Origin of the sequence: Pseudomonas sp. JS3066 (assembly GCF_036328175.1) — a bacterium.
Classification (GTDB): Bacteria; Pseudomonadota; Gammaproteobacteria; order Pseudomonadales; family Pseudomonadaceae; genus Metapseudomonas.
Genome location: NZ_CP143312.1, coordinates 1411247 through 1466948, shown reverse-complemented (window position 1 = coordinate 1466948; position 55702 = coordinate 1411247). Strand labels below are relative to the sequence as shown.

54 protein-coding genes and 1 pseudogene (2 of these 55 cut by a window edge) are annotated in these 55702 nt (G+C 63.7%); 29 read left to right on the top strand and 26 right to left on the bottom strand.

Features of this window, described 5'->3' with window-relative positions:
- The 7 genes from SA496_RS06995 to SA496_RS06965 all read left to right on the top strand — a co-directional run.
- Positions 1–1351: the 3' portion of a purine-cytosine permease family protein gene (locus tag SA496_RS06995; RefSeq protein WP_120651894.1), read on the top strand. The gene continues 170 nt to the left of window position 1, outside the view; only the last 1351 of its 1521 coding nucleotides appear in the window; its start codon lies beyond the left edge, outside the window; the stop codon is at positions 1349–1351.
- Between the two features lie 79 nt (positions 1352–1430).
- Positions 1431–2255 carry a transporter substrate-binding domain-containing protein gene (locus SA496_RS06990; protein ID WP_120651895.1) on the top strand — a complete coding sequence of 275 codons (825 nt, stop codon included), beginning with the start codon at positions 1431–1433 and terminating at the stop codon, positions 2253–2255.
- Positions 2256–2333: 78 nt separating this feature from the next.
- Complete coding sequence (locus SA496_RS06985; protein ID WP_120651896.1) at positions 2334–3077, top strand: amino acid ABC transporter permease; 744 nt, start codon at positions 2334–2336, stop codon at positions 3075–3077.
- A gap of 10 nt (positions 3078–3087) precedes the next feature.
- Positions 3088–3819 (top strand): amino acid ABC transporter ATP-binding protein, encoded by a 732-nt coding sequence (locus tag SA496_RS06980; protein WP_120651897.1) that lies wholly within the window; start codon positions 3088–3090, stop codon positions 3817–3819.
- Positions 3819–4541, top strand: a complete 723-nt coding sequence (locus tag SA496_RS06975; protein ID WP_120651898.1) for a class II aldolase/adducin family protein — start codon at positions 3819–3821, stop codon at positions 4539–4541. Before SA496_RS06980 ends, SA496_RS06975 begins: the two co-directional genes overlap by 1 nt.
- Positions 4542–4638: 97 nt before the next feature.
- Complete coding sequence (locus SA496_RS06970) at positions 4639–6024, top strand: sodium:solute symporter (protein ID WP_330115200.1); 1386 nt, start codon at positions 4639–4641, stop codon at positions 6022–6024.
- A gap of 162 nt (positions 6025–6186) precedes the next feature.
- Positions 6187–6912: an MBL fold metallo-hydrolase gene (locus SA496_RS06965; protein WP_153917982.1), complete on the top strand. Its 726-nt coding sequence runs from the start codon at positions 6187–6189 to the stop codon at positions 6910–6912.
- Between the two features lie 5 nt (positions 6913–6917).
- Here SA496_RS06965 and SA496_RS06960 read toward each other — a convergent pair whose 3' ends face one another.
- Entirely contained in the window at positions 6918–7055 is a 138-nt protein-coding gene (locus SA496_RS06960; RefSeq protein ID WP_162945833.1) for a PA1414 family protein, read from the bottom strand.
- A gap of 307 nt (positions 7056–7362) precedes the next feature.
- Entirely contained in the window at positions 7363–8250 is an 888-nt protein-coding gene (gene ptrR, locus SA496_RS06955; protein ID WP_120651901.1) for a putrescine utilization regulator PtrR, read from the bottom strand.
- 110 nt (positions 8251–8360) lie between these two features.
- Between ptrR and SA496_RS06950 the strand changes: the two genes are divergently transcribed.
- On the top strand, positions 8361–9548 hold the full coding sequence (locus SA496_RS06950) for an MFS transporter (RefSeq protein WP_330115199.1): 1188 nt from the start codon (positions 8361–8363) through the stop codon (positions 9546–9548).
- A gap of 75 nt (positions 9549–9623) precedes the next feature.
- Here the strand turns inward: SA496_RS06950 and SA496_RS06945 are convergent, their stop codons facing one another.
- The 5 genes from SA496_RS06945 to SA496_RS06925 form a co-directional block, all read right to left on the bottom strand.
- Positions 9624–10709 (bottom strand): extracellular solute-binding protein, encoded by a 1086-nt coding sequence (locus SA496_RS06945; RefSeq protein ID WP_153917978.1) that lies wholly within the window; start codon positions 10707–10709, stop codon positions 9624–9626.
- The gene (locus SA496_RS06940) at positions 10706–11746 is read right to left on the bottom strand and encodes a histone deacetylase family protein (protein ID WP_120651903.1); all 1041 of its coding nucleotides are present in this window, start codon (positions 11744–11746) and stop codon (positions 10706–10708) included. Before SA496_RS06940 ends, SA496_RS06945 begins: the two co-directional genes overlap by 4 nt.
- Positions 11747–11954: 208 nt before the next feature.
- Entirely contained in the window at positions 11955–12974 is a 1020-nt protein-coding gene (locus SA496_RS06935; protein ID WP_120651904.1) for an AraC family transcriptional regulator, read from the bottom strand.
- Between the two features lie 5 nt (positions 12975–12979).
- Complete coding sequence (aceK, locus tag SA496_RS06930) at positions 12980–14716, bottom strand: bifunctional isocitrate dehydrogenase kinase/phosphatase (RefSeq protein WP_120651905.1); 1737 nt, start codon at positions 14714–14716, stop codon at positions 12980–12982.
- A gap of 173 nt (positions 14717–14889) precedes the next feature.
- Positions 14890–15804, bottom strand: coding sequence for a LysR family transcriptional regulator (locus SA496_RS06925; RefSeq protein WP_330115198.1), 915 nt, complete (start codon positions 15802–15804; stop codon positions 14890–14892).
- A 106-nt stretch (positions 15805–15910) separates the two neighbouring features.
- Between SA496_RS06925 and SA496_RS06920 the strand changes: the two genes are divergently transcribed.
- A complete protein-coding gene (locus SA496_RS06920) occupies positions 15911–17653 on the top strand; it encodes an amidohydrolase (RefSeq protein WP_330115197.1) in 1743 nt (580 codons plus the stop codon).
- Between the two features lie 102 nt (positions 17654–17755).
- On the top strand, positions 17756–18487 hold the full coding sequence (locus SA496_RS06915; RefSeq protein ID WP_330115196.1) for a TorF family putative porin: 732 nt from the start codon (positions 17756–17758) through the stop codon (positions 18485–18487).
- 252 nt (positions 18488–18739) lie between these two features.
- Here the strand turns inward: SA496_RS06915 and SA496_RS06910 are convergent, their stop codons facing one another.
- Positions 18740–19657, bottom strand: a complete 918-nt coding sequence (locus tag SA496_RS06910) for a LysR family transcriptional regulator (RefSeq protein ID WP_330115195.1) — start codon at positions 19655–19657, stop codon at positions 18740–18742.
- Between the two features lie 105 nt (positions 19658–19762).
- Here SA496_RS06910 and SA496_RS06905 point away from each other — a divergent pair, with 105 nt between their 5' ends.
- The 3 genes from SA496_RS06905 (at position 19763) to SA496_RS06895 (ending at position 23472) form a co-directional block, all read left to right on the top strand.
- Positions 19763–21505, top strand: coding sequence for an amidohydrolase (locus tag SA496_RS06905; protein WP_153917971.1), 1743 nt, complete (start codon positions 19763–19765; stop codon positions 21503–21505).
- A 102-nt stretch (positions 21506–21607) separates the two neighbouring features.
- Positions 21608–22339 carry a TorF family putative porin gene (locus SA496_RS06900; protein ID WP_120651911.1) on the top strand — a complete coding sequence of 244 codons (732 nt, stop codon included), beginning with the start codon at positions 21608–21610 and terminating at the stop codon, positions 22337–22339.
- A gap of 224 nt (positions 22340–22563) precedes the next feature.
- A complete protein-coding gene (locus SA496_RS06895; RefSeq protein WP_120651912.1) occupies positions 22564–23472 on the top strand; it encodes a DMT family transporter in 909 nt (302 codons plus the stop codon).
- 67 nt (positions 23473–23539) lie between these two features.
- Here the strand turns inward: SA496_RS06895 and SA496_RS06890 are convergent, their stop codons facing one another.
- Positions 23540–24625, bottom strand: a complete 1086-nt coding sequence (locus tag SA496_RS06890; RefSeq protein WP_120651913.1) for a polyamine ABC transporter substrate-binding protein — start codon at positions 24623–24625, stop codon at positions 23540–23542.
- A gap of 210 nt (positions 24626–24835) precedes the next feature.
- Here SA496_RS06890 and SA496_RS06885 point away from each other — a divergent pair, with 210 nt between their 5' ends.
- Entirely contained in the window at positions 24836–26494 is a 1659-nt protein-coding gene (locus SA496_RS06885) for an MFS transporter (RefSeq protein ID WP_120651914.1), read from the top strand.
- Between the two features lie 93 nt (positions 26495–26587).
- Here the strand turns inward: SA496_RS06885 and cysK are convergent, their stop codons facing one another.
- Positions 26588–27562: a cysteine synthase A gene (cysK, locus tag SA496_RS06880; protein ID WP_120651915.1), complete on the bottom strand. Its 975-nt coding sequence runs from the start codon at positions 27560–27562 to the stop codon at positions 26588–26590.
- A 220-nt stretch (positions 27563–27782) separates the two neighbouring features.
- Between cysK and SA496_RS06875 the strand changes: the two genes are divergently transcribed.
- From SA496_RS06875 to SA496_RS06860, 4 genes are all read left to right on the top strand, one after another.
- The gene (locus SA496_RS06875; protein ID WP_077524947.1) at positions 27783–28628 is read left to right on the top strand and encodes an AAA family ATPase; all 846 of its coding nucleotides are present in this window, start codon (positions 27783–27785) and stop codon (positions 28626–28628) included.
- Between the two features lie 74 nt (positions 28629–28702).
- Positions 28703–29098 (top strand): GFA family protein, encoded by a 396-nt coding sequence (locus SA496_RS06870; protein WP_120651917.1) that lies wholly within the window; start codon positions 28703–28705, stop codon positions 29096–29098.
- A 31-nt stretch (positions 29099–29129) separates the two neighbouring features.
- Positions 29130–30308: a vWA domain-containing protein gene (locus SA496_RS06865; protein WP_120651919.1), complete on the top strand. Its 1179-nt coding sequence runs from the start codon at positions 29130–29132 to the stop codon at positions 30306–30308.
- An 81-nt stretch (positions 30309–30389) separates the two neighbouring features.
- Positions 30390–30884 (top strand): PaaI family thioesterase, encoded by a 495-nt coding sequence (locus SA496_RS06860; RefSeq protein ID WP_120651921.1) that lies wholly within the window; start codon positions 30390–30392, stop codon positions 30882–30884.
- 45 nt (positions 30885–30929) lie between these two features.
- Here the strand turns inward: SA496_RS06860 and SA496_RS06855 are convergent, their stop codons facing one another.
- The 4 genes from SA496_RS06855 to SA496_RS06840 form a co-directional block, all read right to left on the bottom strand.
- A complete protein-coding gene (locus tag SA496_RS06855; protein WP_120651923.1) occupies positions 30930–31955 on the bottom strand; it encodes a sterol desaturase family protein in 1026 nt (341 codons plus the stop codon).
- Positions 31956–32238: 283 nt separating this feature from the next.
- Entirely contained in the window at positions 32239–32763 is a 525-nt protein-coding gene (locus SA496_RS06850; protein ID WP_153917967.1) for a DUF2937 family protein, read from the bottom strand.
- Positions 32764–32779: 16 nt separating this feature from the next.
- On the bottom strand, positions 32780–33553 hold the full coding sequence (locus SA496_RS06845; protein WP_120651927.1) for a class II glutamine amidotransferase: 774 nt from the start codon (positions 33551–33553) through the stop codon (positions 32780–32782).
- A 130-nt stretch (positions 33554–33683) separates the two neighbouring features.
- Complete coding sequence (locus SA496_RS06840) at positions 33684–34163, bottom strand: MFS transporter (protein ID WP_330115194.1); 480 nt, start codon at positions 34161–34163, stop codon at positions 33684–33686.
- Between the two features lie 95 nt (positions 34164–34258).
- On the opposite strand from SA496_RS06840, the gene SA496_RS06835 reads away from it, so the two are divergent.
- Positions 34259–36301, top strand: a complete 2043-nt coding sequence (locus tag SA496_RS06835; protein ID WP_330115193.1) for a S9 family peptidase — start codon at positions 34259–34261, stop codon at positions 36299–36301.
- Here SA496_RS06835 and SA496_RS06830 read toward each other — a convergent pair whose 3' ends face one another.
- Positions 36302–36634 (bottom strand): hypothetical protein, encoded by a 333-nt coding sequence (locus SA496_RS06830; RefSeq protein WP_330115192.1) that lies wholly within the window; start codon positions 36632–36634, stop codon positions 36302–36304.
- 128 nt (positions 36635–36762) lie between these two features.
- Between SA496_RS06830 and SA496_RS06825 the strand changes: the two genes are divergently transcribed.
- Together SA496_RS06825 and SA496_RS06820 are read left to right on the top strand one after the other, a co-directional pair.
- The gene (locus SA496_RS06825) at positions 36763–37134 is read left to right on the top strand and encodes a YajD family HNH nuclease (protein WP_162945896.1); all 372 of its coding nucleotides are present in this window, start codon (positions 36763–36765) and stop codon (positions 37132–37134) included.
- Between the two features lie 41 nt (positions 37135–37175).
- Positions 37176–37871, top strand: coding sequence for a type 1 glutamine amidotransferase domain-containing protein (locus tag SA496_RS06820; RefSeq protein WP_120651949.1), 696 nt, complete (start codon positions 37176–37178; stop codon positions 37869–37871).
- Positions 37872–37976: 105 nt separating this feature from the next.
- Here SA496_RS06820 and SA496_RS06815 read toward each other — a convergent pair whose 3' ends face one another.
- The 6 genes from SA496_RS06815 to dapA form a co-directional block, all read right to left on the bottom strand.
- Complete coding sequence (locus tag SA496_RS06815) at positions 37977–39200, bottom strand: hypothetical protein (RefSeq protein ID WP_153917961.1); 1224 nt, start codon at positions 39198–39200, stop codon at positions 37977–37979.
- Positions 39201–39325: 125 nt separating this feature from the next.
- The gene (locus SA496_RS06810) at positions 39326–39775 is read right to left on the bottom strand and encodes a YcgN family cysteine cluster protein (protein WP_120651953.1); all 450 of its coding nucleotides are present in this window, start codon (positions 39773–39775) and stop codon (positions 39326–39328) included.
- Between the two features lie 81 nt (positions 39776–39856).
- Positions 39857–40786: a D-2-hydroxyacid dehydrogenase gene (locus tag SA496_RS06805; protein WP_153917957.1), complete on the bottom strand. Its 930-nt coding sequence runs from the start codon at positions 40784–40786 to the stop codon at positions 39857–39859.
- A complete protein-coding gene (locus SA496_RS06800; protein WP_120651956.1) occupies positions 40786–41079 on the bottom strand; it encodes a YcgL domain-containing protein in 294 nt (97 codons plus the stop codon). Before SA496_RS06800 ends, SA496_RS06805 begins: the two co-directional genes overlap by 1 nt.
- A gap of 46 nt (positions 41080–41125) precedes the next feature.
- Positions 41126–42253 (bottom strand): ribonuclease D, encoded by a 1128-nt coding sequence (gene rnd, locus SA496_RS06795; protein ID WP_120651958.1) that lies wholly within the window; start codon positions 42251–42253, stop codon positions 41126–41128.
- A gap of 110 nt (positions 42254–42363) precedes the next feature.
- Complete coding sequence (dapA, locus tag SA496_RS06790; protein WP_120651960.1) at positions 42364–43218, bottom strand: 4-hydroxy-tetrahydrodipicolinate synthase; 855 nt, start codon at positions 43216–43218, stop codon at positions 42364–42366.
- Positions 43219–43630: 412 nt separating this feature from the next.
- Between dapA and SA496_RS06785 the strand changes: the two genes are divergently transcribed.
- Positions 43631–44692 (top strand): SMP-30/gluconolactonase/LRE family protein, encoded by a 1062-nt coding sequence (locus SA496_RS06785; protein WP_120651962.1) that lies wholly within the window; start codon positions 43631–43633, stop codon positions 44690–44692.
- Between the two features lie 130 nt (positions 44693–44822).
- Here SA496_RS06785 and SA496_RS06780 read toward each other — a convergent pair whose 3' ends face one another.
- Positions 44823–45632 carry a lysophospholipid acyltransferase family protein gene (locus SA496_RS06780; RefSeq protein WP_120651964.1) on the bottom strand — a complete coding sequence of 270 codons (810 nt, stop codon included), beginning with the start codon at positions 45630–45632 and terminating at the stop codon, positions 44823–44825.
- 127 nt (positions 45633–45759) lie between these two features.
- Here SA496_RS06780 and SA496_RS06775 point away from each other — a divergent pair, with 127 nt between their 5' ends.
- From SA496_RS06775 to SA496_RS06755, 5 genes are all read left to right on the top strand, one after another.
- A complete protein-coding gene (locus SA496_RS06775; RefSeq protein WP_120651965.1) occupies positions 45760–46224 on the top strand; it encodes an Lrp/AsnC family transcriptional regulator in 465 nt (154 codons plus the stop codon).
- A gap of 213 nt (positions 46225–46437) precedes the next feature.
- Entirely contained in the window at positions 46438–47613 is a 1176-nt protein-coding gene (gene metC / locus SA496_RS06770; protein ID WP_120651967.1) for a cystathionine beta-lyase, read from the top strand.
- Positions 47614–47719: 106 nt separating this feature from the next.
- Complete coding sequence (locus tag SA496_RS06765; RefSeq protein ID WP_120651969.1) at positions 47720–48574, top strand: sulfurtransferase; 855 nt, start codon at positions 47720–47722, stop codon at positions 48572–48574.
- Between the two features lie 243 nt (positions 48575–48817).
- On the top strand, positions 48818–49297 hold the full coding sequence (locus SA496_RS06760) for a hypothetical protein (protein ID WP_120651971.1): 480 nt from the start codon (positions 48818–48820) through the stop codon (positions 49295–49297).
- Positions 49298–49477: 180 nt separating this feature from the next.
- The gene (locus SA496_RS06755) at positions 49478–50746 is read left to right on the top strand and encodes an OmpP1/FadL family transporter (RefSeq protein ID WP_280359905.1); all 1269 of its coding nucleotides are present in this window, start codon (positions 49478–49480) and stop codon (positions 50744–50746) included.
- A 60-nt stretch (positions 50747–50806) separates the two neighbouring features.
- Here the strand turns inward: SA496_RS06755 and SA496_RS06750 are convergent, their stop codons facing one another.
- The 3 genes from SA496_RS06750 to SA496_RS06740 all read right to left on the bottom strand — a co-directional run bounded on the left by SA496_RS06750 (position 50807) and on the right by SA496_RS06740 (position 53192).
- Entirely contained in the window at positions 50807–51358 is a 552-nt protein-coding gene (locus SA496_RS06750) for a glutathione peroxidase (RefSeq protein WP_120651975.1), read from the bottom strand.
- A gap of 171 nt (positions 51359–51529) precedes the next feature.
- The gene (locus tag SA496_RS06745) at positions 51530–52735 is read right to left on the bottom strand and encodes an MFS transporter (protein WP_120651977.1); all 1206 of its coding nucleotides are present in this window, start codon (positions 52733–52735) and stop codon (positions 51530–51532) included.
- A gap of 43 nt (positions 52736–52778) precedes the next feature.
- Positions 52779–53192 (bottom strand): MarR family winged helix-turn-helix transcriptional regulator, encoded by a 414-nt coding sequence (locus tag SA496_RS06740; RefSeq protein ID WP_120651978.1) that lies wholly within the window; start codon positions 53190–53192, stop codon positions 52779–52781.
- Between the two features lie 171 nt (positions 53193–53363).
- On the opposite strand from SA496_RS06740, the gene SA496_RS06735 reads away from it, so the two are divergent.
- The gene (locus SA496_RS06735) at positions 53364–55184 is read left to right on the top strand and encodes an acyl-CoA dehydrogenase C-terminal domain-containing protein (protein ID WP_330115191.1); all 1821 of its coding nucleotides are present in this window, start codon (positions 53364–53366) and stop codon (positions 55182–55184) included.
- Between the two features lie 85 nt (positions 55185–55269).
- Positions 55270–55572, top strand: a pseudogene (locus SA496_RS06730) (endonuclease domain-containing protein); the annotation flags it as partial.
- 95 nt (positions 55573–55667) lie between these two features.
- Here SA496_RS06730 and SA496_RS06725 read toward each other — a convergent pair.
- On the bottom strand, positions 55668–55702 hold the 3' portion of the coding sequence (locus SA496_RS06725; RefSeq protein WP_120651982.1) for an adenosylcobinamide-GDP ribazoletransferase. 697 nt of this gene lie beyond the right edge of the window; 35 of the gene's 732 nt are visible here — the last part of the coding sequence; the start codon falls outside the window, past its right edge; the stop codon is at positions 55668–55670.

Below are 55702 nucleotides of genomic sequence, written 5' to 3'. Positions count from 1 at the left end.
CCTGTCTTTCGAGGCCGGCTTCTGGGCCATCCTGCTGGGCGTGCTGGTAGGTTCGCTGATCCTCGCTCCCATGGGCGTATTCGGCGCGCTGAACGGCACCAACAACGCGGTGTCCTCGGGCGCTCACTTCGGCGTGCATGGTCGTATCGTTGGTTCCTTCCTCTCCCTGCTCACCGCCATCGCATTCTTCTCGCTGTCGGTCTGGAGCTCCGGTGACGCCCTGGTGGGCGGCGCCAAACGCCTGTTCGACCTTCCGGAAACCGACCTGACCCTCGGCCTGGCCTATGGCTTGTTCGCCGTGCTGGTGCTGGTGGTGTGCATCTACGGTTTCCGTTTCATGCTGCTGGTGAACAAGGTTGCCGTGTGGGCCGCCAGCGTCATGTTCCTGCTGGGCATCTTCGCCTTCGCCGGTCCATTCGACGCTGCCTACGCCGGTTCCGTGAACCTCGGCCAGGAAGGCTTCTGGGCCGCCTTCATCGGCGCCGCCCTGCTGGCCATGAGCAACCCGGTCTCGTTCGGCGCCTTCCTGGGCGACTGGTCGCGCTACATCCCGCGAGAAACCTCGAAGCAGCGCATCATGCTGGCGGTTGTCGCCGCGCAGTTCGCCACCCTGATCCCCTTCCTGTTCGGCCTGGTCACCGCGACCATCGTTGCCGTGCAGGCCCCGGACTACATCGCCCAGAACAACTACGTCGGCGGCCTGCTGGCCGTTTCCCCGGCCTGGTTCTTCCTGCCGGTGTGCCTGATTGCGGTGATCGGCGGCATGTCCACCGGCACCACCTCGCTCTACGGCACCGGCCTGGATATGTCCTCGGTCTTCCCGCGCCTGCTCAACCGCGTGCAGGCCACCGTGATGATCGGCGTGCTGTCCATCGGCTTCATTTTCGTCGGCCGCTTCGCCTTCAACCTGGTGCAGAGCGTGTCCACCTTCGCCGTGCTGATCATCACCTGCACCAGCCCCTGGATGGTGATCATGATCCTCGGCCTGATCATCCGCCGCGGTTTCTACTGCCCGGACGACCTGCAAGTCTTCACCCGTGGCCAGTCCGGTGGCCGCTACTGGTTCACCAACGGCTGGAACTGGCGCGGCATGGGCGCCTGGGTCCCGAGCGCCGTGGTCGGCCTATGCTTTGTGAACCTCCCGGGCCAGTTCGTCGGCCCGCTTGGCGAGCTGGCCGGTGGCATCGATATCAGCCTGCCGGTCACTCTGGGCACGGCCGCCCTGCTGTACCTGGTACTGCTGGCGATCTTCCCGGAACCGGCCGCCGTCTACGGTCCCAAAGGTCCGCGTTGGGTCCCCTCGGGCAAGACTTCCCAAGTATCCGCTCAGGTTTCCCCTGAAGCCGCGTAACAACGAAGAAACAGCTCCATCTTTTTTGCGACTGCCTAACAACAACAACCACTGCAAAACGCCTTGAAGGAGTTACACGATGACCAATCGTCCGCTGAAACTGTTTGCCCTCGCGGGCCTCTTCGCCGCCACCCTGAGCGGTGGCGCGATGGCCGCTGACGGCAAACCTTCGTTCGTGAGTTCGGGAAGCTTCCAGGTCTGTTCCGACCCGACCTTCCCGCCGCTGGAGTTTTTCGAGAAGACCGGTGACCGCGAGCCCAGCGGTTTCGACGCGGATTTGATCCGCGCGCTGGCCAAGCACTGGGGCGTCAAGCCGCGGTTCATCGTCACCGAGTTCACCGGCCTGCTTCCGGGCCTGGATGCCAAGCGCTGCGACGCGGTCATCAGCGGTACGCTGATCACTCCGGAGCGAGTCCAGAAGCTGAACGCCGTGCCTTACCTGGCCAGTGCCACCATCGTCTTCGGCAGTGGCAAGGGTGACCTCAAGCTGAACAGTCTGGACGACCTGTCCGGCAAGGTGGTGGCCGTTCAATCCGGCACCCGCTACGTGACCATCATGGAGAAGCTCAACGCCGACCTGAAGGCCGCCGGCAAGACCCCGGCCGTGCTGCAGACCTACCCGAAAGGCAGTGACGTCGCCCAGCAAGTCCTGGTCGGCCGCGCCGCCGCCGGCCTGTCCCAGGACACCGAGCTTGCGTATCGCGAACTGCAGACCCCGGGCCAGTTCAAGACCCTCTACGCATTCCCCGAGAAGGACATCTTCGGCGCCTACATGCGCCCCAACCCGGAAGACAAGCAGGCCGTTCAGGACGCCGTGTCTGCACTGAAGGCCGATGGAACCCTCAAGGCCATCGCCGAGAAATGGAAGCTCGATCCAGCCAACCTGGAAACCGCCGCGCAGTAAGCAAGGCCAACCGCCCGCCCCTCTCCCGTATGCGGGAGAGGGTGCGAAGGCACGCTTCCATTCACGCAGGACACGTACATGAACTTCGATGTGACTGTCTTCTGGGACGCCCTGACGTCCTGGCACTTCTTCCGCGGCGCCTGCATCACCCTGATCCTGGCGCTGGTGTCCCACTCGGTGGGCATCCTGATTTCCATTCCCTGCGCCCTGGCCCTGGACGGTCCGCCGAGCGTCTGGCGCAGCACCCTGCGCGGGGTTCTCAGCGTCTTCCGTGGCGCGCCGACCCTTCTGCAACTGCTGTTCGTGTGGAACGCACTGCCGCAATTCTTCCCGGTGTTCCGTGAAGAGTGGTTCACCCCCTTCATCGCCGCCTGGATCGCGCTGTCCCTCAACGAAGCCGCCTACCAGGTGGAAATCAACCGCGCTGCACTGAAGGCCGTCGACAAGGGGCAGTACGCCGCCGGCCACGCCCTGGGCCTGTCGCGCTGGCACACCTTCCGCTACGTCATCATGCCCCAGGCCGCGCGCATCGCCGTGCCGCCAACGGCTAACGAATTCATCACCCTGCTGAAGATCACCTCGCTGGCCTCGGTCATCTCCCTGCAGGAACTGATGGCGGTCACCTCGCAGACGGTATCCACCACCTTCCAGTTCTCCGAGTACTACGCCGTCGCCCTCGTTTACTACCTCGTCATGGTCTACACCCTGACCTGGATGCAAAGCGGCCTCGAACGACGCCTGTCCTGGGATGCCCAGGGTGGTGCCAGCAGCAAATCCGTCGGCCTGGTGCAACGCACCCTGGCTCGTATGCGCCGTATCTGAGGAGCCCGCCATGAACGAAATCATTCGTCTGCAGAACGTCGGCAAGCACTATGACGATTTCCAGGTGCTGCAGGGCATCAACCTGTCGGTACGCCAGGGCGAGAAGATCGTCATCTGCGGCCCGTCGGGCTCTGGCAAGTCGACCCTGATCCGCTGCATCAATCGCCTCAATCCCCATGACAGCGGCACCATCACGGTCGAGGACCAGGACATCTCCACCAAATCCGGAAGCGACCACGTGCGCCGTGAAGTCGGCATGGTGTTCCAGAACTTCAACCTGTTCCCGCACATGACAGTGCTGGAGAACTGCACCCTGGCCCCGATGAAGGTGCGAGGCATGGGCCGCAAGCAGGCCGAGGAACTCGCCCTGCGTTACCTGAACCGGGTGCACATCGGCTCCCAGGCACACAAGAAGCCCGGCCAACTGTCCGGCGGCCAGCAGCAACGGGTGGCCATTGCCCGTGCCCTGTGCATGAACCCCAAGGTCATGCTCTTCGACGAGCCCACCTCGGCGCTGGACCCGGAAATGGTCGGCGAAGTACTCGAAGTGATGACCGAGCTGGCCCTGGACGGCATGACCATGCTCTGCGTGACCCATGAGATGGGCTTCGCCCGCAAGGTGGCCGACCGTGTGGTGTTCATGGACGCGGGCCAGATCGTGGAAACCGCCACCCCGAACGAGTTCTTCGATAACCCGCAGCATCCGCGAACCCGCGCATTCCTCTCGCAGATCCGTCACTGATGAACGCACAAAACGAAGCCATCCTTCGCCGTGACCTGGCGGCCGCCTACCGGCTGGCCGCCCTGTTCGACTGGGATGACACCCTCTACACCCACTTCTCGGTGCGCTTGCCGGGCGTGGAGCCGCGCTTCCTGATCAACCCGTTCGGGCTGATGTTCGAGGAAATCCGCGCCAGCGACCTGATAGTCGTGGACATGCACGGCCGCGTGCTGGAAGGCAACGCCGACTACAACATCGCCGGTTTCACCATTCACAGCGCGGTGCACATGGCCCGCGCCGATGCCCACTGCGTGATCCACACCCATACCCTCGCGGGTATGGCGGTGGCCGCCTCGGACAACGGCCTGGCCCAGCTCAACCAGATCAGCGCCGAGTTCCATCAGCGGGTCGGCTACCACACCTACGAAGGCATTGCCCTGGACCTGGGTGAGCGCGAGCGCCTGGTGGACTCCCTCGGCGACAACATCGCCCTGATGCTGCGCCACCACGGGCTGCTCAGCGTCGGCGCCAGTGTCGCCGATGCCTTCTACGTCATGTACTACCTGAACAAGGCGTGCGAGATACAAGTCGCCGCCTCGTCACTGCGCGGCATCCGCGAGATGCCGAACGAGCTCAGCGTGCACGCCTGCGAACAGTTCCAGGCCTGCGAATGGCAACGCCAGCTGGTCTGGGAAGCCTGGCTGAGAAAGCTCGAAAGGGACTGCCCGGAATACAAGGACTAAGACGAATACAAGAGGCGCAGTGTGAAGCGTTGCGCGCCTTGCAACACCTGTCGCGGCCTCAAAGTCGCGGCAACAACAATAGAAAGAGAGACCTGTAATGGCTTTGGATATTTTCGTAGTACTCCTATACGTAGCTGCCATGCTCGCACTGGGCTGGTACGGCATGCGCCGCGCCAAGACCCGTGAAGACTACCTGGTTGCCGGACGCAACCTTGGCCCGGGCTTCTACCTCGGCACCATGGCTGCCACCGTACTCGGCGGCGCCGCCACCATCGGTACCGTTCGCCTGGGCTACGTCCATGGCATTTCCGGTTTCTGGCTGTGCGCCAGCCTCGGCTTCGGCATCATGGGCATCAGCCTGTTCCTGGCCAAGCCGCTGCTGAAACTGAAGATCTACACCGTGACCCAGGTGCTGGAACGTCGCTACAACCCGACCGCTCGCCATGCCAGCGCCGCCATCATGCTGGTGTACGCGCTGATGATCGGCGCCACTTCCACCATCGCCATCGGCACCGTGATGCAAGTCCTGTTCGGCCTGCCGTTCTGGGTGTCCGTGCTGATCGGCGGCGGCATCGTGGTTGCCTACTCCACCATCGGCGGTATGTGGTCCCTGACCCTGACCGACATCGTGCAGTTCATGATCATGACCATCGGCCTGGTATTTATCCTGCTGCCGATGACCATGAGCGACGCGGGTGGCTGGGATGCTCTGGTGGCCAAGCTGCCGGAAAGCTACTTCTCCCTGACCGCCATCGGCTGGGACACCATCATCACCTACTTCCTGATCTACTTCTTCGGCATTTTCATCGGCCAGGACATCTGGCAGCGTGTGTTCACCGCTCGCAGCGAGAACGTCGCCAAGGTCGCGGGTACCGCCGCAGGCGTGTACTGCGTGCTCTACGGCCTGGCCGGCGCCCTGATCGGCATGGCCGCCAAGGTGCTGCTGCCTGACCTGGACAACGTCAACAACGCCTTCGCCACCATCGTCGACACCACCCTGCCGGACGGCATCCGTGGCCTGGTAGTCGCCGCTGCCCTGGCCGCCCTGATGTCCACCGCCAGCGCCGGCCTGCTGGCCGCCTCCACTACCGCTGCCCAGGACCTGTGGCCGCTGCTGGGTGGCAAGGCCGATGACGAAGGCGACGCGCACAAGAACCGCCTGTTCACCCTGCTGCTGGGTGTCGTGGTACTGGGCATCGCCCTGGTCGTGAGCGACGTGATCAGCGCTCTGACCCTGGCCTACAACCTGCTGGTCGGCGGCATGCTGATTCCGCTGCTGGGCGCCATCTACTGGAAGCGCGCCAGCACCGCCGGCGCCATCGCCAGCATGATCCTGGGCAGCGTCACCGCCTGCATCTTCATGTTCACCGACGGCCTCGAAGCCAACACCCCGATCTACTACAGCCTGGCTGTAGGCGCGGTGAGCTTCGTTGTGATCAGCCTGCTGTCCCGTCGCTCGGAAACTGCCAGCGAACTGGCCTGACTTGCACTGCCGCCTCTCCCCGGAGGCGGCATTTCCGGCCCCGGTCCGGCCCCCGCCGACCGGGGCTTTTTTTATTCGGGGCCGAGAGAACCTAACCTGTAGGGGCGAATTCATTCGCCCCTACAGGTTCAGCCCCTAGGCAATCAATGCACGGAGCACCCCATGAAAATCGTCCGCCGCGACCAATGGTTCGAAGTCGAGCACTGCTACGACGGCATCAGCCTGATCAGCGAGCCCTACGTGCGGCCGTTCTACCGCTGCAACCTTTGGCATATCCAGGGCCGCGACAAGGATGTGCTGATCGACTCCGGCTCCGGTCTGGTCAGCCTGCGCGAGCAGTTGCCCTGGCTCACTCAGCGGCCGCTGCTGGCGGTGGCCAGCCACACCCATTTCGACCATATCGCCGGCCACCACGAGTTCCCCGAGCGCCTGGTGCACCCGGCGGAGGCGGACATCCTCGCCGCCCCCACCGGGGCCAATACCCTGTCGGCGGACTACGTCGGTGATGAGATGTTCGAGGCGCACCCCGATTGTCCGCTGTGCTACGCGGAGTACCGTGTGAAGGCGGCTCCGGCAACGCGGTTGATCGATGAGGGCGATGTGCTGGACCTGGGTGACAGGGTCCTGGAGGTGCTGCATACCCCCGGTCATTCACCGGGCGGCATCAGCCTGTGGGAAGCGAAGACGCAAACGCTGTTCAGCGGCGACATCGTCTACGACGGTCCGCTGATCGATAACGCCTATCACTCGAATCTTGAGGATTACGCGAAAAGCCTTACACGGCTGCGCGACCTTCCGGTGCGCACCGTGCATGGCGGTCATTTCCCCAGCTTTTCCGGTGAGCGCCTGCGCCAGCTGGCGAACAACTGGCTCAAGGCACACGAGTAAGCCGGTTACCCTTTCGGGCGGCGCTGCTCGGCGAGACGGCGCTGCTCTTCACTACGGACCGGAATGGGTTGCAGGCGCGGTGCCTCGATGAGGCCCAGCGCGACACCCAACTGCCACATCCACGCATCTAGCCGCTTCTTCATGCTTGACCCCCTTTCCCGGAAGTTGGTCGGGTGGCCCTTGCTTCTTGGACCACCCTTGTCTGGAGCTTAGTTGCTCCGGGCAAGATCCAAAATACGCTCACCCGGAAATTTCCTACTGATCTGAATCAAACCGCTGAACGGTACAAGGGACGGCGCCTACAAGCATCTTCCATACGATCATGCCTCCCGAATGCAAATGCCGATGGATATCGCTTCGCTCGTGGACTACCCATCCATAACTCAACGCAGGGGGTGCTACGCGCACCAGATTGCCGGCGAGCAGATGCATCGGTGCGCACAGCGCACCCTACACTGGAATCGGCGACGATGACCCATCGCGCCGCTCCTGCTGCAGGTCGATCCAGGCGCGCAAGTTGGCCCCAAGCATGCCCTTGCGCCACATCAGCCAGGTGGTGGCGCGATCGAATGGCGCGCCCAACTCATGCACCCGCACCTCTTCCCTGCCCGGCAGGCTGTTCAACATCGAACGTGGCACCAGGGCAATGCCGCCGCCAGCGATTACACAGGCCAGCATGCTGTGGTAGGACTCGATTTCCATCGGCGGCGACATCGGCACCCGTGAAGCCACGAACCAGCCCTCCAGGCGTCTGCGGTAGGAGCAACTCTGGCGAAACGCATAGACTTCCAGCCCTGCCACATCCTCGGCCGAGCGCACCGGACCGTGGCTGGCCTCGGTGATCAGCACCATCTCTTCTTCGAACATCGGCAACCCATCCAGCTCGGCGAACTCCACCGGGCCGTCCACCAAGGCAGCATCCAGGCGACCGCCCAACAGGCCATCCAGGAGTTCACCGCTGGGAGCGGTCTGCACTTGCAGGTTCACCGCCGGCCAAGTGCGGTGGTAGCGCACCAGCATGGGCGGCAAGTGGATGGCGGCCGTGCTGAACATCGAACCAATGACGAAATCCCCCGCTGGCTCGCCGCCGCGCAAGGCCGCCTCGGCTTCCGCCTGCAGGGCGAACATGCGTTCGGCGTATCCCAGCAGCACCTTGCCCGCCGGCGACAGGGTCAGCCGCTGCCGTTCACGCAGGAACAGCTCCACCCCCAGGTTCTCTTCCAGCTGCTTGAGGCGCGTGGAGAGGTTGGATGGCACCCGGTGCAGGCGGGACGCGGCGCGGGTAATGGAGCCCTCCTCGGCCACGGCCTGGAAGATGCGGAGCTGGCTGAGTTCCATGAATTCACCATTCAATAAAAGAGAACAACTGCATTCTTTTTTATTCGTTTCTCATGAACAACACCAGTACTTAGGATGGAATCCCGATGATCTGCTTCGGAGCCCTTTCCATGTCCCCGCTGATCCGACTAATTGCCTGCTTCACGGCCCTGCTGGTGGCCATGGGGGTCGGCCGCTTCGCCCTCACTCCGCAGCTCCCGCACCTGATCGCCGAAGGTCAGGTGAGCCTGACCGGCGCCAGCCTGGTGGCGGCCGCCAACTACCTGGGCTATCTGGTCGGCGCCCTGGACGCCTTCCGCTCCAGCTCGTCGCGCCAGGCACGACTGCGCCTGGTCCTGGGGCTCTGGGCCACCGTATTGCTGACACTGGTTTCAGTGCCGGCCGACGGCTTCTGGTCCCACGCGCTGCTGCGCTTCGGCCTGGGCGTGAGCAGTGCCTGGGTGTTGGTGGTAGTCACCGGCCTCAGCCAGCGTATAGCCGCCGAAGCCAATCGGCCGCGCCTGGGCAGCCTGGTCTTCGCTGGTCCCGCCTTCGGAGTGATGCTGACCGGGCTCCTGGCCCTTGAACTGAACCTGCAAGGCCGGGGCTCCACCGCTATCTGGCTCGCCTTCGGTGGCCTCGCCCTGGTGCTCACCCTGATTGTCCAGCCGCTGCTACCACATCAGCAGCCGGCCACGACTGTGACCGAACAACCCGCACGGCAACGACCACGCACGTTGTATACCCTGCTCGCCGCCTATGGCCTGGTAGGCCTGGGTTACATCATTCCCGCCACCTTTCTTTCGCAGATGGCTGCCGCGCGTTTTCACGGGCAATGGCAGGCGGACCTGTTCTGGCCTGCCTTTGGCCTGGCGGCTGCACTCGGTGTTCTGCTGGTCAGCCAGCGCCGTCAGCGACCGGGTGGCACCCGCCGCTGGCTGGTAGTCGCGCTCTGGCTGCAGGCTGCGGGTACCCTGGCCTGCGCTCTGCCGGGCATGGCCGGGTTGGTTCTGGGAGTGATCCTCAGTGGTGGCCCCTTCCTCGCCGGCATGCAACTGGTGATGCAGCAAGCGCGCGAACTGGACCCGCATGGCCACGCCCGCAATGTCGGCCTGCTGACCGCTGCCTTCGCCCTGGGCCAACTGGCAGGCCCGTTGCTGGCGGCCTTGAGCAGCCACCTTTCCGGCGGGCTGCAACCGGCACTCTATGTAGCCGGCGCGGGGCTGATGCTGGCGGGGGGATTGATGATAGGGACCTGGGGTCGGAAACCTGTGGGGGCGAATTCATTCGCCAAGCAGGCCGAAGGGCTGCCCCATTGAGGTTGAGGGGCTGCTACGCAGCCCTTCGCGAATGAATTCGCCCCCACAAAAGGCAGGCACCAACGAGGAGAGTATCTAGGTCCCGGTCTTGATCTTGGTCCAGGTGCGGGTACGGATGCGCTCCAGCTTCGGCGGCAGCATCTCCACCGAGAACAGCTTGGCCTGCACCTCCGCCGGCGGGTAGACGTTGGGGTTGTCGCGCAGCTCGGCGGAGATCAGCGAGTCTGCCGCCTGGTTCGGGTTGGCGTAGGCGACGTGGTCGGAGATCGGCGCCACCACTTCAGGACGCAGCAGGTAGTTGAGGAAGGCGTGGGCCTGCTCGACGTTCTTCGCATCCTTCGGAATCGCCAGCACATCGAACCAGGCCGCGGTGCCCTCCTTGGGGATGCGGTACTCCACCTTCACGCCGTTACCGGCTTCCCGCGCACGGGCGGCCGCCTGCATCGCACCGCCAGACCAGGCGAGGGCCACGCAGACCTCGCCATTGGCGAGGTCGGTGACGAACTTCGACGAGCTGAAGTAGGTGATGTTCGGCCGGAGTCTGACCAGCAGTTCCTCGGCCTTCTGGTAGTCCTCGGGATTACGGCTGTTGGGCGACAGGCCCAGGTAATGCAGGACTTCAGGAATCACTTCGGTGGGCGAGTCGAGGAAGGCAACGCCGCATTGCTTGAGCTTGGCCAGGTTGTCCGGGTTGAAGATCAGCTCCCAGGAATCCACCGGCGCGTTTTCGCCCAGCACAGCCTTCACCTTGTCGACGTTGTAAGCAATGCCGTTGGTGCCCCACATGTACGGCATCACGTACTGGTTGCCCGGGTCCTTGGCGGCCAGGACCTTGAGCAGCGCCGGGTTGAGGTTCTTCCAGTTCGGCAACTTGCTCTTGTCCAGAGGCTGGAACACGCCGGCCTTCATGTAGTTGGGCAGGAAGCTGTCGCTGGGTACCACCAGGTCGTAACCCGAATGGCCGGAGAGCAGCTTGGCCTCCAGCACTTCGTTGCTGTCATACACGTCGTACTGGGGCTTGATGCCACTGTCGGCCTGGAAATTCTTCAGGGTATCCGGAGCGATGTAGTCGAACCAATTGTAGATACGCACCTGGGATTCGGCGGCAGCATTCAGCGAGGCGCCCAGCAAGGCACCGGCCAGCAGGATTCGAGTCTTCATTGCGCGGCCCCTTCGTAGCCCTGCAGGACGTTCACCGCGTTCACGCCGATGGCTTCCACCGCGTAGCCGCCTTCCATGATGAACAGCGTCGGCAGGCCGAGGGCGGCGATGCGCTGGCCCATGCGGATGTAATCCGGCGAGTCCAGCTTGAACTTGGAAATCGGGTCGTCCTTGTAAGTGTCCACGCCCAGGGAGATCACCAGGGCATCCGGCGCGTAGGCAGCGATCCTTCGGCAGGCGTCGTCGAGGGCGGCGGACCAGCCGTCCCAGTCGGTGCCGTGGGGCAACGGGTAGTTGAGGTTGAAGCCTGCGCCCGCACCTTCACCGCGCTCGTCGGCGTGGCCCAGGTAGTAGGGGTACTCCACCAGCGGGTCGCCATGGATCGAGGCGAACAGGACATCGGCGCGGTCGTAGAACAGTTCCTGCGTGCCGTTGCCGTGGTGGTAGTCGACATCGAGGATCGCCACTCGTTTCGCGCCCTGGTCGAGGAAGGCCTGAGTGACGATGGCGGCGTTGTTGAAGAAGCAGTAGCCGCCCATGAAATCACTGCCGGCATGGTGGCCCGGCGGCCGGCAGAGGGCGAAGGCGGTGTTGGCGCCCTGGCGCATGTGGTCCTGGGCGGTCAGCGCCACCTGGGCAGAGCTGTACACGGCCTGCCAGGTGCCGGCGGTGATCGGCGCTTCGGTGTCGAAGCAGTAGTGGCCGAGTTGGCCATGCAGCGCGGTGGGGATGGGGCCATCGCGGCGCAGACGGCGTGCCGGGAAGGTGGTGGGGAGCATGTCGCAGCTATGGCCTTCGGCGGCCCAGCGATCCCAGGCACCCTTGAGGAACTCCACATAAGCCGCGTCATGCACGCGCAGGACCGGCTCCAGGCCGAAGTCCTTCGGCTCGATCACTTCGCCGATTTCCTGCTGACGGACCCGCGCCAGCACGGTGTCTGCGCGGCTAGGCATTTCGAAGCAGGGCTGGAGCTTGCCGTCGACCAGTTCAGACTGGCCGAAATGGAGACGGTGATCGTCGCTATAGACTGTCAGCATGGGAGGCACCTTATCGGTCTTGTTATTGATGGGGGGATTCTGTGCGGAACCGGGGGTGTTTGCGCAGTGGCAAGGACGGCCAATAGGGGATTGATATGGCCAACTTTCCTGGCCGGACACCCTCTCTCCCATCCCCTCACCCTGAAGTGGGGAGGGGTGACTCGCGCCTGATGTCTTGAATGTGCGGCGCTGAACCCTGCTCCCCCATCTACCCCCGGAAATGACTCGGCGGCTGCCCACTCCAGCGCTGGAAAGCATGGCGCAGGCTGGCGGTTTCGCTGAAGCCGAGTTCTTCGGCGATGCGGTAGATGGGCATGTCACCTTGCTGGAGCATTTCCTTGGCACGGGTGAAGCGCAGTTCGTCCAGCAGTTGCTGGTAGCTGGTCTGCTGCTGGGCCAGGTGACGGCGCAGGCTGCGCGAGGAGCAGTTCATCTGCCGGGCCAGCTCTTCCAGCCCTGGCGGGTCCTGCAGACGCGCGGCAAGCAGGCCGCGAACGCGTTCCAGCCAGGCGCGGCGGGCAGCGAACTCGACATTCTGTCGGCGGCACTGTTCGAGCATTTCCTTGTGGGTCACCGGGTCGGCGAGCGGTAGGCGGCGTGCCAGCCAGGCAGCATCGAACCCCATGGCGCTGCGAGTGGCGCCAAAGCTCACCGGGCAGCCGAAGCCACGCGCATAGGGTCGCACCATGCCACTGCCGGCGGGGTAATCCAGCTGCACTGCGCGCAGTGGCAAAGACTGCCCCAACAGGTCGGCGAAAGTGACCTTGAGCGAGCCCAGGCACACCTCGGTGTTGAACGCCCGCAGGGATTCATCTTCGCTGTAGCCACAGGCACTGAGCCACGCAGTGTCGCCGTCCTGCTCCAGGGCAAGTCGAAAGTAGGTGCCCAGCAGCACCGGGTAACTGAGGCCGACGCGCAAGGCATCGCCGAAGGTCGGTGCGGAAAGCATCGCGTAGCCGAGCAGGCCATAGGCGGAGATGCGCGTGCGCAGTCCGAGGGTCAGACCCAGAGCGGGGCGCGGCATCAGGCGCACGGCGTTGGCGTAGACCTGCTGCTCCTGTTCCGGATTGATCAGCCGCTGCAACTCGAGCAGGTCCTGCTCGCTGATGCCGCTGCCGGCCAGTACATCGGCGGTTTCGATGCCCTCCTCCTGCAACAGCGCGGCGGTCAGCGCCGACATGTGCAGGGAGTTGAGCCAGGTGGCGCGGGAGAACGTGTGCTCGACCATGATCCTTACTGGATTGCCTCGGTAAGTTCCCGCTCCTGGCGCCGGTACGGGAAAACGTCGATCACCTTGCCGGAGCGGATTGCCACCTGCAGGGTCTTCCAGTACTCGGCGTCATAGAGGTCGCCATGGAGCTTGGCGAACAGGCGGCGTTGGCCGATATCAGCAAAAAGGAAGCGCGGGAACTCCTCGGGGAACACATCGTTCGGCGCCACGGAGTACCAGGGTTCGGCGGAAAGCTCGTCCTCCGGATAACGCGGTGGCGGAATGACGCGGAAGTTCACCTCGGTGAGGTAGCAGATTTCGTCATAGTCGTAGAACACAACGCGGCCGTGACGGGTGACGCCGAAGTTCTTCAGCAGCATGTCGCCGGGAAAGATGTTCGCCGCCGCCAGTTGCTTGATTGCCAGGCCATAGTCATAGAGCGCCTCGTGCACCTGGGCATCGCTGGCGCTTTCCAGGTAGATGTTCAGCGGGGTCATGCGGCGCTCGGTCCAGCAGTGGCGGATCAGTACCACATCGCCCTCCAGCGCCACGGTGGACGGCGCGACCTCCAGCAGTTCGGCCAGGCATTCCGGCTCGAACTTGGATCTGGGGAAGCGGAAGTCAGCGAACTCCTGGGTATCGGCCATGCGCCCTACCCGGTCGACGTTCTTCACCAGGCGGTACTTCTCGATCACGGTGTTGCGATCCACCGTCTTTGCGTGGGCGAAGCGGTCCTTGATGATCTTGAACACGGTATTGAAGCCCGGCAGCGTGAACACGCTCATCACCATGCCGCGTACACCGGGCGCCATGATGAAGCGGTCGTCGGTGTTGGCCAGGTGGTTGATCAACGCACGATAGAACTCCGACTTGCCGTGCTTGTAGAAGCCGATGGAGGTGTACAGCTCGGCGATGTGCTTGCCCGGCAGTATGCGCTTGAGGAAGCCGACGAACTCGGCCGGCACGGCGACATCCACCATGAAGTAGGAACGGGTGAAGGAGAAGATGATCGACACTTCGGCTTCGTCGGTGATCATGGCGTCGGCCTGGATGCCACGCCCCTCGCGGTGAAGCAGCGGGATTACCAGCGGCCATTGCTCATCGCGGGTATAGATGCGGCCGACCAGGTAGGCGCCCTTGTTGCGGTACAGCGGGGACGCAAAGAGTTCGATGCACAGCTCCGGGTCCTTGCACACCCAGTCCGGCAGGTTCTCGCGCAATTGGGCTTCGAGGCGTTCGATGTCGCCGGCGCGGTCGTCGTAGGGCACATCGAAGCGGAAGTCGTCGAGTATCGCCGACAGCGCCGCATGCAGCCGGCCCTCGGGGCGATAGCTGCGGGTCTGGGGCGCGCGTTCATGTACGCGCAAGGAAGGCCGTGTGGTGTGAATGAACATGCAGCCGTCGCTGATCAGGTCATGGCTGAACAGGCTGCAGAAAATCGAGTTGTACCAGGTCTCGGACAACTCATCGTCGAAGCGCACGTCGATCAGACCGATGTAGGCGCTCTTCACCAGGGGCCAGAGCTGTACATCCAGCAACTCGTCCATCGCATAGGCCCCACGGAGCCGCTCGCTGGTTTCGCCAACCTTCACTTCGTAGAGGGCGATCCGCGCGGCCGCCGCAAACTGCGTTGCCTGCCATTGTGCCTCCTCGAATCGGGCACGGGCGCCATCGGTGATCTGGCGGAAATGCTCACGGTAATCATCGAAACCATCGAGGATCAGTCGGGCGATGCCTTCGGCCGGCCATTGCTGCGCCATGGTGATTTCTCTGCTGCGGAAACGGGAAAGCCGAGCTTAGCCAGAAAAAAGTGCCCGTTGTAGGGGCGAATTCATTCGCCAAGGGCGGCGTAGCAGCCCCTAGCGACGGTATAGGGCAAACCTGCGGCCTGCCTGGAGATTGCAATCGCCCCTAGAGGAGTCCTCTCGCCTACCTAGGCGATTCCCCTCTCCCGCAGGCAGGCCTCCACCATCTCGATGAACACCCGCACCTTGCGGGTGCGACGGCGATGGGCCAGATAGAGGACATGGACCCAGGGCCCGAAGGCGTCAGGTTCCAGCTCGTAGTCGGACATCACCCGAACCAGTTGGCCACTGGCCAGGTAGGGTGCCGCACTCCATTGCGGCACCACCTGCAACCCATGACCGCCTAGCAGGCAGGCGAGCAGGAAGTCGTAGTTGTCGCTGGTCATTCGCGGCGTGGGCTGCGGTACACGGATGCGTTCCTCACCACGCCACAGCCACCAGTAGTGTCGATTGAGCAGCGGGTGCTGGAAGATCAGCCAGTCATGCTGCTGGTAGGTGTCCAGCGACACGGGAAGCCTCTTGCGCTCCAGATAGGCGGGGCTGGCGCAGAGGTAGATGCGGTTCTTGGTCAACGGCCGGGCGATCAGCCCAGGCAGGTCGGTGGGCCCGTCGCGCAGGGCCAGGTCGTAGCCGCCGTCAATCAGGTCGACAAAGGCGTCGTTCAGGTCCACGTCCAGGCGCACCTGCGGATGTTCGCTCATGAAGCGGCAGCACACCTCACTGAGAAAGGCCGGGCCGAAGGACGGCGGCGCCGTGAGGCGTAGGGTGCCGCGCAATTCGTCCTGCAGTTGGTCCACTTCTTCCCCGGCCAGTTGCAGTTGCATAAGCGCCTGCCGGGCACCTTCCAGGTAAATGTGGCCGGCTTCGGTCAGCGCCATGCGACGGGTGGTGCGTTCGAACAGGCGCACGCCCAGCTCGCTCTCCAGGTGCCCCACTGCCTTGGTCAGCGCGGACGGCGTCTTGCCGATCTGCTCCGCGGCACGGCTGAAGCTGCCGTACTCGGCAGTGGCGACGAACATGTTGAGCGCGCTGAGCTTGTCCATTGATCTGTTCCGGATCGGCACAAAAGTTGTGCGAGAACATAGCATTCTGCCGCTTCACCGGCTTGGTTAGGCTCTCCGGCAGACCAACAAGAACCGGAATCACCTGATGAAAACCTTCGCCCCTAAACTCCTGGCCGTCGCACTGGCTTGTTCCTCGATGGAAAGCTTCGCGGCGGTCGATCTCATCCTGCATAACGCCAAGGTCTACACCGCCGAACCCGGCCAGGCCCTGCAACAGGCCGTGGCCGTGGAAGACGGCAAGGTGCGCGCCGTCGGCAGTAACGCCGAAATCCTGCGCCTGAAGGAGTCCGGCACCCAGGTGATGGACCTCGGCGGCAAAGTGCTCATGCCGGGCTTCATCGACTCACACTCCCACGCGATTTTCGGCGGCCTGGAACTGGACTCGGCCTCCATGGGCGGCCAGCTGATTCCCGTGGCGGAACTGGAGCAGCGCCTGCGCCAATGGCGCGACAACGGCAAGGCGCGGCATGGCGACGCGCTCAGTGTCAGCGGTCTGCCGTCAGCTGCCTGGAGCCAAGTGGCTGAACTGGAACAGCGCTTCAACCGGGGCGAATGGGCCGACGTGCCGATCTTCTTCCTCGGCTGGGACCATCACACCGGCTGGGCCAACCAGGCCATGCTCAAGCGCGCCGGCATCGATGCGGCCAAGGTGAAAGGCCTGAAGGGCGAAGCACAGGCCACCATTGGCCACCATCCCGATGGCCGCCCCAATGGTTTCCTTGCCGATGCCGGGCTGGACCCGGTGATGGCGCAACTCCCACCCGCCTCGGCCGAGCAACTGCTGAAGGCCGCGCGCTCGGCACTGCGCTACAACCTCAGCCTGGGCATTACCGCGTGGATGGACCCGGCGGCCAACGCCGCGCCGGGGGAGCCCCTGTTCGATTTCAAGCCCACCGCCCAGACCCTCGGCGTGTTGCCGGCCTACAAGGCGCTGGCGGAAAAGGGTGAGCTTACGGCCCACGTCGCCGCCCTGCTGGTGGCCAACCCGAAGAGCAAGCCGGCCGACCTGGACACTCTCGACCAGGTGCGCCAGCGATTCCAGGGCGTGCCCAACCTCACCCTGCCCGGCATCAAGGTCTTCGCCGACGGCGTGGCGGAGGTCCCGGCACAAACCGCCGCGATGCTCGATCCCTACAAGAACTCGAACAAACGTGGCGAACTGCTGATCGACCCGGCGCACTTCGGCGATCTGGTCAGCGCGGCCGACGCCCGCGGCTGGCTGGTGCATGTTCATGCCATCGGCGACCGCGCAGTGCGTGAGTCGCTCAATGGCATCGAACAGGCGCGTAAAGACCGCCAGAGCGGCATCGCCCATTCAGTCACCCACTTGCAGATGGTCAACCCGAAGGAGTTTGCGCGCTTCAAGCCGCTGGATGTGATCGCCTCCATGCAGCTCTACTGGGCCAGCGCCGATGAGGTCAGCATCGACCTGGTGCAGCCCTACATCAGCGCCATGGCCTTCCAGTTCCAGTACCCGGCCCGTTCGCTGCTGAAGAACGGCGCCACCATCTCCGGCGCCAGCGACTGGCCGGTAACCACGCCGGAACCCTGGAAGGCGATCTACCAGGCCGTCAGCCGCAAGGGTCCGAAAGGCGTGCTGAACGCCGCCGAGGAAATCGACCGGGAAACCATGTTCCAGGCCTACACCCTCAACTCTGCCCGCACCATTGGCCTCGAAAAGCAGATCGGCTCGCTCTCGCCCGGCAAGCAGGCCGACCTGATCCTCCTCGACCGCGACGTGTTCCAGGTCGAACCCGAAGCCCTGCAGGGCACCCAGGTACTGAAAACCTGGTTCGCCGGTCGCGAAGTCTTCAACGCCGCCCTCTAAACACAAGAAACCACCTGCTCCGCATTCGTCCCCGCCATCTGGCGGGGCGGGCGGAGCCTTGCCTGCGTCTGCCCGAACAATCACAACAACGGGAAACCCTCGATGAAACGCTTCACGCTCCTTGCGCTCGCCCTGGCTCCGCTCGCCTGCCAGGCCATAGAACTGAACGACGATTTTTCCTTGCAAGTCGACCTGGCGCTGGTCAGTGACTACCGCACCCGTGGCATTTCCCAGACCCAGAACGACCCGGCTGCCCAGGCTAGCGCCACCCTGCTCCATAGCAGCGGCCTGTACGCCGGGATATGGACCTCCAACGTCGACTTTGGCCTTGGCCTGAAGACCCGCCAGGAAGTGGACTACTACGCCGGCTGGTACTGGCAGGCCACCGATGAAGTGAACCTTGACCTCGGCTACATCAAGTACAGTTTTCCGAAGGAAGGCCAGTTCAACCAGAGCGAGGCCTACGCCATCCTCGGCGCCTACGGCTTCAAGTTCGGCGCCCAGTACTCCAACGACGCAAAGAACCTGATCGGCGAAAAGCAGGACACGTTCTACAGCTACGTCAGCTACGAGTACGCCCTGCCCCTGGATGTGGGCCTGAAACTGCGCTACGGGCGCAACGACTTCAAGGACCCGCTGTTCTGGTCCGCCCGCGGCGAAAGCTCCAATGCCTACCACGAGTGGGAAGCCAGGCTGACCCGCGACTTTGTCGGTGTCACCTGGGGCATCGCCTACATCGACACCGACCTGTCCGAGTCCGAATGCACCAGTTATTACGGCTTCACCGATGTGTGCAGCTCGACCTGGGTGGCGAGTGTGAGCAAGCGTTTCTAGGTCAGGGTGAGGTCTCCCTGTAGGAGCGATTTCAATCGCGAAGCAGGCCGCAGGTCTGCCCCTCAATTCCAAATGGGGCAACGTTGCTGCCCTTCGCGAATGAATTCGCTCCTACAACCAGTGCGCAGGGCGAAGATCGCTCTTCATTGCCGCCATCAGTTCCGCACCAGACTCCAATGGAGGATCGGTGAAGCATGCTCCACCTTTGCGAATCCCATCCTCCGCCCCCAGCGGCAATTCGTATTCAACCGTTCACGCCAGCCCACGCTGCTCCAGAAAGCCCGCCAGATAGTCGATGAACGCCAGCACCTTGCCGGTGGCACGGCGATGGCTGGGGTAGACCGCGAGAATCTGCGGGCCAAAGGCGTCCGGGTCGATCTCGTAGTCGGCCATCAACCGCACCAAGCGGCCATCGGCGAAGTAAGGGGCGCCACTCCACAGAGGTGCGTGAAACAGTCCGCCGCCAGCCAGCGCATTGGCCAGCAACAGGTCGTAGTTGTCGCTCTCCAGACGCGGTGCGGCGGGCTGCAGGAGGCTAAGCCGCTGGCCGTCCTTCTCCACCCACCAGTAGGTTCGGCTCAACGCCGCGTGCCGGTAGAGCAACCAGTCGTGCTGGTCGAGGGTTGCCGGGGTTACCGGTACCGGATTGCGGGCCAGGTAAGTCGGGCTGGCGCACAAGGCCAGGCAGTTGCGCCCGACAATCTTGGCGATCAGCCCGGGCTGGTCGCCGCGTCCTTCGCGCAAGGCCAGGTCGTAGCCCGCATCGACGAGATCGATGAATGAGTCGGAAAGATCCACCCGCAACCGAATTTGCGGGTACTCGGCAAGGAACCCCGCGCAGACCTCATCGAGAAAAGCGCGACCGAAAGCCAGTGGCGCAGTCAATCGCAGGCTGCCGTAAAGACCGTGCTGCAACTGGCCGACCTCTTCCCCCACCTCATGCAGGCGCTGCAGTACCTGGCGCGCGGTTTCCAGGTAGACCCGCCCGGCTTCGGTCAGCACGGTGCGCCGGGTACTGCGTTCGAACAGCCGCACGCCGAGCTCTTCTTCCAGGTGGCTGACGGCCTTGGTCAGGGCCGAGGGAGTCTTGCCGAGCTGCTCGGCGGCGCGGCTGAAACTACCGAACTCCGCCGTGGCGACGAACATGGTGATGGCACCGAACTTGTCCATGGTTTTTCCATTCAGGAAAAAAGGTTTTGCACGTTTCGGGCGTTCTGCCAGCCCTGTCGAGTCGCTAGTCTCGCTGCCAGATCAATAAAAACAAGAGGTTCACCAATGAAAGGTTTCAAGCCCACCCTGCTGGCAGTGGCGCTGGCTTTTTCCTCGATGGAGTCCATGGCGGCCGCCGACCTGGTGCTACTCAATGGCAAGCTCTACACCGCCGATCCCTCCAAGCCTTCTGCGCAAGCCATGGCGGTGGCGGACGGCAAGGTGCTGAAGGTGGGTAGCGACGCCGAGATCAAGGCGCTGGCCGATGCGTCCACAAAAATCATCGACCTGGCCGGCAAGCGCCTGCTGCCGGGACTGGTGGACACCCATTCCCATGCCATTTTCGGTGGCCTGGAGATGACCTCCGCGAACATGGAAGACGAGGTGGTGGAACCTGCCGAGCTGGAAAAACGCCTGCGAACCTGGCGTGACGATGGCAGTGCCCGCCATGGCGATGTGCTGAACATCGCGGGCATGAGTTCGGCGTACTGGAGCCGTGCGGAAGAATTTCGCCGCATTTTCAACAACGGCGAATGGACAAAAGTGCCGGTAGTGTTCAGCGGCAGCGATCATCACACCGGTTGGGCCAACCAGGCCATGCTGGATCGCGCCGGCATCGACGCGAAGCTGGTCGCCTCCCTGCCCGAAGCCGAACGCGGCACCCTGGGCATCGACAAGGATGGCAAACCCAACGGCTTCGCGGTGGATGCCGGCTGGGACCGCATTGCCGCCTCCATGCCGTCGGCCAGTGCAGAAGAAATGCTGCGAGCTGGCGAGGCCGCCGTTAAATACAACAACAGCCAGGGCATCACCGCCTGGATGGACCCGGCAGCCAACGCTGCGCCGGGCGAAGCGGTGTTCGCCCTCAAGCCCACGGAAAAGACCGTCGGCGTGTTGCCGGTGTACAAGGCGCTGGCCGACAAGGGTGAGCTGAACGCGCATGTCGCCGCCTTGCTGGTGGCCAACCCGAAGAGCCGTCCCGCCGATCTGGATACCCTCGACAAGGTGCGCAAGCAGTTCCAGGGCATCCCCAACCTGAGCCTGCCCGGCATCAAGGTCTTCGCCGATGGCGTGCTGGAGTACCCGGCCCAGAGCGCCGCGTTGATCGATCCGTACAACAACTCGCAGAAGAAAGGCGAGCTGCTGATCGACCCGGCGCACTTCGGTGAGTTGGTCAGCGCAGCCGACGCCCGTGGTTGGCTGGTGCATATCCATGCCATCGGCGACCGCGCCGTGCGCGAGTCCCTCAACGGCATCGAGCAGGCGCGCAGGGATCGCCAGAGCGGCGTCACCCACTCCATTACCCACCTGCAACTGGTAAACCCCAAGGAATTCGCGCGATTCAAGCCGCTGAACGTGATTGCCTCGATGCAACTGCTGTGGGCCTCAGGCGACGACTACACCCTGGACCTGGTCAAGCCCTACGTCAGCGCGTTCGCCTTCCGCTATCAGTATCCGGCCCACTCGCTGCTGCAACAGGGCGCGACCATTGCCGGCGCCAGCGACTGGCCGGTTTCCTCGCCCAATCCCTGGCAGGCCATCTACCAGGCAGTGACCCGTGAAGGGCCCAAGGGCGTGCTCAACGCCGACGAGCGCATCGACCGCGAAACGATGCTGCAGGCCTACACCCTGAATGCCGCCCGCACCATCGGCCTGGAACAACAGATCGGTTCCCTCGCGCCCGGCAAGCAGGCCGACTTCATCATCCTCGACCGCGACGTGCTCAGCGTCGACGACAAGGACCTGGCCGAAACCCGCGTCCTCAAGACTTACTTCGGCGGCCGCGAAGTCTTCGACGCGGCGCTCTGACAACCAGCACCACCCGCTCCCCGCTCTGCTCCCGCCCCAAGGCGGGGGCCGGGCGGAGCCTTGCCCGCATCTGCCAGAACAATCACAACAACGGGTATCACCATGCGCCGCATCACGCTCCTCGCCCTCACCCTGGCCCCGCTCGCCTGCCAGGCCCTGCAACTGAACGATGATTTTTCCGTGCAAGTCGACCTGGCCGTGCTCAGCGACTACCGCACCCGTGGCATTTCCCAGACCCAGAACGACCCGGCCGCCCAGGCCGGCGCGACGCTGCTCCACTCCAGCGGCCTCTATGCAGGTGCCTGGACCTCCAACGTGGACTACGGCTTCGGCCTGAAGACCCGCCAGGAAGTGGACTACTACGCCGGCTGGTACTGGCAGGCTACAGACGAGGTGAACCTGGACCTCGGTTACATCAAGTACAGCTATCCGAAGGAAAGCCAGTTCAACCAGAGCGAGGTCTACGCCATCCTCGGTGCCTATGGCTTCAAGCTCGCCGCCTTCTACTCCAACGACGCATCGACCGTGTTCGGCGAAGACCAGGACGCGCTCTACAGCTATGCCGGCTACCAGACCAGCCTGCCCCTGGAGGTCGAGCTGGAACTGCGTTACGGGCGCATGGACTTCAAGGACCCGATGTTCTGGTCCACCGGTGGCGACAGCACCGACAGCTACCACGAGTGGGAGGCGAAGCTGACCCGGGACTTCCTAGGGGTTACCTGGGGTCTGTCCTACATCGACACCGACCTGTCCGAGTCCGAATGCGCCAGCAACTACGGATTCACCGACGTGTGCACTGCAACCTGGGTGGCCAGCGCGAGAAAGACCTTCTGATGGCTCTTGTGGGGGCGATTTCAATCGCCAGACGTACCGCAGGTTCGCCCTAGTCCGACGGAGGAGGCAGCTACGCTGCCTTTGGCGAATGATTTCGCCCCTACAAAGGGAGCGCCCCCCAGCCGGTACATCCCCAAACTGTTCCGCCAATTTGAAAGCAAGTTGTAGATTGCGCCGCCACCCGAGGCGGCGCATCGTGCCGGCTCCAATGCCTGGAGCCTGTCATGAAACCCGCCGATCTCGTCCGCCTGCTGAGCCTCGCCGCCATCTGGGGTGCCAGCTTCCTGTTCATCCGCATGCTGGTGCCGGAAATCGGAGCGCTACCCACGGCCTTCCTGCGGGTACTGCTGTCGGCTATCGGTCTTGCCGTGCTCCTCGCGGTGCTGCGCAGCAACTGGGACTTTCGCGGCAAGCTGGGCAAGACCCTGATAATCGGCATCGTCAGCTCCGGGGTTCCGGCGGCCATGTATGCCCTGGCGGCAAAAGTGCTGCCGGCCGGCTACTCGGCCATCTTCAACGCAACGACGCCGCTGATGGGTGTTCTGATCGGGGCGTTGTTCTTCAGCGAGAAGCTCACCGGCACAAAAGCCCTCGGGGTACTGATGGGCCTGGCCGGGGTAGCGGTGCTGACCCGCACCGGCCCCGTGGCCTTCGATGCCCAGCTGCTTTGGGGTGCGGCCGCCTGCCTGGTGGCCACCACCTGCTACGGCTTCGCCGGTTTCATGACCAAGCGCTGGATTACCGAAGCGGGCGGCATGGACAGCGGAATGGTCGCCCTCGGCTGCCAGATCGGCGCCACTCTCTGCCTGGTGCCGGTGTTCGCCTGGGATGCGCCGAGCATGCCGCTGGCGCCCCTCCTGCAACCTGTCACCTGGCTGGCCCTGGCCGCTCTGGGATTCATCTGCACCTCGTTCGCCTACATCCTCTACTTCCGACTGATCGCCAACGTCGGCCCGGTGAAGACCATGACCGTGACCTTCCTGATCCCGCCGTTCGGCGTGTTCTGGGGCGTGCTGCTGCTCGATGAGTCGGTGTCGATGGCGCACCTGCAAGGCGGCGTGCTGATCGCCCTGGCGTTGTGGCTGGTGCTCAAGCCGGCGCCGGTGCCGGCTGCGGTGAAATCGGCGGGATAGTTTTCTGTAGGGGCGAATGAGTTCGCCCCTACAAGGTGAATCCCCCAACACATTCACCTTGGCAGGATCAACGCCCCGTCTTGATCGCACTCCAAACACGGGTCCGTACGCGATCGATCTTCGGTGGCATGGACTCCAGGGCGAAGAGGTTCTTCATCACGTCGGCCGGCGGGTAGATGGCCGGGTCGGACTTGATTTCGGCTTCCACAAGAGAGTCGGCCGCGGCATTGCCGTTGGCGTAGTGCACCGAGTTGCTGATGCCAGCCATCACATCCGGACGCAGCAGGTAGTTGAGGAAGGCATAGCCAGCCGCTTCATCGGGCGCATCGGCGGGCATGGCGACCATGTCGAACCACATCGGCGAGCCTTCCTTCGGCGTCGAGTACTGGATATTCACACCGTTGTTGGCTTCCTTGGCGCGGGTGGCGGCCTGCAGGATGTCGCCGGAGAATCCGACGGCCACACAGATGTCGCCGTTGGCCAGGTCGCTGACGTACTTCGAGGAGTGGAAGTAGGTGATGTACGGGCGCACCTTCATCAGCTCGGCTTGCGCCGTCTTGTAGTCCTCGGCTTTCTGGCTGTGGTGCGGCAGGCCCAGGTAGTTGAGGGTGATGGGCAGTAGCTCCGGGCCATTGTCGAGTACGGCGACGCCGCACTTGGCGAGTTTCTCCATGTTCTCCGGCTTGAAGAACAGGTCCCACGAATCTACCGGGGCGTTGTCGCCCAGCACGGCCTTGACCTTGTCGACGTTGTAGCCGATGCCGGTACTGCCCCAGAGGTAGGGGAAGCCGTACTGGTTGCCAGGGTCGTTCACTTCCAGCGCCTTGAGCAGCACCGGATTGAGATTCTTCCAGTTGGGCAGCTGGTTCTTGTCCAGCTTCTTCAGGGCGCCGGCCTGGATCTGCTTGGCCATGAAGTGGTTGGAGGGCACCACCACGTCGTAGCCGGATTGGCCGGTCATCAGTTTGCCGTCGAGGGTCTCGTTGCTGTCATAGACGTCGTAGCTGGCCTGGATGCCGCTTTCCTTGCTGAAGTTGGCGACGGTGTCCGGGGCGATGTACTCGCTCCAGTTGTAGATCTTCACCGTATCGGCCGCCTGGGCGGCGGCGGACATGGCCAGCGTCAGAAGGAGGGGCGCGAAGGAACGTGTCATTGTCTTTTTGTCCTGGCTGCTTGTGGATCGAGACCCCGTCGTGCGGGGCTTCCAGCTTCTCCATCACCGCCACCAGTGACAATGCGCGGCAAGTCCCAGCGTGCCCGCGAGGAAGCCTGACCTGGAGCAAAACCAGGCCATTGGCGGCGTCTACACTTCTGCCTTGACCGGCCCGCCTGCCTGGGGCCGTGCAGCGCAAGGATGGTCGCCATGCTCCAGTCCGTCTCACCGAAGAACGATCTCCCCCTCGACGCCGAACCCGAAGCCACTCCACGCAAGGGCCTGTTCAGTCCCTTCACCATTGCCGCCTTCCGCATCATCTGGATCGCCAACCTGTTCGCCAACCTGGGTACCTGGGCGCAGTCGGTGGCCGCCGCCTGGGTGGTCACCGAGGCGCACGCCAGTCCCTTGCTGGTCGCGATGATTCAGGTCGCCTCGGCCCTGCCCCTTGTGCTCATGTCGATCCTCTCAGGCGTGCTGGCAGACAACCACGACCGGCGCAAGATCATGCTCGCCGGACTTTGCTTCGAGATGAGCGGCGCCATCTTCCTCAGCGCCATTGCGTTCCTCGGCTATCTGGACCCGATCCTGCTGATCGTCTCCATCCTCTGGATCAGCATTGGCGGCGCCATCACCATCCCGGCCTGGCAGGCGGCGGTGAGCGAGCAGGTGCCAGGAGAAATGCTGGGCAATGCGGTGCTGCTCAACAGCGTCAACTACAACGTCGCCCGCGCCGCAGGCCCAGCCCTGGGCGGCCTGATGCTCAGCGCCGTGGGCCCGGCCTGGGTGTTCCTGTTCAACTGCCTGTGCTACCTGGGCCTGATCGGCGCGATCTGGCAGTGGCGCCGCAGCATTCCCGTTCGTTCCCTGCCACCCGAAGGCCTGATACAGGGCGTGGTAGCGGCCCTGCGCTTCACCCAGTACTCCAGCGTCACCCGCCTGGTCATGCTGCGCTCGTTCTCTTTCGGCATTTCCGCCAGCGCCGTCTGGGCACTGCTTCCGCTGCTGGCGCACCGCAACCCGGATGGCGACGCCACGGTATACGGCTACATGCTCGGCGCCCTTGGAGTTGGCGCCATCAGCGGCAGCCTGCTGGTCAACCGTGGACGCCTGCTGATCGGTACCAGCAAGCTGATCAGCCTGGCCGGCCTGTTATTTGGCGTGGTGATGCTGGCGCTAGGCTCGCTGGACAGCCTCTGGGTGATCTTCCCAGCCCTGCTTTTGGGCGGCATCTGCTGGATCGCAGCAGTGGCCAGCTATAACTCGGCGGTGCAGATTCTGGTGCCGGACTGGGTCAAGGCCCGCGCCCTGGCGCTGTACCAGACGGCGATCTATGGCGGGCTGGCGCTCGGCTCTTACCTCTGGGGCCACCTGGCGGAAAGCATGGGTGTGAAGGGAGCACTGTTCAGCGCCGGCTGCCTGATGATCGCCTGCGCCTTCCTGCTCTACCCACGCCGCCTGCCGGAGCTGGACGCTTCCAGCATCGCCCACGCCGACAGCCCGCAGCCTGGCCAACCGAGCTTCTCATTCGATCCGGATCGGGGCTCCGTGCTGGTGACGATCGAATACCGCATTCCCCAGGAACGCACCCGCGACTTCGTCCGCGCCAGCCGCCCGCTTCGCCGTCTGCGTCTGCGCAACGGCGCCGAACGCTGGGCGCTCTATCGCGATGCCAGCGAACCGGAGCTGTGGCAGGAAACCATGGTGGTGGAGAACTGGCTGCAGCACCTGCGGATGCTCGACCGCCTGACCATCGCGGACAAGGCGATCATCGACAACCTGGCCATGCTGCACGAAGGCGATGGCCCGCCTCGCGTGCGCCACGGAGTGAGCTATGAGTCGGGGAGCTATGAACCTGCGCAGACGTAGGCTGGTGCAGGCGGCGTTACGTCAGAGCGCAGCGAAGCCCGACACTGCGAGGCCCAAAGCCTGAATGTTGGGCCTCGCGAAGCTCGGACCAACCTACTGTTGCAGCTCCTGCTCGGTGAACAGGCCATCGAACAGCATGCTGGAGAGATAGCGCTCGCCCGAGTCGGGCAGGATCACGACGATGGTCTTGCCCTGCATTTCCGGGCGTTCCGCCAGGCGCGCAGCGACGGCCATCGCAGCACCGGAAGAGATACCGCAAAGAATCCCTTCCTCACGCATCAGGCGCAGAGCCATCGCCTTGGCGTCGTCATCGGTGCACTGCTCGACGCGATCGACCATGGCCAGATCGAGGTTCTTCGGCACGAAGCCGGCGCCGATGCCCTGGATCTTATGCGGGCTTGGCTTCACTTCCTCGCCGGCCAGGGTCTGGCTGATAACCGGAGAAGTCACCGGTTCCACCGCTACGGACAGGATTGGCTTGCCGCAGGTCTGCTTGATGTAGCGCGACACGCCGGTAATGGTACCGCCGGTGCCCACGCCCGCCACCAGCACATCCACCGCGCCCTCGGTGTCGTTCCAGATTTCCGGGCCCGTGGTCTTCTCATGGATGGCCGGGTTGGCCGGATTCTCGAACTGTTGCAGCAGCAGGTATTGCCCGGGGTTGGCGTTCGCCAGTTCGTTGGCCTTCTCGATAGCACCTTTCATGCCCTTTGCCGGCTCGGTCAGCACCAGTTCGGCCCCCAGTGCCTTGAGTACCTTGCGACGCTCCAGGCTCATGGAGGCCGGCATGGTGAGAATCAGCTTGTAACCACGCGCGGCGGCAACGAACGCCAGGCCGATACCGGTGTTGCCGGATGTGGGCTCCACCAGCGTCATGCCGGGCTTCAGTCGACCCGAGGCCTCCGCGTCCCAGATCATGCTGGCGCCAATGCGGCACTTCACCGAATACGCGGGGTTGCGGCCCTCGATCTTGGCGAGGATGGTCACGCCACGCGGGCCCAGGTGATTGATGCGAACCAGCGGGGTGTTACCGATGGCTTGCGAGTTATCGGCGTAGATACGGCTCATGGCGGAATCCTTGTCATGGCGGAAAAGTGCCCAAGCCTAAGGCCGTGACATTGGAGCGTCCAGCGCCCCGCCAAGCCGGTTCGAGGGCATTCCTGCCATTCAGTGACTGAATGAAGCTTCTGCGTTCACAGTCGACTCGTGCGCGCGTTATAGTCAGCTCTTTCCCAAATACTGAACCGTCCGGTATTCCAACCGGAGTCTTACGTCCGAGGATTTACTGATGAAGTTCGAAGGCACCCAGTCCTACGTCGCCACCGACGACCTCAAGCTCGCGGTGAACGCCGCCATCACCCTGCAGCGCCCGCTGCTGGTCAAGGGTGAACCGGGTACCGGCAAGACCATGCTGGCCGAGCAACTGGCCGCCGCCTTCGGCGCCAAGCTGATCACCTGGCACATCAAGTCGACCACCAAGGCTCACCAGGGCCTGTACGAGTACGACGCGGTGAGCCGTCTGCGCGATTCCCAGCTGGACTCCGACAAGGTCCACGACGTTCGCAACTACATCAAGAAAGGCAAGCTGTGGGAGGCGTTCGAATCCGAAGAGCGCGTCATCCTGCTGATCGACGAAATCGACAAGGCCGACATCGAGTTCCCCAACGACCTGCTGCAAGAACTCGACAAGATGGAGTTCTACGTTTACGAGACCAACGAGACCATCAAGGCCAAGCAGCGCCCAATCATCATCATCACCTCCAACAACGAGAAGGAACTTCCGGACGCCTTCCTGCGCCGCTGCTTCTTCCACTACATCGCCTTCCCCGACCGCGACACGCTGCAGAAAATCGTCGACGTGCACTACCCGAACATCAGCAACTCGCTGGTGGCCGAGGCCCTGGACGTGTTCTTCGATGTGCGCAAGGTCCCTGGCCTGAAGAAGAAGCCTTCCACTTCCGAACTGGTGGACTGGCTGAAGCTGCTGATGGCAGACAACATCGGCGAAGCCGTGCTGCGCGAACGCGACCCCACCAAGGCCATCCCGCCGCTGGCTGGTGCCCTGGTGAAGAACGAGCAGGACGTGCAACTGCTGGAACGACTGGCCTTCATGAGCCGCCGCGCCAGCCGCTGAGTGCCGATTCCCCCCTCTCCCTCCGGAGAGGGTCGGGATGAAGGAAGCCCGGCCGAACGCAGGAGATTGAAGCCATGCACCACGGCAGTTGCCTGTGCGGCGCAGTGAAATACGAGATCGACGCGCCCATCGAATCCGCCACCCATTGCCATTGCAGCCAATGCCGCAAGGGCCACGGTGCGGCCTTCGGCACCTACTTCACCGTGCACTGGAACAGCTTCCGCTGGGTGCAAGGCGAGGACATGGTTGGCGAGTTCCACTCCTCTCCCGGCGTGACCCGGACCTTCTGCCGGCAGTGTGGGTCGACCCTGCAGTGGTACAGCCAGAGCGCCAACCCCGACTGGGTTGGCGTCACGCTGGGCACGCTGGATTCACCGCTGAGCCCCATCCCGCAGAAGCACATCTACTCGGAATCCAAGGCCGACTGGTACGCCATCGCCGACGGCCTGCCCCAGGAGCCCCGCTCCTGAGGCCCTACAGATAAACAACGAGGGTGCAGCCATGCTGCTCAACCTGTTCAACGAAATGCGCGCAGCCAAGGTGCCGGTCTCGGTCCGCGAGCTGCTGGACCTGATCAACGCGTTGAAGCACAACGTGGTGTTCGCCGACATGGACGAGTTCTACTTCCTCGCCCGCACGGTGCTGGTCAAGGACGAACGCCATTTCGACAAGTTCGACCGAGCCTTCAGTGCCTACTTCAAAGGCCTGGAAAAGCTCGACGACTACCTCCAGGCGCTGATTCCCGAGGAATGGCTGCGCAAGGAGTTCGAACGCATGCTGACCGACGAGGAAAAGGCGCAAATCCAGACCCTGGGCGGCCTCGACAAGCTGATCGAAGAGTTCAAGAAGCGTCTGGAAGAGCAGAAGGAACGCCATGCCGGCGGCAACAAGTGGATCGGCACCGGCGGTACCAGCCCCTTTGGCTCCGGCGGCTTCAACCCCGAAGGCATTCGCGTGGGCGATGCCGGCAAGCGCCAGGGCAAGGCCGTCAAAGTCTGGGATCAGCGTGAGTACAAGAACCTCGACGACCAAGTGGAACTCGGTACCCGCAACATCAAGGTCGCCCTTCGCCGCCTGCGCAAGTTCGCCCGCGAAGGTGCGGCAGAAGAACTGGACCTGGAAGGCACCATCGACCACACCGCGAAGGATGCCGGCCTGCTTAACATCCAGATGCGCCCGGAACGCCGCAATACTGTGAAGCTGCTGCTCCTGCTGGATATCGGCGGCTCCATGGACGCCCACGTGAAGGTCTGCGAAGAACTGTTCTCCGCCTGCAAGACCGAGTTCAAGCACCTGGAGTACTTCTACTTCCACAACTTCATCTACGAGTCAGTGTGGAAAAACAACCTGCGTCGCACCTCCGAGCGCACCTCCACCCTCGACCTGCTGCACAAGTACGGTCCCGACTACAAAGTGGTTTTCGTCGGCGACGCCGCCATGGCCCCTTACGAAATCACCCAGGCCGGCGGCAGCGTCGAACATTGGAACGAAGAGCCGGGCTACGTCTGGATGAAACGCTTCATGGAGAAATACAAGAAGCTCATCTGGATCAACCCCTACCCCAAAGACACCTGGAACTACACCTCCTCCACCAACATCGTCCGCGAACTGATCAACGAGCAGATGTTCCCACTGACCCTGCAGGGGTTGGAGGACGGGATGAAGTTTCTGTCCAAATGAGCAACGGGCCCTGCGGGGCCCGTTCTGCTTTGTTGCCAAAGCCGCTAGGCTTGGCGCGTATTCCTTCGAAACGAGTCGATCATGCAAGACATCTCCCTGCAGGACACCGCCGCGCCGGACGGCGTCTGCTATGGCTGCGGCGGTCGCAATCATCATGGACTGCAAATCAAGAGCCACTGGCACGAGGACGGCGTACACGTCGTGGCCGAACACATGCCGGATGCCAAGTACTGTGGCTGGCCGGACCTGGTGTATGGCGGGCTGATCGCCATGTTGGTGGACTGCCACTCCAACTGGACCGCCATGGCCTACCACTACCGCGCCGAGGGCCGCGAGCCCGGTAGCCTGCCGCGCATCGAGTGCGTCACCGGCAATCTCGGCATCAAGTTCATCAAGCCGACGCCCATGGGCGTGCCGCTGCTGCTGCGCGCCCGGCTGGAGGGCGAAGCGGGCCGCAAGACCCGGGTGATCTGCGAGGTTTATGCGGGAGAGTTGCTGACCGCCGTTGGCGATTCCGTATTCGTCCGGGTGGACACCGGTCAACTGGCTGCCTCGGCCCATAGTCGCGAGTCTTGAGCAACGCGGGAGCCCAGCGGAGTCAGCCAAAGGCGTCGCCCCGGCTCAGCCATTGCGCAGCGGAGATCGCTGCGGGCGCTTCGCCCTCGCGAGCCTGCGCGCGGTATCCACGAATGGAGTAACGATCAGGCTGTAGATCGTCAGGTAGCGGTCGTGGTCCTTTTCCAGGGTGCCGAAGCGAAGATCCTCAGGCCTGGAGGTGGTGACGTAGAGCGTGCCGAACATCCAGTCCCAGATCGACAGGTTGGTGCCGAAATTCTTGTTGAAATGCCGGGGCGCGTCGCTGTGGTGGATCTGGTGCTGGGCCGGGCTGTTCAGCACATGCTCGACCACGGGACCGAACGACAGCCAGACGTGGCTGTGACGCAGATTCGCCGCCAAGGCATTGCAGATGAACACCAGGTAGGTGACGCCAAACAAGGTGTAGCGGCTGATCTCGCCGCCGCAGGTGTACCAGAAGGCGCCAATGTAGACGCCCAGGACCACGCCGGTGGCCACTTTCTCGACAATCTTCTCAACGAAGTGGACGCGGCTCGCCGTCGCCGGCACCAGCACGGGCGCCGAGTGGTGAACCTTGTGGAAGGCCCAGAGCCAACGGGAATGAAAGGCCCGGTGAGCCCAGTAGTGCACGAAATCCTTCACCAGGAATACGCCCAGCCCGAAGAGCAGGGAAAGCCCGAGGTTCTCGCCCAGTTGCGGGCGCGCCCCCCAGAGGTTGGTAAAGAAGGCGACGTAGTCTCCAGAACGGAGTATGAGCGGGTCGACCAGCCCGACTATGGGTAGGACCACGGCGACCTTGAGGATGCCGCGGACGAAGTAGTAGCGGTAGTCGAGCAGCGCCGAGCGGTGGAAGTACACCTGGCGACCGCCGATGAACTGCCAGAAGGAGTTCGCCTTGGTAAGGCCACGGTGCTTCCTGAAGCGGAACAGCGCATAGGCGATGCAGTACGAAATGCCGAGGAACAGCACGCCGAAGCGGCCATTCAGGTCGAAGATGCCGGCGAATTGCTGGACGACCGGGTCGATCACCCATTCGGCCAGACGGTCATAGGCATGCGAGAGAGCATCCATGAAAGGCTGGCCTCAATCTAAAGGACGGGCATATTAAATCAAATTGGGAATCATCTACGAATTCGCCTTGTTCGCATTGCGTACAGGCGACCACCGGCATTAGTCAGCCGATGCAGCGTTGACCTTTGCTTGTCGGACGGGACAAGCCCGCAACCAGCAGCGCTACAGCGGGCCTCGAATGGTGGACGGGTGGTGCGCAGTCCACCCTACCGCTACATGCTGGCAGCGGGAGCGAACTCATTCGCGATTCAAATCGCTCCCATCGTCCGAATGTGTGCAGGGCTCAGAGCCTGTGCCGCTGCTGCACCTTCCTGTTGCGGCCCACACCGGCTGCGGCACCGATGAGCAGCAGGATGCTTTCCACCACCCAGGCCAGCAGCACTCCAGAGCTGAGGCCCCAGGCAATGGCTTCGGGCTTGAGCAGGAGTTGGTAGCTGTAGACCGCGAGGGTTTCCTGACGCAGTTCGGGGTTTGCAGTGGCCAGGACATGCCAGGCGCGCTGGTACCATGGGCCTTGCAGAGCCTGCCATTCCCGTTGCATGAGGTCATTGCGAGCTACAAGGTGGGCGACGCTGTCGGCATCGCTGCGCATGACCTCGTCCGTGCTTGCGCGGTAATGCTCCACCAGAACGTTGAGGTCGCCCTGGAAAAAGCGCTGTGCGGTCTCGCGGAACCCCTTGAGCCCCTGTTCCGCCTCCAGTCGATGGGCGTCAACGCGCTTGGCGTAGTCATCGATGAAACCTGGCACTTGTACGCCGATCAGCAGGCCGAGAGTGAAGAGGACCAGTCGCAGGTAGCTTCGCAACATTCCCTGATTCTCCGCGTCAGGCCCGGCCCTGGGTGACGATCTCGCCACGGCGCCAGAGGATCCACTCGCCCGGCTGGTAGATGTTCCAGGTTTCGTTGTCGGTCAGGGGCTCGGTGGCGATCACCGTGACCACGTCGTTGGGCGTGGTTTCGGCCTGGAAGTCCACGATCAGGTCGGCGTCCTTCAGGCGTGCCGGACCGAAGGGCGCTCGGCGGGTGATGTGGGCGAGCTTGGTGGAGCAGAAGCTGAACAGCCAGTCGCCGTCACTGAGCAGACAGTTGAATACGCCTTTCTGGCGATACTCGAAGCATGCCTGGATCAGCACCGGCAGGAGAATTTCCGCCATCACCGGCTCGGGGAAAGCACCGCGCACGCGGTTCAGAAGGTCGCAAAAGGCGGCTTCGCTATCGGTATCCCCCACTGCACAGTAAAAGCCCTTTGGCGGTTCGAAACCGGCCAATTGGCCGTTATGCGCAAAGCACCAGTTGCGCCCCCAGAGTTCACGCACGAAGGGATGGGTATTGGACAGACAGACCTTGCCAACGTTGGCCTGGCGGATGTGGCCGATCACCGTTTCGCTCTTGATCGGGTAGCGCTGCACCAGGCGCGCCACTTCGGACTCCACGCTCGCCGACGGGTCCTGGAACAGGCGCAGGCCTCGTCCTTCATAGAATCCGATGCCCCAGCCATCGCGGTGCGGGCCGGTGCCGCCGCCGCGCTGCATCAGGCCGGTGAAGCTGAAAACGATATCGGTGGGGACGTTGGCGCTCATGCCGAGCAATTCGCACATGGTTCAGGACTCTGGCGTCAGGCGTTCTGGAGATTGGAAATACTTCCCGGGCCGGGAAGTCGATCAGAGCGCTCCAGGCCGGGGTGGCCCATGCTGAACGCCCTGTGGCCGAGTCGCAAGGTCCGGCAGGTCAGAGGCGGGGCTCGATGCGCAGTCGGCGGTCGCCATTCTGGTCGAGGCGGGTGTCCGCGTCAGGTCGGCTATCGCGCATCACCTCACGCAAGGTCGGCTCGTCAGCGGCCTGCTGGGCGGCTTCTCGCTCGGCGCGGCGCGCCTTGAGCTTGTTCTCGATGGGCCAGCGGATACCGGCGAATACCAGGTACAAGGCCAGGGCAATGATGCTGTACATGGTCAGGTCGAGGGTCGCCTTCCAGGCGTTGTTGCCGACCTTGAAGACCACGTCGAGCGCAGTGATGGCCACAGCCGGGGCGAACAGGTCCTTGCCCGGGTCGACGATGGTCGGTGTCAGCAGCAACACCGCTACCAATAGGCGCAGCGGCTCGCGCAGCCAGCGCCACATCCAGCCGGTAAGGCGAAACCAGACCAGCAGACAGCCGAGCGCGGCGACTCCGTAGGCGGCCCAGGCGAGCAGGTAGTCGTTTTCAGTCATTGGCGTCCGTGGCAAGGCTGGCAAAAGGGCGCTTATGATAAACGCTTTTCGCGGTTCCGGCGCTCCTGCCGTCGCCGTACCGCCTGCCCTCGAGAGTGCCCATGCCCCAAGCCCCCATCGCCCGTATCGAACCCGGTGACGACCCCTACCGCTGGCTGGAGGAACGCGACGCGCCCGACGTACTCGCCCACCTCGAAGCAGAGAACGCCTGGCTGGAAACCGAGCTGGCCGAACAGAAGGATCTGCGCGAAGCGCTGTTCCAGGAAATCAAGGGTCGCATCCGCGAGACCGACCTGTCGCTACCAGTGCCCTGGGGCCCCTGGCTCTACTATCAGCGCACCACCGCTGGCGACGAGTACCCCCGTCACTACCGCTGTCCGCGTCCAGCGGACGGCTCGCTGATCCTGGACGAAGATGCCGAGGAATTGCTGCTGGACCCGAACCTGCTGGCGAACGGCGGGTTCCTTTCGCTCGGCGCCTTCAGCGTCAGCCCGGATCATTCGCGCCTGGCCTACAGCCTGGATACCAGCGGCGACGAAATCTACCAACTGTTCGTCAAGGACCTGGGTACGGGAAAAGTGACCGCACTGCCCTTCGAGCAGTGCGACGGCAGCATGACCTGGGCCAACGACAGCGCCACGCTGTTCTTCGGCGAACTGGACGAAACCCACCGACCGCATCGCCTGCACCGCCACCGCCTGGGTGAAGCCAGCGCCGAACAGGTCTTCGAGGAGGCCGACGGGCGCTTCTTCCTGCACTGCTATCGCGCCAGCTCCGAGCGCCAGTTGATCCTGCTGCTGAACAGCAAGACCACCAGCGAAACCTGGGTGCTGGATGCCGATACCCCGAGCGGTGCCTGGACTTGCCTGGCACCCCGCGAAGAGGACCACGAGTACTACGCGGACCACGGCAAGCTGGACGGACAGTGGACCTGGCTGATCCGCAGCAACCAGACCGGCATCAACTTCGCCCTGTACAAGGCGACGGAGGCCGCGCCCGCCCGCAGCCACTGGCAGGAACTGATCGCCCACGACGAAACACGCATGCTGGAAGGCGTCAGCCTGAATGCCGGTGGTTACACCCTCAGCCTGCGTGAAGGTGGCCTGCCATTGATCCAGGTGCACCCTGAAGGCGGCGCACCCTACCCACTACAACTGCCGGACGCCGCCTACAGCCTCTACGTACAGGACACACTGGAGTTCGACAGCCCGGTGATTCGTCTGCGTTATGAGGCACTGAATCGCCCAGCCCAGGTCCGCCAGCTTGACCTGGCCAGTGGAGCGCAGGTGGTGCTCAAGGAAACGCCGGTAGAGGGTCCCTTCGATGCGGACGCCTACGTCAGCCAGCGTCTCTGGGCCACGGCGGCGGACGGCACACGCATTCCCATCAGCCTGGTTGCCCGCCGCGACAGCCTGGGCATGCCCGCCCCGCTCTACCTCTATGGCTACGGCGCCTACGGCGAAAGCCTCGATCCCTGGTTCTCCCATGCGCGCCTCAGCCTTCTGGAACGCGGCTTCGTCTTTGCCATCGCCCATGTGCGCGGCGGAGGCGAACTGGGCGAGGCCTGGTACCGCGCCGGCAAGCTGGAGCACAAGGCCAATACCTTTGGCGACTTCATCGCCTGCGCCGAGCACCTGATCGCCGAGGGCTACACAACCCCGGCACAACTGGCGGTCAGCGGCGGCAGCGCTGGCGGCCTGCTGATCGGCGCCGTGCTCAACCTGCGCGCCGACCTGTTCGGCGCGGCCATCGCCGAAGTCCCCTTCGTCGACGTCCTCAACACCATGCAGAACCCCGATCTGCCGCTGACAGTGACCGAGTACGACGAATGGGGCGACCCGAATGAGCCGGAGGTATACGCGCGCATCAAGAGCTACGCGCCCTACGAGAACGTTCGCGCCCAGGCGTATCCGGCGATGCTGGTGGTGGCTGGCTATAACGACAGCCGCGTGCAGTACTGGGAAGCGGCCAAGTGGGTCGCCCGCCTGCGCGCGTCTAAGACCGATGGCAACCCCCTGCTGCTCAAGACCGACCTTGGTGCCGGACATGGCGGAATGAGCGGCCGCTACCAGGCGCTACGCGATGTTGCGCTGGAATATGCGTTCCTGCTGAAGGTGCTTGGCCTGCTCCCGCAGTAATCAGGGATTACCTGTGCCGGTGCCCAGTCCCCTGGAGTTGCGTTCCAGTTGCTGCTCCAGCACCGGGATCGACTGATCGCGCTGTTCCATGGATTCGCGCAGGCGCTGTTCCTGGTCCGGCCGCTTCATCATCTGCGGGCTGCCACTCTGCGGCGCGGGGCTGGTAACCGCGCGCGGCACCACCTGGGGATAAGGCTGCGGACTGACGGTACCGGGCGCCCCTGCCGGCGCCTGCAGCGGCGCCCGCAGCAGAGGTGGGTTCTGTGCCGTTGCCGCACCGGTCATCAGGGCCAGCGCCAGCGCCAGCAGTAGTGGAACTCGGGAACGGATCATCGTGCCGGCCTCCTGCTCATCACCCTGATCAGTCTAATCCCCGCACGCCGGGGTGTTCCCCCATGCGACGGGCTGTCGGCGATCGACCGCGCCCGGAACTAGACTTTTCTCAGATGCAGGCACAGGAGCTGGCGATGAGTACGCCCCCCTCAGCAAACAAGCTGGACAAGCTGCTCGCCGACGAGCGCAAACGGCGCGAACACAGCTATCGCGAGCAGGCACTGAAGCTGTTCCCCTGGGTATGCGGCCGCTGCGGTCGCGAGTTCAGTGGCAAGCGCCTCTCCGAACTAACGGTGCATCACCGCGATCACAACCATGACAACAACCCGCCCGATGGTTCGAACTGGGAGCTGCTCTGTCTCTACTGCCATGACAACGAGCACGCCCGCTACACCGACCAGCAGTGGCAAAACGATGAGAAACCCGGTGCGCGGCAAGGGCCGCGTGCCACCTACAAGGCATTCGCCGACATTGGCGACCTGTTGAAGCGCGAGGAATAGCCCGCTGGGCCGTTCGTAACCGAGTCCACAAGGAGATCACGATGAAGATCCTGATGGTACTGACCTCCCACGACCAGTTGGGCAATACCGGCAAGAAGACCGGATTCTGGCTGGAGGAGTTCGCCGCGCCCTACTTCGCATTTCGCGACGCGGGCGCCGAGGTGGTACTGGCCTCGCCCAGGGGCGGGCAGCCACCACTGGACCCGAAGAGCGACGACCCGGAGGCGCAGACTGAAGCGACCCATCGCTTCCGCGAGGATGACGAAGCGCGCCGTGCGCTGGCCAATACCCACATGCTTGCCGGGCTGGCGCCGGCTGACTACGACGCCCTCTTCTATCCTGGCGGCCATGGCCCGATGTGGGACCTGGTGGACGACCTCCATTCCATCGTGCTGGTCGAAAGCTTCTACGCCGCCGGCAAGCCGGTGGGTGCCGTGTGCCACGCGCCGGCCGTACTGCTGAATGCCAAGGCACCGGACGGCGCGCCGCTGGTACAGGGCAACGCGGTAACCGGCTTCGCAAACTCCGAGGAAACCGCCGTTGGCCTGGCCGAGGTAGTGCCCTTCCTGTTGGAGGACGCGCTGAAGGAGAAAGGCGGCCATTACTCCAAGGTGGCGGATTGGCAGCCCCATGTGGTCACCGACGGAAACCTGATCACCGGGCAGAACCCGGCATCGTCCGAGGCGACGGCGGCCGCCATTCTGGAACTATTGAGCGGTCGACGGGGGGAGATATAGGCATCCCGCGAGGGGGCACTTGTGGGAGCGAATTCATTCGCGATACAGGCTGCGCCAAGCACGGCCATTCGCGAATGAATTCGCTCCCACGATGTAAAGCAACAATCAACGCAACAGTTTGGTATCCAGCACGTCCGACGCGCCGCCCATGATGTTCTCGCTGATCTCGATGAAGTCCTTGGTGCTGGCCTTGTCCAGGCGCATCAGGCCACGGGCGACATCGTCCATGGAACGCTGGCCGTCGGTGCGCAGGCGGATTTCCTTGTCCAGGTCCTGAAGCAGCAGGACGGCGCGTGCGGTGACCGGGCCGCTGGCGTGTTCGCCGCGCAGGCTGTCTACTTTCTTGCTCCACTGGCGCAGTTGCTTGCGAATGGCTTCGTAGCGATCGTCGCCCAGGCCGCCAGCGCGGCGCATCAGTTCGATGGCGTAGTACTCGGCCACGCCTTCGCTGATCCAGTCGCTGCGGTCGGTATCGCTTATGCGGCTAAGTACGTGCACCAGTTCATGCACCAGCGAACTGGTGCCGTTCTCGCTCACCAGCGGACGCGCCGAGTGCATGAATAACGAGTTGGGTGCCGACAGGCCGCCACGCCACATGGGGTCGTTGGCGCCGACGATCAGCAACTTGCCCGGCTCGCGGGGGAAAACTTCCTGGGCATGGGGCCAGACGAAGGTCAGCATCGTCAGGATGTCCATGCGCCGCATGCCCTCGCCCACCGGAGCGCTCACGGTGACGTCGGTATTGCCCAGCGTGGCGCGGCGGCTTCCCAGCTTGCCGGCCAGGATCCAGCCGGTGGGACGGTCGAGCATGCGCTCGGGGTTGTCGATGCGGAAACGGTTCTTGCCGATGCGCGGCCAACCGGTTTCCACCGATTCCCAGTCCTTGGGCAGATCGAACTGCAGGCGCGCCACCAAGTCGACGCCGTCCGCCAGGTCCAGGCGTGCGGCAGGCACCAGGTCGTCGCCACGCAGCAGCGCCCAGTCGGGGGTCATGCGGGCATCGAAGCGGCCGTCGCCACGAGGATGGCTGATGCGTACCTTGTAGCTCAGGCTGGCCTTGCCCTTTCCGGGTATCCAGGTGCCATGGCCGGGGTCTTCCTGGCTCCAGTCGCCGCTGGCCTTGAAGTCGCTGTAGTAGCCCTTGTCACCCAGGTCGAAACGCAGTCCACGCACGCCGTCGCCCTTCTCCAGCACCAGGCTGACTTCGGCCTGGTCGCTCTCGGGCAAGAAGCGAACCTGATAGTCGAGATCGACCTTCTTGGCCGCCCACAACGGGGCGCTCAGGGTCAGCAGGACGGTGGACAGCAGAAGCTGGGAACGGGCGGACATCGAGGATGGCTTCCTTGGTGGGTGTGACGGTCAGTCCCTGAGACTCGAAAGACGGCGGTTTGATCCATGACCGGCCCGGCGGCTCATTGAAAAAGTGAGCGAGTCGGCCCGTTTTCAACCGCCTGCTAGCCGGCGCGGAAAATCAGGTAGTCCTCCCAATCATCCTCCGCCACGCTGCTTTCGCTCAGCATGCGACCGGATTGGGAAATACCTGCCTTGTGCACCGCTTCGGGGTCATTGCAGATCAGGTGGTGCCACGGCGGCAGGTCCTTGCCCTCGGCCACCAGGCGGTAACCGCAAGTGGGCGGCAACCAGCGGAACTCGTCGGCCTGGGCCGGGGTGAGCTGGATGCAGTCGGCAACGAACTGACGACGATTAGCGTAGTCGGTGCAGCGGCAGGTATTGAGATCCAGCAACTTGCAGGCGATACGCGTGTAGTAGACGCTGCCGTCGTCCTCGTCTTCGAGCTTCTGCAGGCAGCACAGGCCACAGCCATCGCAGAGGGATTCCCACTCCTCCTGATCGAGCTGTTCGAGGGTCTTGCGCTTCCAGAAGGGTTCGACTTTGGCGGCCATGGTATGCGGGGGGGTTGGTTCGGGGGGCGGTATTCTAGTCGCGTCCAGGGTGTCGGCCAAGCAGAGCTGACGCGCGGCTCGTCAGTAGCCGCGCTCGAAGTTGACTTGTCCGCGCAGGGTCGCGCCGGAGCGATAGCGGCTGAGGTTCTCGACGAACAGCCGGGCCATGGCACTGGGCAGCGTCGGTGCAGAGCTGTGGCCGGTGACCAGCAGGTTGGGCGCGCCCCAGAACGGATGCCAGGCGGGCAAGGGTTCTTCGCGGCAGACGTCGATCACCGCCCCGGCCAGTTGGCCGGCCTCCAGCGCCGCCACCAGGTCATGGTCAACGACCGCCACACCACGTCCGGCGTTGATGAACAACGCGGTCGGCTGCATGCAGGCGAAGATTCTGGCGTCGTAGATGTCACGGGTAGCCGGGGTGTCGGGCAGCAGGTTGACCACGCAGTCGGCCCAGGCCACCTGCTCGGCCAGTGCCTCCATGCCGGAGACCCGTTCGAAAGGTTCGAACTGGCGCGGCTCGCGGGCGATGCCATGCAGTTCGATGCCGAAGGGTTCGAGGAACCCGGCAACGCTCTGCCCGATGTCCCCCGCACCGACGATCAGCACCCGCTTGCCCTCCAGGCTGCGTGGCAGGCGGTTGTCCCAGCGCTTCTCGGTTTGTGCGGCAACCCGCGAGAAGAGCTGCCGCTGGTGAGCAAGAAGGTAGGTGAGCACGTACTCGGCCATGACCTGGCCGAAGATGCCAACGGCACGGGTCAGCCGATAATCCGTGGGCAGGTCGGTGGCCAGCAGCGGGGTGATGCCGGCCCAGGTGGATTGCATCCACTCCGGCTTGCAGCCCTTGCGCAGAAGCTCAGCCATCAGGTCGGGCTCGCCCAGCCACACCGTGCACTCGCGCGCGGCGTCCTGCAGGCGCTCCACCTCGCTGCCGCCGTGAAGCTGCAGACCGGACTCGGTGCGCAGCAGGTCGGCGTAGAGGGCGAACTCGGATTCGGCGATGAGGATCTTCATCAGATGGGGTCGTTCATCCGCAGGAGTTCTTCCGGCAGGTGCTCGATGTACTCATCCTGGGCCGGCGGCATCTGCAAGTGATAGCCCTGCTTCTCGATGTTCTCCAGCACCTTGCCGATGTCTTCACGGGCCAGTTGGCGCTCGGGGCTGAGCACCAGGTCGAAGGTGTGCTGCGGGGCGCCAAAGGCGGTGAGCAGACCTTCGGGCACGCGGCTCAGGGCTTCACGCTTGTCGACATAGAGGTACATCTCGTTCTTGCGCGGGCTTTTGTAGATGGAGCAGATACGTTTCATGATCGGGCTCGTGGGGCAGGCCGTGCGAGAGGCACGGCGGAAAGGTTCATTGGCCGGCCGCGGCCAGGGTATCCAGCAGGGCCTGGCCCATCAGCTCACGGCGCCAGCCACGCAGCCCTTCAGGCAGGGTATAGGGGCCGTTGGGGAAGCCGGTTTTCAACAGGGCCTCCAGGTGTTTCTTGCGCAGCATGAGTTCAGGAGCCATCCCCAGGCGCTCTGCCTCGGCCTGGCCGACAGCGCGCAGCGTTTTCAGCAGCGCCGAAGCCTCGGGCGGCAACGGCTCGGGCAGTGCCTCGGGCCACTGGTCAGGCGGTGTCTCGGCGGCATCGCGGATCAGTTTGAGCAGCGTATTGCCGTCCTGGCGCACGGTACGCGGGTGCATGTCGTCGATTCGCGCCAGCGCCACGAGGTTGTCCGGCTGGAAGCGCGCCAGCGGCCATAGGCTGTGCTCGCGCAGGATCCGGTTGCGCGGCTGGTCGCGCAGGCGGGCCTCGATCTCGCGCCAGGCGCAGAGCTCGCGAAGTACGGCCAGTTGGGCGCGGGAGAGCTTCCACGCCAGCTTGGCCTCGCGATAGAGCTCTTCAGGAAGGATTTCTCGACGCAGGTTGGCCACCAGTTCGGCACCATCCTCCAGCACCCAGTCACGCTTGGGCTCGGTCAGGCGCGGCTTCAGGGCGGCATAGAGCTCGGCCAGGTGCTGCACGTCCTCGGCGGCATAGCGCACCTGCATGTCGGTGAGCGGTCGCTGCAGCCAGTCGGAACGGGTTTCGTCCTTGGGCAGGTCGATGCCGAGCACCGCCTGCACCAGACGCGAATAGCCCATGGAATAACCGATGCCGAGATAGCCGGCAGCCAGTTGTGTATCCAGCAGAGGCTGCGGCATGGCACCGGTCAGGCGCAGGAAGACTTCCAGGTCCTCGCTGCAGGCGTGCAGCACCTTGAGCACCGCCTGATCTTCCAGCAGCTCGGCGAAAGGCGACCAGTCCCGAATCAGCAATGGGTCGACCAGGTACGCCCGCTCGCTGTCACCGATCTGCACCAGGCCGGCCTTGGGATAGAAGGTGTCGACCCGCATGAACTCGGTGTCCAGGGCCACGAAGGGCAGGCGCCGCCACTCGGCGCAGTGTTTGGCCAGCGCAGCGTCGTCGCGGATCCAGATAATGTCGATGGCCACAGGGCTCTCCTTGAATCAGTGGCGCGCAGTATATATCGCGCAGCGTGCTCGCTTCGCGCCTTGCATCGCCCCCGCCCCGCCGCTGCCATTTGCGCGGGGCGGGCAAACGCCTAGGCCAGCTCGGCGCCGAGGCGTTGGCGCAAGGCTTCGGAACTGCGCTGCATGGGCAGGCGCAACTCATCCTGGATCAACCCCTGAATCGCCAGCAGGCTTTTCACCGGCGCCGGATTCGGCTCGGCGAAGGCCAGGCGAATCAGCGGCTGCAATTTCTGGAAGATCGCGCGCGCGGCCTCGAGTTCACCCTTGCCTATACATTCGGCCATGTGCACGAACTGTCGCGGATGGATATGCGCCGATGCGCAGATCGCACCGCGGCCGCCCATGCAAAGGGTGGTGAAGATCTGCCCGTCTTCGCCCGTCAGCACGTCCAGCTCGCCATCGGCGATCAGCGCTTGGGTGGTTTCCGGGTTGCCGCCGCAATCCTTGATGGCTGCCACGCGGGGATGGCGGGCGAGTTGGCGCAGGGTCGCCAGCTCCATGCGCACGCCGGTGCGATAGGGAATGTCGTAGAGGATCACCGGCACGGTCGAGGCATCGGCGATGGCACCGAACCAGGCCAACAAGCCGTCCTGGGATGGACGGATGTAATAAGGCGCCGGAACCAGCACGCCGGCGATTGGCCGCCGTTGCACCTCGCTCTGGAACTCGAGAACCTCCGCCAGGTTGTTTCCTGCCATCCCCATTACCAGTCGGTCACCAGGCACTTCTTCCAGCAGCGTATCCAGCACCGCCAGTTGCTCCACCTTCGACAGCGCGGCCGCCTCTCCCGTGGTGCCGCAGGCCACCAGACCGGCGACGCCTTCGCCCAGAAGATGCCGGGCCAGGCGGCGCAAGGCCGGAAAGTCGATGGCGCCATCGTTGAAGGGGGTTACCAGGGCAACCCAGATTCCAGAAAACACAGGCATTGCAGATCTCCATTGGCTGACCGTCAAAGTCACCGTCGGAGGGATACAGGGAGGAAATTCGAGGGAGGATCGACCTACTTCGCGCCTACTGTCCTGTCAGCCCATCTGACGGGACAGCGCGCCCCGGTCAAATGAGCGACTGTTTCTTCGATTTACCTGCGGCAACGCCAATAGCCGACGCCTGGGCCGGGAAGACCAGGGCAGAAGCGGCGAAGAAGGCGATGGCAGGCATTGAATGCTCGGGTGAGTGCAGCGAGGGCCAGATACTGCGCAGGCGGCCCCGGCACTGTCAACTGCGCTCTGTCTAATGCGGCAACATTCAGCCCTGGCGCCTGTGGCAGACGACTGCTAAAAAAGCCCGCGCAGAAGAACAAGGCTCCGGCCGCCATCCCACCTCAATGGATACAAGAAGATGAAGAAGCTGCTGGGCGTGTTCGCCCTGCTGATCGTCGCCCTGACGGTCTATCTCGCGATTACCCCCTCCCCCATCGATCCGCAGGCATGGGAGGCCCCCAAGGCACCGACCATGACCGGCGTACTGGAACCCAACGACACACTGATGAAGGCCGAGCTCATTGCCCAGGGTCAGATTCATGGCCCGGAGGACACCGCCATCGATCCCCAGGGACGCCTCTATGCCGGCCTGCATGACGGCCGCATCGTGCGTATCAGCGACAAAGGCGAGATCGAAACTTTCGCCGAAACCGGCGGCCGCCCCCTGGGCATGGACTTCGACGCAACCGGAAACCTGATCGTCGGCGACGCTTACAAGGGCCTGCTGCGCATCGACCCGCAAGGCAAGATCAGCGTGCTGACCACCGAGGCCGAAGGCGTGCCGTTCCGCTTCACCGACGACCTGGATATCGCCCAGGACGGCCGCATCTACTTCACCGACGCCTCCAGCAAGTTCCAGCAACCGGACTACCTGCTCGACCTGCTCGAGGCCCGCCCCCACGGCCGGCTGATGCGCTTCGACCCGGCCACAGGCAACACCGAAGTGCTGCTCAAGGACCTGTACTTCGCCAACGGCGTGGCGCTGTCCGCCAACGAGGACTTCGTGCTGGTCAACGAAACCTATCGCTATCGCATCACCCGCTACTGGCTGAGCGGCGAGAAGGCCGGCACCCATGACGTGTTCATCGACAACCTGCCGGGCCTTCCGGACAACCTGCAAGGTGATCACCAAGGCACCTTCTGGGTCGCCCTGCCCACCCCGCGCAAGTCCGATGCCGACTTCCTCCATACCCAGCCCTGGCTGAAGGCGCAGATCGCCAAGCTGCCGCGCATGTTCTGGCCCAAACCGGTGTCCTACGGTTTCGCTATCCAACTGAACGAGAAGGGCGAGATCGTCCATAGCCTGCACGACACCAGCGGCACCCACCTGCGCATGGTGACGTCGGTCAAGCCGGTGGGGGACTACCTGTATTTCGGCAGCCTCGACAATGACCGGATCGGGAAATTGAAGATTCGTTGAACACCGAGGCGAGCCTTGCACTGCTTGGCGAATGAAATGGCTATGTCTGCATTGCATATTGCAAGCAGCTGCATTGCCCGTAGGAGCTGGCTTGCCAGCGAATGACCCCGTTTCGCTGGCGAGCCAGCTCCTACAAGGTTCGCGCCGGAGGTGGATAAGAAGTCACCCCGTCAGGATTCGTGGCGTCACCGAGCTGCTGCCCCAGCAACCCCTCCATCCGCTCGCGAGTCTCGGCCATCAGCTCACCGAGCCGCTCCGGGCCGTACCGGCTGGCATCGATGGGCTCGCCCACGTGCACTTCCACCTTCTGCCCAAGGTTCAGGCGGAAGGTGCGGGCCGGCAGCACGCGGTGGATGCCGCGGATGGACACGGGAATGATCACCGCATCGGTATCCAGCGCCAGATGGAAGCAGCCCTTCTTGAACTTCAGCAGACGGCCATCGGCGGATCGGGTGCCCTCGGGCGCAGCCCAGAGGACGATGCCGCTTTCCATCATCTGCCGAGCGGTGGCCAGATCAGCCAGGGCCTGGCGCCGGTTGTGCCGATCGATGGAGGGGAATTCCGCCGCACGCATGGCCGGGCCGAGGAAGGGAATGCGGAACAGTTCCTTCTTCGCCAGCATGCGGATCGACCCCGGCAGCGCGACGAAGCTGGCCGGAATGTCGTAATGGCTGGAATGGCTGCAAAGAACCAGATAGCGGCGGCCATCATTGAAATCAGGTATCGCGCCGTGCACCGACAGGTCCATGCGCACCAGGCGCAGAAGCAGGCGTGACATGGCACGGGTATAGCGGTCCACACAGGCGCGGTCGAGGCGCCCCAGCGGCGCGCGCATCAGCACAAGGCAGCAGTAGTAGAAGACCACCGAAAGAGTCCCCAGGATCACGCCCAGACGGCGGATCAGCGAGGCACGTTCACTCAGAATTTGCAGGCTTGGCATTTAGCTCTCCCATCTTCTCCCCGGGCGACTTCATGCGCGGGTGACCTTATGATGCCGATTGTCATCGTTTCGACACACTTGGCACGCCAGCCTCCTGACCAAACGCCTCCGCCACGGACCCGCCCCCATGGACAAGAAAGACCTGCAGATCATCGAACTCCTGCAGCAGGACGCCTCCATCTCCCTTGCGGAGCTCGCCGAAGCGGTGAATCTTTCCCCCACGCCCTGCTGGCGACGCCTGCAGAAACTGCGTGAGGACGGGGTAATCCGTAAACAGGTGACGCTCTGCGATGCCGAGCGGCTCAACCTAGGGGTCACGGTATTCGTCACTATCCGCACCAGCCGCCACAGCGACGACTGGACCCGACAATTCATCGAAGGCACCCGCGACATTCCCGAGATCGTCGAGATCTACCGCATGACCGGCGATGTCGACTACCTGCTGAAAATCGTGGTACCGGACATCAAGGGTTACGACGCGGTATATAAGCGCCTGATCCGCGTCGCGGACCTATCCGACGTCAGCTCCGGCTTCGCCATGGAAGTGATCAAGCACACCACGGCACTGCCGCTCGGCCACCTGGCGCTGTAGAACGAAGGTTGCCTTCCCGATCCGGATGCATGGCAGGAAATATTTTTCCAAATTCTCCTACTTTGTAGATTTATTTCCTACACAAAAACCTACTCTCGCAAATCAAAGCAAAGAATTTCCCCGCCCCCACCCGTAATCTTTCTTCCACTCCAGACGCCGCCATCGCCAGGCAGGCGCATACTTTTCGCTATCCGGAATCAGAGGAAACACCAGGTGGACGACCGCAAGCTGCACCTTGAAACACTCCTGGCCCATGAAGGTCGCGAACGGGGCCGGGTCGGCGGCACCGTCAATACACCGGTCTATCGCGCCTCCACGCTGCTCTTCCCCACCGTGGAAGCCCTGCACGCGCAGAGCGGCACCCTCAATACCTACGGACGCCATGGCAACCCCACCACCCGCTCCCTGGAACATGCCCTGGCGGGCCTGGAAGGCGCCTTCGGGGCAATGCTCACCCCCAGCGGCCTGAGCGCCCTTACCACCGCCCTGCTGGCGACCCTCAAGCCCGGCGACCACCTGCTGATGACCGATTCGGTGTACGACCCGACTCGCGCCTTCTGCGACGAAACCCTGAAGCGCTTCGGCATCGAGACCACCTACTACGACCCGCTGATCGGCGGCGGCATAGCCGAGCTGATCCGTCCGAATACCCGTGTGGTGTTCCTCGAATCTCCTGGCTCCCTGACCTTCGAGGTACAGGATGTGCCGGCCATAGCCGAGGTCGCCCATGCCCACGGTGCCCTGGTGATGCTCGACAACACCTGGGGCACCCCGGTGCACTTCGCTTCCTTCAAGCACGGCGTAGACATCTCCATCCACGCCGCCACCAAGTACATCGTCGGCCACTCGGACGTGCTGATGGGCGTAATCATGACCACCGAGGCGCTGTTCCCCCAGGTGCGCGGCTTCTACAAGCAGCTCGGCCTGTCGGTCAGCGCCGACGATGCCTACCTTGCCCTGCGCGGCCTGCGTACCCTGTCCACGCGCCTGGAACGCCACCAGCGCAACGCGGAAAAGGTCGCGCAGTGGCTGGCCGAGCAGCCGGAAGTGGAACGCATCCTCTATCCCGCCCTACCCGGCGCCCCCGGCCATGAGCTGTGGAAACGCGACTTCAGCGGCGCCTGCGGTCTCTTCGGAGTGATGTTAAAGGCGATGCCAGAGCAAGCCGTGCGCGCCATGCTCGACGGCATGAACCTGTTCGGCATGGGCTTCAGCTGGGGCGGCTTCGAGAGCCTCATCCTGCTGACCAATCCCAGCGCCCATCGCAGCGCGACGACCTGGAAGGCCGACGGCCCGCTGATACGCCTGCACATCGGCCTGGAGCATCCGGACGACCTGATCGCCGACCTTGACGCTGGCTTCCAGCGTCTTCGCGCCATCTGCCGTTGACCCCGCGGGCGGCGCGGGCTCCGCGCCGCCGCCAATAGCGCGCGACAGCCAGTGCGGGCGTCCTTATGATGCTTGCCACAACAATGGTCACGACAAGGAACCCGCCATGTCGCTCGCACAGCTCATCAGCCCTGCCCAACTCAGTGCCCGCCAGGATGAACCGGGCCTGATCATCCTCGACTGCCGCTTCTCCCTCGACGATCCGGCCTACGGCCAGCGCAGCTACAACGAGAGCCACATTCCCAAGGCCCGCTTCGCCGACCTGGAACGTGACCTTTCCAGCCCAGTGATCCGTGGCGTGACCGGCCGCCATCCGCTGCCGGACCCGACGGCTCTGGCCGGAAAACTGCGCGACTGGGGCATCGCTGCCGACAGCACCATCGTGCTTTACGACGACGGCCCCGGCGCATTCGCCGCGCGCGCCTGGTGGCTACTGGCCTGGCTGGGCAAACGCGACGGCGTATTCCTCCTGGATGGCGGCCTCAAGGCCTGGCGAGATGCAGAACTGCCGCTGACCGCCGTAACACCAACGGCGCAGGCCGGCACTTTCTCCGGGCAACCCGACGCCAGCCTGCTGGTCGACGCCGACGACCTCCAGCAGCGCCTGGGCAATGCGAATCTGACCCTGCTGGACGCCCGCGCGCTACCCCGCTTCAAGGGAGAAGTGGAGCCCATCGACCCGGTCGCCGGCCATATTCCGGGCGCCCAGTGCGCCGCCTTCACCGATAACCTCGGCAGCGATGGTCGCTTCCTCCCGGCCGACGCCCTCAAGCAGCGCTTCGCCACCCTGATCGGTGATCGTCCACTGGACGAGTTGGTGGCCTATTGCGGCTCTGGCGTCACTGCCTGCCACAACCTCTTCGCCTTGAGCCTCGCCGGTTACCCTCTCGCACGGCTCTACGCCGGCTCCTGGAGCGAGTGGATCACTCAGCCTTCGCGGCCGCTGGCCACTGGCGAATAAGCCCTGAATGCCAGCGCACAAGGGACCTGGCGGCCCTTGTGCGCTGGATGTTTTTTAATCACAGGCAGCTATATAGACAATAACCAGAAGCCTGAAACAGTTTAAAAACAGGCCTTTACAGCAGGAATATCGCACTAGACTTCAAATCGAGCGGCTAACTCCGCTCCCGGTGGGGCTCTTTCCTAGAACGATGAGAAGCTGCCAAAACGCCCCGGCCCCGCCGGCACCTTTCGCGAGGGCCATATGGGAATTGCCGCCAGCGATCTCCGCCAGCATGTGATACGACCGACGCTGCTCTACCTGCAGCGCCCCTCCCCCACCGCCGAAAGCCTGCTGCTGGGCGCCGCCGCCTGCCAATCCGCCCTCGGCGCTGCCCTGGACTGCGGTGCGGGACGCGGCCTCTACCGCATCAGCGACGAACGCCACCAGCAACTCTGGGACCAGCACCTGGCCCATGACCCGGAACTCGCCAGCCAGGTACGCGGGTTGGCGAGCCAGCATGCCTTTCTCACCGCTCCGCACCTGGAACTGATCGTCAACCTGCGCTACGCCACTGCTATCGCCTGGATGCTGGTGGAATCGACCGTTCTAGTACTTCCCGCCGCAGATGACCTGATCGGCATGGCGATGATCTGGCGCCAGGTCTTCCAGCCCGACGGCAGTCCACGGGAGTTCATCGACGCCTGGCAGCGCCATGTCGGAGGGCTCTGCCAGGTCGCCTGATCATTGACCAACCAGTCAGGAACAAGCGTACCAAGCGCTCTGCACGATCGACGAAAATGCCATCGTTTTGCCTTTTGTTCGACAATCTTACAATACTTATTGCCGTACTTTTCCAAGCTGGCCAGGCCGGTGGATTCCTGTTAGCGTGCCGCCCTTTGCACGACCGATCAGGAGTTCACCGTGATAAGCAGAGTCCTCAAGACCGCCCTCGCCCTGGCCGTCAGCGCCGCTTCCAGCTACAGCCTGGCCGCTGGCTTCGCCCTCAACGAGCAAAGCGTGAGTGGCATGGGCACCGCCTTCGCCGGCCGTTCGTCCTCCGCCGACGACGCCACCACCGTGTACGGCAACCCCGCCGGCATGTCGCGCCTGAAGCGCGAGCAGGTCAGCGTCGGCGCCGCCGCCATCTTCGCGAAGACCGATATCGACGACGCTCGCGGTACTTTCGGTGGCAGCAACGATGGCGACATGGTTCCCACCGTGGGCGTTCCCATGGGCTATTACGTCAAGCCGATCGATGACAACTGGACCTTCGGCCTCGGCATGTACGTGCCCTTCGGCCTGATCACCGACTACGAAACCGGTTTCGCCGGCCGTTACTACGGCGACAAGAGCGAAGTGCGCGTGATCACCCTGCAGCCCACCGTCAGCTATCGCATCAACGACCAGCTGTCCGTCGGCTTCGGCCCCACCATCAACCGCATCGACGGCGAGCTGACCTCCTCCGTGCTCAACCCGCTGTCCCCGGGCCGCAACGACGGCCGCGTGAAGGTCAAGGGCGACGACACCGCGCTGGGCTTCAACGCTGGCATCCTCTTCGAGCTGGACCCGCGCACCCGCTTCGGCCTGACCTACCACTCCAAGGTGGACTACAAGCTGAAGGGCGACACCACCGTTTCCGGCAGTGGCCCGGTACTGGCCAGCTCCGCCGGCAAGTACGATGCCTCGTTGGACCTGGAGACCCCGGAATCGGTCGACTTCTCCGTCACCCACGACCTGAACGACGCCTGGACCCTCTACGCCGGCAGCACCTGGACCCGCTGGAGCCGCCTGGAAGAAATCAAGGTGGATAACGAGGGGGTTCGCGGACTGCTGGCACCGGCCCTCGGCACCATCACCGAAGAGCAGGACTGGCGTGATACCTGGTCCTACGCCGTAGGTGCGGCCTACAAGCTGAACCAGCAGTGGACCCTCCGTGCAGGTCTCGCCTACGACCAGTCCCCGGCCCGCAATGAGCACCGCTCGCCGCGCATCCCGACCAATGATCGCAAGATCTTCAGCCTGGGCGCCGCCTGGAGCCCCAACGACGACGTGACCGTCGACGTGGCCTACTCCTACCTGAAGGAAGATGACGCCGACATCAATCAGGTCAGCGCCTCCAAAGGGGCCTATCGCGCCACCTTCCAGAACAGTGCCCACGGCCTGGGTGCGCAGTTGACCTACCGCTTCTAAGCAGGAATCAGCGCCACAAAAAAGCCCGGACTTGTCCGGGCTTTTTTCATGGTTCGCCAATCACGGCCGGCTTGCCAACGCCTGCTCCACGGCCTTCAGCAGATCAGGGTCGTCGGGCTTGGTCAGGCTGGAGAAGTGCGCAATCACCTTGCCCTGGCGATCCACCACGTACTTGTAGAAGTTCCAGCGCGGTTTCTGCCCTGACTGGGCGATCAGTTCCTTGTAAAGCGGTGTCGCCTCGTCACCAGTGACGTGCTGCGGCTGGGTCATGGCGAACGTCACACCATAGTTGACGTAGCAGACCTTGGCGGTTTCCTCGGTACTGGCGGCTTCTTGCTTGAAGTCGTCCGAAGGCACGCCGAGCACTTCCAGCCCCTGGTCCTTATAGCGCTTGTAGAGCGCTTCAAGCCCTTTGAACTGCGGGGTGAAACCGCAGTGACTGGCGGTGTTGACGATCACCAGCGGCTTGCCGGCGAAGCGCTGGCAAAGGTCGATGGTGTTCTTGGAACGAAGTTGCGGCAGCTCGTGCTGCAGCAGCGAAGGACATTCGGCAGCCATGGCCTGGCCGCCGAGCAAGGCAAGCGACAGGAAGAGGATGGGCGAGGCTTTCATGGCGGACTCCGGCGCAGGTCGATTGATCCGCTTAAGCTACTGCCAAGTGCAGCGCCTAGCAATTGAAGCCCAGCTGCATCAACGCCAGCCCACCCTGCTCCCAGCCCCACCAGCCCAAGGCCAGCAGCGAGCCCGCGAGCAGGGCGCCAAGTGCCCAGCCCAGGTACAGGCTCATGCGGCCCCGGCGGGTTGAAGGCGCGCCACCGGCTGTTCGCGCACCGGCCAGTTCAGCACGGCGGCCAGCAGGCTGAGGAAGATGGAAATCTGCCATACCAGTTCATAACTGCCCGTGTGGTCATAGAGGTAGCCACCCAGCCAACCGCCGAGGAAGGCGCCGAGCTGGTGGAACAGGAAGACGATACCACCGAGCATGGACAGGTTGCGCACGCCGAAGAGGGTCGCGACCGTGCCATTGGTCAGGGGGACTGTAGACAGCCACAACAACCCCATGGCCATACCGAAGGCATAGGCGCTCCAAATGCTCAGCGGCGAATAGACGAACGCCACGATCACCACGCCACGCAGCAGGTAAAGCCCGGTAAGCAGCTTCGGTTTGGCGTGACGGCCTCCCAGCCAGCCGGCGATGTAAGTGCCGAACACGTTGAACAGCCCTACCAGCGCCAGCACCGTGGTGCCCACCGAAGCTGGCAAGTGTTGGTCAACCAGGTAGGCCGGCAGATGCACGCCGATGAATACCACCTGGAAGCCACAGACAAAGAAACCGAGGGCCAACAGCCAGAAACCGCTATGCGATGTCGCCTCGCGCAGGGCTTCGCCCAAGCTCTGTTCATGGGCCTGGGGCGGCGGCGGATTGTCCTTGAGTAGCCCTACCAGCGGCACGATCAGCGCCACCAGCAGGCCCAGCGCCAACAGCGCGGACGACCAGCCTAGCCAGCCGATCAACCCGAGGGTGCCGGGCAGCATGGCGAACTGGCCGAAGGAGCCGGCGGCTGCGGCGATGCCCATCGCCATGCTGCGCTTATCCACAGGCACGGCGCGCCCTACCACGCCGAGAATCACCGAGAAGGAGGTGCCCGACAGGCCGATACCGATGAGCAGACCGGCACTGAACGACAGCGACAGGGCCGAATCGGCGAACCCCATCAGCACCAGGCCCAAGGCATAGAGCACGCCGCCCACGATCACCGTCTTCGCCGCGCCGAAGCGGTCGGCCAGAGCCCCGGTGAAGGGCTGCGCCAGACCCCAGATCAGGTTCTGCAGGGCGATGGCGAAGGCGAATACCTCGCGGCCCCAGCCGAACTCGCTGCTCATCGGCGCCAGGAACAGGCCAAAGCCATGCCGAATGCCCAGGGAAAGCGCCAGGATCAGTGACGCCCCAAGAAGAACCCAGCCACTCGTACGCCATACCGATGTCATAGAAAATCCTTTACGGGTACATACCCGCTTTCCATCGAAAGAATCAGCTGATGTGTTCCAGATCATCCAGCAGCGCCATCAGCGCCGCTCGCTTCTCCAGTCCTATGCGTTGCCCCAGTTGCACCTGTACCTGTTCCCAGGCCCGCAGCGCTTCATCGAGCCTGGCGTGCCCGGCAGCGGTTAGCGAAACCAGACGATTGCGCTGGTCCTCACCGCCCTCCAACTGCACCAGCCCCTTGCCTTCAAGCACCTTCAGATTGCGCCCGAGGGTGCTGCGATCCAGACCCAGGGCTTCCGCCAGGCTGGTGATGCTGGGCTGATCCAGCCGCGCCAGGTTCTTCAACAGCGAATACTGGGCGACGTTCACCCCAACGCCCTCGAGAGCATCGTCGTAGAGCCGGGTCACGCTTCGCGTGACGCGGCGCAGCTTGGTACAGAGGCATTGGGTCGGCAACATGGGATACGTGTATATACCCGCAACTGCCTGATCGTCAATCCAAGCCTGCCGTTCGACGCCCGCTGGCCGAAGGTGATTGTCCCAATTGCCAGAGGCTGTCGTAGCCGCTGCCAAGGATCTCGCGTGGCCTGCCCCGTATAAACCGGGCCATCAACGCACGCCGAGGTCACCATGCCCAGCTACAAAGCCCCGCTGCGCGACACGCGCTTCCTGCTCAACGAAGTCTTCGACTTTCCCGCCCACTACCGCGCCCTGGCCAATGGCGGCGAAGCGACCCCTGACATGGTCGACGCCATCCTCGGCGAATGCGCACGGCTCTGCGAAGAAGTGATCGCCCCGCTCTACCACAGCGGCGACGAGGAAGGTTGCCACCTGGAAAACGGCGAGGTACGCACACCCAAGGGTTTCAAGGAAGCCTACGACGCCTATGTCGCCGGCGGCTGGCAAGGCCTGTCGCACCCGGTGGAATACGGCGGCCAGGGCTTGCCGATGAGCCTTGGTGCTCTTAAGCAGGAAATGCTCGGCACCGCCAACTGGCCGTTCTCCATGTATCCGGGCCTCTCCCTCGGCGCCATGAACACCCTGATGCAGCACGGCACCGAGGAACAGAGAAGGACCTACCTGGTGCCTCTCACCGAAGGCCGCTGGGGCGGCACCATGTGCCTGACCGAGCCCCAGTGCGGCACCGACCTTGGCCAGGTGAAGACCCGCGCCGATGCCAATCCCGACGGCAGCTATTCCCTGACCGGCACCAAGATCTTCATCTCCTCGGGCGAGCACGACCTCACCGAGAACATCGTGCACATCGTGCTCGCCCGACTGCCGGATGCGCCGAAAGGTACGCGCGGCATCTCCCTGTTCATCGTGCCCAAGTTCCTTCCCGGCACCGATGGCGGCCTGGGCGAGCGCAACGGGGTGAGCTGCGGGGCGCTGGAGAAGAAAATGGGCATCAAGGCCTCCAGCACCTGCGTGATGAACTTCGACGGTGCCACCGGCTTTCTCATCGGTCCAGCGAACAAGGGCCTCGAATGTATGTTCACCTTCATGAACAGCGCCCGTATCGGGACTGCCATCCAGGGCGTGGCCACCGCGGAACTGGCCTATCAGGGAGCCCTCGCCTACGCCCGCGAACGCCGCTCCATGCGCGCCCTGTCCGGCACCAAGGAACCCGACTCCGTCGCCGACCCACTGATGGTCCACGGCGACGTACGACGCATGCTACTGACCCAGAAAGCCGTGGCCGAAGGTGGCCGTGCGCTGGTCTACCTCGCTACCCAGTACGCCGACCGCATGATCGAAGGCATCCTGCACAAGGACGAACGGCAGTACGCCCACTGGGATGACAAACTCGGTTTCCTCACGCCGATTCTCAAGGGCTGCCTGACCGAGCTGGGCCTGGAAAGCGCCAACCTCGGCATGCAGGTGTTCGGCGGCCATGGCTACATCCGAGAACACGGTATGGAGCAGATCGTCCGCGACGCCCGAATTGCCACCCTCTACGAGGGCACCACCGGCATCCAGGCCCTTGACCTGCTGGGCCGCAAGGTGCTGCTGATGACCCAAGGCAAGGCCGTGCGTGACTTCACAGGCGAGCTCGCCCGTTTCGCCATCGAACTGCTGAAGACCGAACCCGCCATGCGCGGACGAGCCCTGGTGCTGCTCAGGATGGCCGCGCAATGGAACTGGCTGACCCTGCGCATCGCCCTGCGCGCCCGCAAGGACCGCGACCTGGTGAGCACCGCCAGCCACGACTTCCTGATGTACTCCGGCTACGCCGCCCTGGCCTATGCCTGGGCCCTGCAAGAGCGCGCGGCCCGCGTGCGGCTGCGCGAAGGTGGCGCGGACTCCGCCGAGTTCTACCGCGCCAAACTGGCCACCAGCGACTTCTACTTCGCCCGCCTGCTACCTCGCGCAAAAGGGCACGCGACGGCCATGCTGAAGCCGACTGGGACGGTGATGGGACTGGCGGGCGAGCATTTTGTATTTGAGTGAGATCGGGGGAATCGCGGGGAATTTTCGGAAGGCAACGAAGCTGATTGCATAGAAGATCGAGCCTTTCCACATCAGAGGAAAGGCCATGGAAAGGCTCGAGTTTGCCAGGCGGCTTCGGGTAGAACAGACGGATGCGGAGCAGCGGCTTTGGCAGCATCTGCGCGCAAAGCGGTTACTCGGAATGGAGTTTCGGCGGCAGAAACCCATTGGACCCTACATCGTCGAATTCATCTGCCAGGAACGGATGCTGGTGATTGAAGTGGACGGCGGGCAGCACCCGGAAAGTAAGTCCAATGAAGCGCGAGACACCTGGTTCGTCGTGCGGGTATTCCGGGTCCTGCGGTTCTGGAACCACGAAGTGCTGCAGGAAACTGAAGCCGTGCTCGAAGCCATCCGATTGGCAGCGGAGGAAGCATTTCCCGGCAATCCCCTCTCCCCCGGCCCCTCTCCTCTTCAGGGAGAGGGGCCGGGGGAGAGGGCAGATCAGGCGAACAACGCCACCCCCACCAACACCCCCA

What these genes read in the sequence shown, in the direction of transcription:
- SA496_RS06910 (WP_330115195.1), bottom strand. Translation starts at nt 19,657, where the DNA reads ATGGACAAGTTCGGTGCCATCACCATGTTCGTCGCCACGGCGGAGTTC.
- SA496_RS06765 (WP_120651969.1), top strand. Translation starts at nt 47,720, where the DNA reads ATGTCGCTCGCACAGCTCATCAGCCCTGCCCAACTCAGTGCCCGCCAG.
- SA496_RS06750 (WP_120651975.1), bottom strand. Translation starts at nt 51,358, where the DNA reads ATGAAAGCCTCGCCCATCCTCTTCCTGTCGCTTGCCTTGCTCGGCGGC.
- SA496_RS06785 (WP_120651962.1), top strand. Translation starts at nt 43,631, where the DNA reads ATGAAGAAGCTGCTGGGCGTGTTCGCCCTGCTGATCGTCGCCCTGACG.
- SA496_RS06830 (WP_330115192.1), bottom strand. Translation starts at nt 36,634, where the DNA reads ATGATCCGTTCCCGAGTTCCACTACTGCTGGCGCTGGCGCTGGCCCTG.
- SA496_RS06875 (WP_077524947.1), top strand. Translation starts at nt 27,783, where the DNA reads ATGAAGTTCGAAGGCACCCAGTCCTACGTCGCCACCGACGACCTCAAG.
- SA496_RS06865 (WP_120651919.1), top strand. Translation starts at nt 29,130, where the DNA reads ATGCTGCTCAACCTGTTCAACGAAATGCGCGCAGCCAAGGTGCCGGTC.
- SA496_RS06890 (WP_120651913.1), bottom strand. Translation starts at nt 24,625, where the DNA reads ATGACACGTTCCTTCGCGCCCCTCCTTCTGACGCTGGCCATGTCCGCC.
- SA496_RS06985 (WP_120651896.1), top strand. Translation starts at nt 2,334, where the DNA reads ATGAACTTCGATGTGACTGTCTTCTGGGACGCCCTGACGTCCTGGCAC.
- SA496_RS06960 (WP_162945833.1), bottom strand. Translation starts at nt 7,055, where the DNA reads ATGAAGAAGCGGCTAGATGCGTGGATGTGGCAGTTGGGTGTCGCGCTG.
- SA496_RS06735 (WP_330115191.1), top strand. Translation starts at nt 53,364, where the DNA reads ATGCCCAGCTACAAAGCCCCGCTGCGCGACACGCGCTTCCTGCTCAAC.
- SA496_RS06920 (WP_330115197.1), top strand. Translation starts at nt 15,911, where the DNA reads ATGAAAACCTTCGCCCCTAAACTCCTGGCCGTCGCACTGGCTTGTTCC.
- ptrR (WP_120651901.1), bottom strand. Translation starts at nt 8,250, where the DNA reads ATGGAACTCAGCCAGCTCCGCATCTTCCAGGCCGTGGCCGAGGAGGGC.
- SA496_RS06780 (WP_120651964.1), bottom strand. Translation starts at nt 45,632, where the DNA reads ATGCCAAGCCTGCAAATTCTGAGTGAACGTGCCTCGCTGATCCGCCGT.
- SA496_RS06945 (WP_153917978.1), bottom strand. Translation starts at nt 10,709, where the DNA reads ATGAAGACTCGAATCCTGCTGGCCGGTGCCTTGCTGGGCGCCTCGCTG.
- SA496_RS06840 (WP_330115194.1), bottom strand. Translation starts at nt 34,163, where the DNA reads ATGACTGAAAACGACTACCTGCTCGCCTGGGCCGCCTACGGAGTCGCC.
- SA496_RS06850 (WP_153917967.1), bottom strand. Translation starts at nt 32,763, where the DNA reads ATGTTGCGAAGCTACCTGCGACTGGTCCTCTTCACTCTCGGCCTGCTG.
- cysK (WP_120651915.1), bottom strand. Translation starts at nt 27,562, where the DNA reads ATGAGCCGTATCTACGCCGATAACTCGCAAGCCATCGGTAACACCCCG.
- SA496_RS06990 (WP_120651895.1), top strand. Translation starts at nt 1,431, where the DNA reads ATGACCAATCGTCCGCTGAAACTGTTTGCCCTCGCGGGCCTCTTCGCC.
- SA496_RS06940 (WP_120651903.1), bottom strand. Translation starts at nt 11,746, where the DNA reads ATGCTGACAGTCTATAGCGACGATCACCGTCTCCATTTCGGCCAGTCT.
- SA496_RS06820 (WP_120651949.1), top strand. Translation starts at nt 37,176, where the DNA reads ATGAAGATCCTGATGGTACTGACCTCCCACGACCAGTTGGGCAATACC.
- SA496_RS06860 (WP_120651921.1), top strand. Translation starts at nt 30,390, where the DNA reads ATGCAAGACATCTCCCTGCAGGACACCGCCGCGCCGGACGGCGTCTGC.
- SA496_RS06950 (WP_330115199.1), top strand. Translation starts at nt 8,361, where the DNA reads ATGTCCCCGCTGATCCGACTAATTGCCTGCTTCACGGCCCTGCTGGTG.
- SA496_RS06915 (WP_330115196.1), top strand. Translation starts at nt 17,756, where the DNA reads ATGAAACGCTTCACGCTCCTTGCGCTCGCCCTGGCTCCGCTCGCCTGC.
- SA496_RS06965 (WP_153917982.1), top strand. Translation starts at nt 6,187, where the DNA reads ATGAAAATCGTCCGCCGCGACCAATGGTTCGAAGTCGAGCACTGCTAC.
- SA496_RS06810 (WP_120651953.1), bottom strand. Translation starts at nt 39,775, where the DNA reads ATGGCCGCCAAAGTCGAACCCTTCTGGAAGCGCAAGACCCTCGAACAG.
- SA496_RS06975 (WP_120651898.1), top strand. Translation starts at nt 3,819, where the DNA reads ATGAACGCACAAAACGAAGCCATCCTTCGCCGTGACCTGGCGGCCGCC.
- dapA (WP_120651960.1), bottom strand. Translation starts at nt 43,218, where the DNA reads ATGCCTGTGTTTTCTGGAATCTGGGTTGCCCTGGTAACCCCCTTCAAC.
- SA496_RS06745 (WP_120651977.1), bottom strand. Translation starts at nt 52,735, where the DNA reads ATGACATCGGTATGGCGTACGAGTGGCTGGGTTCTTCTTGGGGCGTCA.
- SA496_RS06855 (WP_120651923.1), bottom strand. Translation starts at nt 31,955, where the DNA reads ATGGATGCTCTCTCGCATGCCTATGACCGTCTGGCCGAATGGGTGATC.
- SA496_RS06895 (WP_120651912.1), top strand. Translation starts at nt 22,564, where the DNA reads ATGAAACCCGCCGATCTCGTCCGCCTGCTGAGCCTCGCCGCCATCTGG.
- SA496_RS06970 (WP_330115200.1), top strand. Translation starts at nt 4,639, where the DNA reads ATGGCTTTGGATATTTTCGTAGTACTCCTATACGTAGCTGCCATGCTC.
- SA496_RS06935 (WP_120651904.1), bottom strand. Translation starts at nt 12,974, where the DNA reads ATGGTCGAGCACACGTTCTCCCGCGCCACCTGGCTCAACTCCCTGCAC.
- SA496_RS06775 (WP_120651965.1), top strand. Translation starts at nt 45,760, where the DNA reads ATGGACAAGAAAGACCTGCAGATCATCGAACTCCTGCAGCAGGACGCC.
- SA496_RS06980 (WP_120651897.1), top strand. Translation starts at nt 3,088, where the DNA reads ATGAACGAAATCATTCGTCTGCAGAACGTCGGCAAGCACTATGACGAT.
- SA496_RS06900 (WP_120651911.1), top strand. Translation starts at nt 21,608, where the DNA reads ATGCGCCGCATCACGCTCCTCGCCCTCACCCTGGCCCCGCTCGCCTGC.
- SA496_RS06760 (WP_120651971.1), top strand. Translation starts at nt 48,818, where the DNA reads ATGGGAATTGCCGCCAGCGATCTCCGCCAGCATGTGATACGACCGACG.
- SA496_RS06845 (WP_120651927.1), bottom strand. Translation starts at nt 33,553, where the DNA reads ATGTGCGAATTGCTCGGCATGAGCGCCAACGTCCCCACCGATATCGTT.
- SA496_RS06905 (WP_153917971.1), top strand. Translation starts at nt 19,763, where the DNA reads ATGAAAGGTTTCAAGCCCACCCTGCTGGCAGTGGCGCTGGCTTTTTCC.
- SA496_RS06870 (WP_120651917.1), top strand. Translation starts at nt 28,703, where the DNA reads ATGCACCACGGCAGTTGCCTGTGCGGCGCAGTGAAATACGAGATCGAC.
- SA496_RS06805 (WP_153917957.1), bottom strand. Translation starts at nt 40,786, where the DNA reads ATGAAGATCCTCATCGCCGAATCCGAGTTCGCCCTCTACGCCGACCTG.
- SA496_RS06885 (WP_120651914.1), top strand. Translation starts at nt 24,836, where the DNA reads ATGCTCCAGTCCGTCTCACCGAAGAACGATCTCCCCCTCGACGCCGAA.
- SA496_RS06800 (WP_120651956.1), bottom strand. Translation starts at nt 41,079, where the DNA reads ATGAAACGTATCTGCTCCATCTACAAAAGCCCGCGCAAGAACGAGATG.
- SA496_RS06740 (WP_120651978.1), bottom strand. Translation starts at nt 53,192, where the DNA reads ATGTTGCCGACCCAATGCCTCTGTACCAAGCTGCGCCGCGTCACGCGA.
- aceK (WP_120651905.1), bottom strand. Translation starts at nt 14,716, where the DNA reads ATGGCGCAGCAATGGCCGGCCGAAGGCATCGCCCGACTGATCCTCGAT.
- SA496_RS06815 (WP_153917961.1), bottom strand. Translation starts at nt 39,200, where the DNA reads ATGTCCGCCCGTTCCCAGCTTCTGCTGTCCACCGTCCTGCTGACCCTG.
- SA496_RS06925 (WP_330115198.1), bottom strand. Translation starts at nt 15,804, where the DNA reads ATGGACAAGCTCAGCGCGCTCAACATGTTCGTCGCCACTGCCGAGTAC.